The following is a 57671-nucleotide window of genomic DNA, read 5'->3' as shown; positions in this document are numbered from 1 at the left end:
GAAAAGAGCATCGCCATCTTCCGGAGATTGGCCGGGGCGGAAGCCAGGATCCACGGCACCACGCCGGATAAAATTCATTTTCATGAAGTGGGCGCGGTGGATGCCATTGTGGACATTGTCGGGGCCGCCTGCGGCCTGTGGCGGTTGGGGATTGAGGAGGTGTACGCGTCCCCGGTTAGGACCGGTACCGGTTTGGTGCAATGCGCCCACGGTGTCTTGCCCGTACCGGCCCCGGCCACCCTGGAACTGCTGCAAGGGGTGCCCGTTTACGGCGGGGACATTGCCAAAGAGCTGGCGACTCCCACCGGCGCCGCCATTCTTACTGCTTACTGCCGTGGTTACGGCAGCTTGCCCCCTATGGAGATTTGCCGGGTGGGTTACGGTGCCGGGGGCTGGGAACTGGCCATTCCCAACTTGCTGCGGCTGGTGATCGGTGTGAAAGCGGGTCAAACCACGGCCAGGGGCGAAGACCGGCTCCTTAAAGAACCGGCCCTCATGTTGGAAGTGAACATTGATGACATGAACCCGGAAATCTATGATCACCTGTTCCGGCTGCTGTATGAACATGGAGCCATGGATGTATCCCTGGTGCCCCTGCAGGTGAAAAAAAACCGGCCGGCAGTGATGTTGAAAGTCTTGTGTGCGCCGGAACGCTTGCAGCTCATGCAGCAGGTTGTCTTGCGGGAAACCACTTCCATCGGTCTCAGGGTTTACCCGGTGGAAAAATACATGCTGCCCTATGAGACTATACCCGTCACCGGCGCCTGGGGCCCGGAGACTGTACGGGTTAAAGTAGCCCGCCTGGGAGAAGAGGTGTACAATATTGCACCGGAATATGAGGACTGCCGCTTCATTGCCGCAAAATACGCCCGGCCTCTCAAGGAAATCTACGACTTGGCCAGGCAGGCGGGGGCTGAAGCATTGTCGAAATAACTGTATACAAGATGCAATAAATAGGTTAATATTATGTTAAAGTTTCGTCAGGAAGGATTATAAATAATGATAGCGAAATCTTACACAAGCCAGACCTACGGGAGGACAACAACATGGAGACACCTTATTACGCCGTATCCCTGAACCTGACCGGCAAGAAATGCCTAGTCGTGGGCGGGGGAAGGGTAGCAGAGCGTAAGGTTAAGTCCTTGCTGGAGTGCCGGGCCCTGGTAAAGGTAGTGAGCCCCGAGGCCACGGAGGCCATCTTGCAGTTGGCGCAAGCAGGGCGGATTGATTATGCAGGCAGGGAGTACTGTGAGGAGGATCTGGAACAGGTTTTTATCGCCATCAGCGCCACCGATTCCAGGGAGTTGAACCGGAGGGTGGCCATGGATTGTTTTGCGCGCAATATCCCTATCAACGTTGTAGATGATCCGGAGTACTGCAGCTTTATCGTGCCGGCGGTTGTTCGTCGCGGGGATCTTACCATCAGTATTTCCACCGGCGGAAAAAGTCCTGCCCTGGCCAAAAAGATCCGGCAGGAATTGGAGCAACAATATGGAAATGAATATGCAATACTATTAGAATATTTAGGACGGGCAAGGGAGATGGTATTGGCCCGTGTGCCGTGTCAAGGGCAGCGGGAAATGATGTTTCGCCGTCTGGTGGAAAGCTATTCCGATTTGTTGGAGCTGATTAGGCAGGATCAGTTTCAGCTGCTTGAGGAGCGGATCAACCAATGTTTATCGTCGTAGTTGGCATCAACCACAAGACAGCCCCGGTGGAGATTCGAGAAAAGTTTGCTTTCAGCCACAGGGAATTGGCTGACGCGCTTCGTCAATTGCGTGGGAAACCGGCCGTAGAAGGCTGTGCTATTTTGTCAACCTGTAACCGGACCGAGGTTTATATCGCCACCACAGATGTGGAGGTGGGTACCAGCAGCATCTATGCCTTCTTAACTGAGTATGGGGCCCTGGATGTGGCGGAAAACATGGATTACCTGTACCGGTACGTCCTGTATGATGCCGTAAAGCACCTGTTCCGGGTGGCGGCGGGGTTGGATTCCATGATCTTGGGGGAAACCCAGATCTTAGGTCAGGTGCGGGAGGCCTATGAGCGGGCCTGTGAATTAGGTGCTACCAACAATATATTAAATACGTTGTTTCAACAAGCCATTTCGGTGGGCAAGAAAGTGCGCACCGAAACCAAAATCGATCAGAATGCCGTTTCCATTAGCTATGCGGCAGTAGAACTGGCCCGGTCCTTTTACGGGGAACTCCGCGGCCGTTCGGTTTTAGTGATGGGAGCAGGCAAAATGAGCCAGCTGGCCGTGAGCTACCTGGTAGCCAACGGGGTGGACACGGTATTTGTCACCAACCGTTCCTATAACAAGGCGGTGGCCCTGGCCGAAAAGCTGGGCGGTAGAGCCGTCAAACTGGAAGCATTGAACAGCTACCTGGCAACGGCGGATATTCTAATTAGCTGTACCGCAGCTCCCGGTTATGTGTTTCGTAAGGAAGACGTGGAAGGAGCACTGGCGCAGAGAGAACGGCCTTTGTTGTTCATCGATATTGCCGTGCCCCGGGACATTGATCCTGAGGTAGGCTCATTGTCCATGGCGAAGCTTTACGACATCGACGATTTGCGTCACGTCATTGACCAGAATTTAGAAGAGCGCAAGCAAGCCGCCAAACAAGCGGAAATATTAATCGAGGAAGAGATCGATGTTTTCTTCAAATGGCTGGGCACCTTGTTTGTAGTGCCGACGATTGTGGCGCTGCGGGACAAGGCCAATGCCATTAAAGAGAGGGAGCTGGAAAGGGCCTTAAGGCGGCTGCCCAAGCTGTCGGATAAAGAGAAAAAGGTAGTGTGTTCTCTAGCCAACTCCATTGTCAACCAGCTGATTCACAGCCCTATTGTCAACTTGAAAGAATATGCCAATACCCGGCAGGGTCACCTGTACACGGAGGTCCTGCAGAACCTTTTTGACCTGGATGTACCGGACGAGGAAAACAGATTAAACCGCGAACAGTTGAAGCAGATCTACAGCGGTAAATGGGACGGAGGTAATTAGGTGAGGGAAATCGTTATTGGCACCAGGGACAGCGCTCTTGCTTTGTGGCAAACGGACTGTGTTCTTGCAGCACTGCAGGCGGCTCATCCGCAGTTGACCTTCACCGTTAAAAAGATTAAAACGAAAGGGGACAAGCTGCTGGATGTGGCCCTGGCCAAAATCGGCGATAAGGGGCTTTTTACCAAAGAGTTGGAGATGGCGATGCTCCAGGGAGAAATTGACCTGGCAGTTCACAGCATGAAAGACCTGCCTACCCAGCTGCCCCCGGGGCTGCGCCTCGGCGCCGTCATGAAAAGAGCTGAACCGGGCGATGTCCTGCTGTCGCCTTTTGGCTATACCCTGGACACACTGCCCCAAGGGGCCAAAGTGGGTACCAGCAGCTTAAGGCGGCGGGCCCAGCTTCTATCTCACCGCCCTGATTTAAAGATCGAAGACCTCCGGGGCAATGTGGGCACCAGGATCGCCAAAATGGAAAGGGAAGGTTTCGATGCCATTATCCTGGCGGCGGCCGGGGTGCAGAGGCTGGGTTATGACCACCTGGTGACCCAGCACATTCCCTATGATTTGTGTTTACCCGCCGTCGGGCAAGGGGCCATCGGGGTGGAGATCAGGGAGAATGACCGGGAACTGCTGTCTCTCCTGCAAAAAATCGCCGATCCGGATACGACGGCAGCGGTGCGGGCGGAAAGGGCTTTCCTGCGCACCTTGGAAGGCGGGTGCCAGATCCCCATCGGGGCACTGGCCCGGTTGGAGGAGGGCAAACTGGTGCTGCGAGGCTTGGTAGCCAGCCTGGACGGCGCGAGAGTTGTAAGGGGTATAGAAGCCGGTTCACCCGAGGAACCGGAAAAACTGGGTCAAGAGTTAGCCCGCAGGCTCCTGGCGGAAGGAGCTCAGGGAATATTAAATCAATTACGACAGGAGTTTGAGGCCTGTGAATAGAGGAAAAGGTTATGTTTATTTAGTTGGGGCCGGTCCCGGGGATCCCGGGCTGTTAACTTTAAAGGGCAGGGAAGCTATTGCCAAAGCCGACGTGATCGTCTACGACCGGCTGGTGCACCCGGCGATCCTGGAACATGCCGGTCCGGCAGCGGAATTAATCTATGTGGGGAAATCACCGGAACGCCACACCCTTAAACAAGAGGAGATTAACGAGCTTTTGAAAGATAAAGCCTTGGAAGGGAAAGTAGTGACCAGGGTCAAGGGGGGCGACCCCTTTGTTTTCGGCCGGGGTGGGGAAGAAGCCGAAGTCCTGGCGGAACACGGGATTCCTTTTGAAATTGTGCCCGGTATTACTTCCGCCGTGGCGGTACCCGCCTATGCCGGCATCCCCGTCACCCACCGGGATTGCACTTCCACCATCGGGATTATTACCGGTAATGAAGACCCGGCGAAAGAAGAGTCCAGCATTGACTGGGCGAAGCTGGCCACCGGGCTGGGTACCTTGGTCTTCTTAATGGGCATGGCCAATTTGCCGAAAATTGTCGACCGGCTTTTGGCCCACGGCCGGGACGGCAGTACCCCTGTCGCCTTGATCCGGTGGGGCACCAGGCCGGAACAGGAGACCTTGACCGGAACCCTGGCGGACATTGTGGAAAAGGCCCGGGCCGCCAATTTCAGCAACCCGGCTATCATTATCGTGGGCGAAGTGGTGAAGCTGCGGGAGAAACTCATGTGGTTTGAAAAGCAGCCCTTGTTCGGCCGCCGGGTGGTGGTGACCAGGGCGAGGGAACAGGCCAGTGCCTTATCTTCGGCTCTCAAGGAACTGGGGGCGGCGGTAATGGAATGCCCTACTATCGAGATTGAGAGCCCCCTGGATTGGGCGCCGGTGGATGCAGCCATTCACGCCCTGGAAGGATACCAGTGGGTAATCTTCACCAGCGTCAACGGGGTGAAGAGCTTTTTCCAGCGGCTTTTGAGCTTGGGTTACGATGTGCGGAAATTGTACGGCATCAAGATCTGTGCCATCGGGCCCAAAACGAGAGAAGCTTTAGAAAAGTATGCCTTGCGGGTCGAATACATGCCCGAGGAGTACGTGGCGGAAGCCATCATTGAAGGCCTGAAAGATAAAATCCGGCCCGGGGAAAAAGTTCTCCTGCCCAGGGCGGACATTGCCAGGAAAGTGCTGGCGGAAGCGCTGCGGGAACTGGGCGGCCAAGTAACGGAGGTAACTGTCTACCGCACGGTGAAAAGCACGCGGGGGCGGGAAGCCCTGCTGGAAGCTTTGCGGGATAAAAAAGTGGACATCGTGACCTTTACCAGTTCATCTACGGTCCGCAATTTTGTGGAACTCCTGCCGCCGGAAGAGCGGGAACGGCTGTTGGAGGGTGTTAAACTAGTTTCTATTGGTCCCATTACTACGAAAACGGCAGAGGATTTGGGTCTCCGGGTGGATGTCACGGCCCGGGAGTACACCGTTAACGGGTTGGTACAAGCTATTGTAGCCAACTTTGCCGGTGGGCCGCCGGCGTAGCAGCCGGGGGAAAGTCTACCGGAATGTTCTTGCATTATTTGCCGGTAATAGTTACTATTTTATATAAAGGATGGGATTACTTTGATCAGCGTGACCAAGTTGTTATGTGATACAAGTTTTTTCGGTGACAGCCTGCGTTACAGCCATGGTTCCAGGGGTGCCGTGCACGGTGCCACGACGGAAATGGGCCCCGTGGTAGTTTGGAACTGTACCCGTACCTGCAATCTCAACTGCATCCATTGCTATGCCGGGGCGGAAGCCAAGAAATATGAGGGAGAACTTACCACGGAGGAAGCCAAGCAGTTCATCGACGACCTGGCGGATTTCAGGGTGCCGGTACTGCTCCTGTCCGGCGGTGAACCGCTGGCCAGGCCCGATGTGCTGGAGTTGGCCCGGTATGCCCGGGAAAAGGGTATTCGTCCCACCCTTTCGACCAACGGCACTTTGATTGACCGGCAGGTGGCCCAGGAAATCAAGGATATCGGCGTTGGTTACGTGGGCATCAGTTTGGACGGCATCGGCGAGAAGAATGACGAGTTTCGCGGCAAGAAAGGTGCTTTTGAGGCGGCCCTCCGGGGGATCGAGAACTGCCTGGCGGTGGGCCAGCGGGTGGGCCTGAGATTTACGATTAATCGTCATAATTACGGGGAATTGGAAGCCATTTTCAACCTGATTGAAGAAGTGGGGATTCCCCGGGTGTGTTTTTACCATCTAGTGTACTCCGGGCGCGGCAGTAAAATGGTGGAAGAGGATATTACCCATGAAGAAACCAGGGCGGCCTTGGATTTGATTATGGCCAGGACCTTAGATTTCCACCGGCGCGGCCTGGACAAGGAAATCTTAACGGTGGATAACCATGCCGACGGCATTTACATCTATCTCAAGATGAAAGAAAAAGACAGCGCCAGGGCGGAGGAAATCCTGAAGCTTCTTAAGCGCAACGGCGGGAACCGGACCGGTATCGCCATCGGGGCCGTGGACTGGCACGGCAACGTGCACCCGGATCAGTTCACCCAAAACCATACTTTCGGCAACGTCCGGGAACGTCCTTTCGGTGAAATCTGGTCCGACGTGTCCCACCCGATTCTCGGCGGCTTGAAAAACAGGAAGCCTTTACTCAAAGGGCGTTGTGCCGCTTGCCGGTGGTTGGATGTATGCAACGGCAACTTCAGGGCCAGGGCGGAAGCCGTTACCGGCGATTTCTGGGAGGCGGATCCGGCCTGCTACCTCACCGATGAGGAAATCGGCTTGGCTTAAGGGTTGCCGGGAAGGGGGTTAGCTTTTTGATTATTTCTTGGAATTCCACCAACCAGTGCAATATGTATTGCGATCACTGCTACCGGGATGCAGGGGCCAAGGCAGCCGAGGAGCTGTCCACCGCAGAAGCCAAGGCCATGTTGGAGGAGATAGCCAAGGCCGGCTTTAAAATCATGATTTTCAGCGGCGGCGAGCCCCTCATGCGGCCGGATCTTTATGAACTGGTGGCTTATGCGAAAAGCTTGGGGTTAAGGCCCGTGTTAGGCACTAACGGTACCTTGATTACCCCGGAAGCGGCCCGGAAGCTGAAGGAAGCCGGCTTGATGGGAGCCGGTATCAGCCTGGACAGCCTAAATGAAGAAAAACACGATGAACTGCGCCGGTACAGGGGTGCTTACCGGGAAGCCATCCAGGGTATGAAGAACTGCCGGGAGGCGGGGCTGCCTTTTCAAGTGCATACCACGGTCTTTGATTGGAACCAGGAGGAACTGGAAGCCATCACCGATTTCGCCGTGGAAATCGGTGCCGTGGCCCATCACTTTTTCTTTCTGGTGCCCACCGGCCGGGCGGTTAATATCGAGGAAGAATCCTTACGAGCCGAGGCTTATGAACGGGTCCTGACCCGGATCCTGGAGAAGCAAAAACAGGTGGACATTGAGCTCAAGCCCACCTGCGCGCCCCAGTTCATGCGCATTGCCAAGGAAATGGGCATGGACATGCGTTTCCAGCGAGGGTGTCTCGCAGGGACCCATTATTGCATCATCAGTCCCAAAGGCGATGTGCAGCCTTGCGCTTACCTGAATATACCTTTGGGCAATGTGCGGGACATTCCTTTCAGCCGGTTGTGGGAAACCCATCCGGTTTTCCAAGAGCTGCGCACCCTTAACTACAAGGGCGGCTGCGGTTCCTGTAAGTACAAGAAGATCTGCGGCGGCTGCCGGGCCAGGGCATATTTCTATCATGATCAGGACTACATGGCGGAAGAACCTTGGTGTCTCTATCATGGTCGACGGGGGGTATAAGGTTGGAAAAAGGCCCAGTGCTGACAGAGCTGGAGAGAGCCGTGCTCAACGAGGTGCAAACCAATTTACCCATCGCCAAGGAGCCCTTTAAGGAATTAGGGCAAAAGTTCGGGCTCAGTGAAGCAGAAGTGCTGGAGATGCTGAAGCGGTTTAAAGAAGCCGGTTATATCCGCCGCATGGGAGCCATTTTTGATTCCCGCAAGCTTGGTTACGTCAGCACCTTGTGTGCGGCGAAGGTCTCCGAAGATCAGATGGACCAAGTGGCGGAATACATCAACGGTTTGGTTGAAGTGACCCACAACTACCTGCGGGAACACGAGTACAACATGTGGTTTACGGTCATCGCCCATTCCAAGGAGCGTATTGAGGAAATCATCCGGGAGATGGAGAGCCGGTTCGGGGTGGAAGTACTCAATCTGCCCGCCAAGCGCTTTTTCAAGATCAAGGTCAACTTCGACTTCCTGGGAGGGAGCGCCTGATGCTGACGGAACTGGATAAGGCCATTATTCGTGAACTGCAGGGGGATCTGCCCCTGGTGCCCAGGCCTTATGCCGCCGTGGCAGAGAAGCTCAACATCGATGAAGACCTGCTGCTGGAAAAGATCCGCTGGATGAAAGAGCAGGGAATGATCCGCCGCTTGGGCGCGGCCATCCGGCACCGGGAAGCAGGATTCACCGCTAACGCCATGGTGGTGTGGCAGGTGAAGGAGGAAGAGGCGGAAGAAGTAGGGAAGAAGCTGGCGGCCTGCCCGGAAGTAACCCATTGTTACCACAGACCTGAATTCCCCGGCTGGCCCTACAGCCTTTACACGATGATTCACGGTCAATCCCGGGAGGAATGCGAGGCCATGGCGAAACGGCTGTCGGAGCAGGTAGGCGTCGCCAATTACCGGATCTTGTACAGTACCCGGGAGCTGAAGAAATCCAGCATGCGCTATTATGTCGAAAACGGAGCTTAACGGCAAAAGGGAAGGCACGATGCCTTCCCTTTTGCCGATCGGCACGAGGGCGACCGAGCTCATCCCCAAATAGGGCTCCTTTGAAGCCACCGATTAATACCAATCGCCTTATTGGTGGGGCCAAAAAACTGAGGAAGGCTAGTGCCTTCCCCTTTTGCAGTTAGGTCAAGAAGCAATGGGGTTTTCCGTTGGCCGTTAAGCGGTTGGGATCGCAGCCTGCGGGATCAGGGTGCAGTCAACCTCCCCCGTCCCCGTGGAGCGCCTGTTCCGCTTCCTTTTCATACCACCAGCAATCGGTAAAACTGCACTGTCTCGCCATGGAAGCCCTCCTTATGCTTGGTCCTGCTTCCATGTTTCCCCATTTGCCCCGGTGTTATGCATGCCGTTTACGTTGTATCTTCGCCGGGCTGCGTTGGCCTGGTTTTCCGCATGGCGGCAAATGTCTCCATGTTCTTGTACAGGGCCTGCACTTTCGGGTCTTCCAAGATCTCAAACACATTCTCCAAAGTGGTTAAAGCCACAACCCCCTGTTCGTTGACGAAGGGTTTTAGGCTGCGCAGCAAATTCAGGAATTCCGGCTGGATCTTCATGCCCTATCCTCCTTTTTCGCGGGAAATTACCTTTTAATATAGTTTATTTTGGTAACAAATAACTGCTACACCCTGAAGGATCACGGGTGTGGCCGATAAAATCTATCCGGGCGGCAGGATTCCTTTTCATGGAACGGGAAGTAATCATGGCGCAGGAGGTGCATCAGTTTGCAAAAAAAGTTTGTGGCAGAATTGGAGATAGGGCAGCCCGTTTACAATGTCTTCCAAGTGAGGCGCAAGGAACTGCTTCCCTTTAAAGAAAAGCCGGGCAAGTTTTTATCCCTGTCCCTGGGGGATAAAACCGGAGAAATAGATGCCAAGCTGTGGGACAACGCGGAAGATGAAGCCGCCGGATTAAATATCGCCGATTTTGTGCTGGTGAAGGGTGTTGTCACCACTTATAACCAGCGACCCCAGATCACCTTGGAAACGGTGAAAAAAGTTAACGTCAAACCGGCGGACCTGGTCTACTTCCTGCCCACTTCCCCCCGGGATGTGGCGGAAATGTGGGAGGAACTGCAGCAAAAAATTGCGCAGGTGGCCAACCCGCACCTGCAAAACCTCCTCCGGCAGGTTTTTGCCGATGAAACCCTGGCGGAGCAGTTTCGCCGGGCACCGGCGGCTAAATCCCATCACCAAGCCTACCTGGGCGGGCTGTTGGAACATACCCTGAATGTGATGAGATTAGCTGAGCAGATTGCCGCCGCTTATGAAGGCATTGACCGGGACCTGTTGTTAACCGGGGCCGTACTGCACGATATAGGCAAGATCTACGAATACCGGTACGACCTGTTCATCGACTACACCGACGCCGGCAGGCTGTTGGGCCATATCGTGATGGGGGCTAACCTGGTGCAGGACCGGATCCGGTCCCTTCCCGATTTCCCGGAGACGCTGAAACTGAAGGTATTACATATGATTGTCAGCCATCACGGTCGCTACGAGTGGCAGTCGCCTAAAAGGCCCAAATTCCTGGAAGCGGCTATCCTGCACCAGGCGGATTACCTGGACGCGGAAGTAGATAAATTCTTGCAGGCGAAGCACAACTACTCCCAGGAAAGCTGGCCTTACATCCGCACCCTGGAACGTTATATTTTCAATGAATAGAGGTAGGTGGGGCAGTTGATCCGTTTTTTGCACCTATCGGACTTGCACTTGGGCTGGCACCCTTCTTTTATGGAACCGGACCTGGCAAAGCAAATCCAACAGGAAAGAGATCAGGTGCTGGCGCAGGCGGTAGCCTATGCCCTGGCCCCGGACCGGGAAATCGACCTGGTGATCATTGCCGGGGATTTGTTTGAAACCCACCGGCCGGGCCCGGAGCTGGTGGAATATGCTGTCCGCCAGCTGCAAAGGTGCATTGACGCCGGGAAGCTGGTGATTACCGTGCCGGGCAATCATGACGAATTCACGTACCGGGACAGCGTTTACCGGGAGGCCCAGGATCGCTGGCCCGGTTTGCTGGTGACGAACCCCATGCCGGAACCGGTGCTGCAGGCGGAAATAAAAGGGCATCAACTGTATGTTTACAGCCTGGCCTACGTGGGAGGGGTGACCAGGGCGGAACCCCCTATAGAAGACTTTCCCAGAGTGCAGCAGGAAGGGTTTCACCTGGGGATTTTTCACGGCTCCTATAACTGGCAGGGGGGAGAAAGAAGCTTGCCTCTAGACCCGGAGGGCCTGGCGCGAGCCAACTATGACTACGTGGCATTAGGCCATTTCCACCGTTACCGGGCGATTAAAATCGGCGGCGGCTTGGGTGTGTACCCCGGTATGGCCGCCGGCAAGGGATTTCATGATTTGGGTACGGGGGAGCTGGTGCTGGGGGAATGGGAACCCGGTACAGGGATTAAATTGACCGGGCTGCCGGTGCAGGTGCCCCGGTTCCAGCTGCGGCAGTTGGATATCAGCCAGGCGGCGGACGAAGCCTCCCTGGCGGCCCTTATTGCCGCGGAGGCAGATCCCGGGGCTCTGGTGCAAGTGGAACTGCAGGGCATTGTTGACTTCCCCTTGGACTGCCGGCGGCTGCAGGAAAGGGTCAGGCATCATTTCCGTTACCTGGAGCTGGTGGACCGCTCCTATTTTCTCTCTCCGGATCAGTTAGAACGGTGGTCCCAGGATAAAACCATCACCGGCTTTTTCATCCGGCGCATGAAAGAGCGGCTGCAGCAAGCAGCATCCGAGGAAGAAAAACGGCTGCTGAACCGGGCCCTTACCCAGGGTATCCTCGCCTTACAGGGGGGAAAACGCATTGGCCAAAGTTAAATGGTTGAGCATCGGTTTAAGAGGTTTCGGTATTTACCGGGACGGGGTGCAGGTAGATTTAAGGGACGGGCTGAATGTCCTGGCGGCCCCCAATGAAGCGGGAAAATCCACCCTGGTGGCCGGATTAAGGGCCGTGCTCTTCGGCTTGCCCACCAGCAGCAACCCGGATCAATTCGGCACGGACCGCTACCGCTCCTGGGAAGACGGCGGCGCTTTTGAAGGGGAAGTGATTTTTGCTGTCGATGACCGCCGCTACCGGGTCAAGCGGAATTTTGACAGTCACCGGGTGGAACTGGCGGAGGACCGGCAGGGACAGTGGCATGTCCTGTTCAGCGGGGAGCACAACCCCAGGGCCCTCAAAGACTCCGGCGTTTACCCCAAGCACCTGAAAAAACTGATCGGTATCACCACCGGCGAAGGATTCACCAGTTCCTTTTGCGTGGAACAACCGCTGCCGGAAGGAGAGCAGCTTTCCGAGCACGTGCAGTCCTTGCTCTCCGGTTCCGGCGGGCATTTCGGCAAAGCCCTGGAACAGCTCAAAAGCGAGTTGAGCGGGCTTACCCGTTTCCTGAAGCAGTACGGTTTTCCCCGGGACGGTACCAAAGACCGGCCCCTGGAGGAACTTGAGCAGCGGGTGGAAGCCTTGGCAGGGGAAATTGAGGCGGGAGAAGCCACGGTTAACCGCCTGCAGTCCGTTTTGTCGGCCAGGGCGGAATTGGAAAAGGAATTGGAACGGACCGGTAAAACCCTGGCCCGGAAAAAACGGCTCCAAGAAGCCTGGCGCCAGGGCCGGCAGCTGCAGGAACGCTACCGGGAGATCCTGTCCCGGCAGTTAGAGCTGCGGGAAGCGGGGGACAAGCTGCGGGTGCTGGAAGAGACCCTGGACCGGGAACAAGCCGAGCTGGCGGACAGGTATGCCCCTTTTCTCAAGGCCCCGGCGGAACTGCCGGAAGCCCTTGACCGGTTGGTGGACCTGGCAGAGGAGGAGCAGAGGCTGGAAAAGGAAATCCACCGGCTGCAAACCGCTCTGGATGGTAAAAGGGAGGATTTAGCGGTGCTGGACCGGCAGCTGGAGGAGCTGGCCGTGTTTGCGGAAAAACCCCACCTGCCGGCGGATTTCCGGGAATGCCGGAAACTTCACCTGGAATACCGAACGCTGCTGGATAACCTGCAGGCATTAAAAGAGGAACAGGCGCGCTGTGCCGGGGAACTGGCGCAGCTGCCTCCCTGGGGCGAACTGGGGCCCCACCCACTCACCGAGCTGGACAACCTGGTACCGGCCTCCCAGCGCCTGCTCAGGTTATGGCAGAAAATAGAGGAGTACCGGGAGGAACTGGCGTCTATACGAGAGGAAATGGGCGCCCGGTACGCTTGTTTTAAAGATTTAACCCGGGCCCAAGAAGAGGCTTTAGCCGATTACCGGGCCTTGAAGCTGGCTTTAGAAACCCGCGTCAAAGAAAAAGAGAGGGCATGGCAAGAAGCCCGGTGGGAAGACAGGCGGCGGGAAGAGGCTGCGGCAGCCGCCCGCCGGCAGAAGTCCCTCCTGATCACCGCCGGCCTGGCTTGCCTAGTGGCGGTCTTGGGCTGGATGACCGCCGAAGGGATTGGGCTGCTGCTGGGTGGGTGCCTGGGTGCCGCGGCCGGTTGGGTACTGGCCCGGGTTGTCTTCAAAGCAACCCCGGGCAGGGCTCCGGAAGAGGCAGCGGCTTTGGCCGGGTTAGAACGGGAACTGGTCTCAGCGCGGAAGCAGCTGGAGGATTTCCATGCCTTGCTGAAGAGGCAGGAAGAGGCTTTTGGGGAAAGTCTACCCCAAGCCTTCGCGGCCTTTAAGGAATTGGAGCAGCGGGCGGAAGCCCTGCAGGGGCAAATCGACCAGATGACCGGGGAAGAGTTTCAAGGCAGGGATCCGGCCCTGATAGCCCCGGAGGAAGGGCCTCCTTGGTGCCGGAAACTGGCGCGGTTAGCCGGTATTTTAGGGCAGCGGTGCCAAAAAATGCCGGAACTGGCGGCCTGGCTGGCCGGGATGGATGAGGCCGCTTGGCAGGCTGTACGCCGGTCTTGTGAACAGTGGCAAGCTGTCTATGACCGGTTAACGGGCTTACAAAACAAGGAGGCGGAACTGGGGGACCTACCGGCACAGTGGGAGGAAAAACTGGCTTTTTGGCAGGAGAAAGTGGCTCCCTACCGGTGGGACAGTTCCCCGGAGCAGGTTGAGGCAGATGCCCTCCGGTACCGGGAGCTCCGGGAAGAAAAAAGCGGCCTGCTCAAGACCATGGAACAGCTGGGGCAAGACCTGAAGGCTGCCCGGGAGAGGAAGGAACTGGTGGCGGGAGAAATGGCCGGCATGAAAGATACCTATGCTGCTTACCTGGCACCGGGGTCCGGCGATCCCAAAGCCACCGGGGACTTGTGGGCGGAGTTTCAACGGAAACGGCAGCGGCTCAGCCAGCTGGAGGGGCAGCGGCAGGGGCTGTTAGCCGGCGTAGCGGTGAAGGATGCGAAGGAATTGGCCCAAAAGCTGTTGGAAACGGATAACCAGGCCCGGCTGGTCCTGGATCAGCTGCAGCAGCTGGCCCGGCAGCATCCCGGACTGCCGGCCTTTACCCAAGGCGCCGGGTGGCAGGAGCTGGAGGAACAATACCGGCTGTTGGAAGAGGAGATCCAACAGCTGGCCCGGCAGGAGGAAGAATTGAAAGAGCGGGACCAGGAACTCCGGCGGCAGCAAGGTTACCTGGAGGGGCAAAGGCCCCTGAATATCGCCCAAGGGCTGGAGGAGCTGGCTGCGCTGGAAGAACAAAGACAAGCCCTGGCTTTTGAGGCGGAGGTCCTGGCGGTGGCTTACCGGGAACTGAAAGCGGCTATCGATGATTATAACGCCTCCTACCGGGAACGGCTGGCGGAGCAAGCTACTCACTATTTCCGGCTTTTTACCGGCACCGGCCGGGAAGTGGTGGTCACGGAGGATTTTTCTGTCAAATTGCTGGAACAAGGGAAGGAAAGAAATCCCGGCCAGTTCAGCCAGGGGACCAGGGACCAGTTGTTCCTGGCCTTACGGCTGGCCATCGGCGATTTGCTGGCCGGGGCAATCCATTTGCCTTTTATCTTTGATGATCCTTTTCTCAATTATGATGAAAACCGGCTCACCGTGGTGCGGGACCTGTTACAGGCTCTGGCCGGAGACAGGCAAATCTTTTGCTTGTCCCACCGTAAAGAACTGGAAGCCTGGGGTGTGCCGGTGGAGATGAAGGGGTGGTAGCAGGTGAGTTTGCGCTTTATCCTAGGCCGGGCAGGGACCGGCAAAACGAGTACTTGCCTGGCGGAAATCACCGGCTGGCTGCAAAGGGACCCGGTGGACGGACCGCCGCTGATCCTGCTGGTGCCTGAACAAGCCAGTTTCCAGATGGAGAAAGCCCTCCTGACCCATCATCGGAGGGAAGGTTTGATGCGGGCCCAGGTGATGAGCTTTCGCCGGTTGGGCTGGCTGGTTTTCCAAGAAGCGGGAGGCACCAACCGGCAGTATTTGGACGAGTTGGGGAAAACGATGCTCCTGCGCTCCCTGCTGCTGCAGCAGGAAAAATCCCTGCAGATTTTTCATCACCTGGTCAGGGAGCCGGGTTTTGTGGCCAAACTGGCCGGTACCTTCAAGGAGTTTAAGAGTTATAACGTCACCCCAAGCCACCTCCGGGAGCAATATAACAGGTTGAAGGCCGGGGGCCGGGGGGACCTGGTGCTGGCCCGCAAGCTGCATGACCTGGTTTTATTGTATGAGGCCTTTGAGGCATCCCTGGCCGTTAATCACACGGATCCCGACGATTATCTTAATCTCCTGTCGGAGCGGATCCCCCTGGCGCCTTCCCTGAAGGAAGCCCGCATTTGGGTGGACACCTTTAACGGTTTTACCCCCCAGGAGATGAAGGTACTGGGTAGTCTCATGGGCTACTGCCGCCAGGTCAATATCACTTTATGCCTGGACCCGCAAGACATCGACGGGGACGCGGCAGAGATGGATTTATTCCATCCCACCCTCATTACCTACCGGAAGCTGGTGGAACTGGCGGAACAGCTGGAGGTAACCATGGAGGCGCCGAAAATCCTGGTGCCCGGGGAAAGGGCTCAACGGTTCACCAACCCTGCCTTGGGATTCCTGGAAAAACACTATCAAGAACCTAAAGCTTCCTATCCCTGCGCCCCGGCCGACCTGCGGCTGGTGAGTGCCGCCACCAGGCGCGTGGAAGTGGAAGGCGTGGCGCGGGAGATCCAGCGCTTGGCCCGGGAAAAGGGTTACCGCTACCGGGATATGGCGGTCATCCTGCGCGACATGTCTCTTTACGGGGAACTGGTGGCCACCGTGTTCCAGGAGTACGAGATTCCCTTTTTCATGGACATGAAAAGACCCGTCACCCACCACCCCCTGGTGGAGCTGCTCATTTCCGCCCTGGAAACCGTTAATACTTACTGGTCCTACGAGCCCTTGTTCCGGTATCTGAAAACGGACCTGGTGCCCATGGAGCGGCACGAGGTGGACGAGCTGGAAAACTATGTCTTGCAGTATGGGATCAGGGGCAGCCGGTGGCTGCAGGAGGAAGCCTGGCATTTTGGTTTTGCGGATACCGGGGCCGGGCAGCAGGCCCGGGAGCGTATTAACCGCTGGCGGGAGAAGGGGACGGCCGCCCTGAAAAAGTTCTACCGGCAGCTGGCCGGGCGGGGGACCTGGCCGGTGCAGGTGCTCACCGCCGGCCTGTATGACCTGCTGCGGGATTTGCGGGTGCCGCAAACCCTGGATCGCTGGTGCCGGGAGGCGGAAAACCGGGGTGAGCCGGAGAAAGCCTTGGAGCACAAGCAAGTATGGGATCAGGTGATGGACTTGTTTGATCAGATGGTGACGGCCCTGGGGCGGGAAGAAATGAGCCTGCCGGAATACGCCAAAATCCTGGAGGCAGGACTGCAAAACATGAAGCTGGGGCTCATCCCGCCGGCCCTGGACCAGGTACTGGTGGGTTCCACCGACCGCTCCCGGCAGCCGGAACTGAAAGCTGCTTTCATCCTGGGGCTGAACGAAGGGGTTTTCCCCGCCCGGATCAAAGAAGATGAGATTTTCAGCGACGGCGAGCGGGAAGAACTGGCCCGGAACCGGTTGGAGCTGGCTCCCACCAGCAAGCTGGCTCTTTTCCATGAGCAGTTCCTGGCTTATATCGCTTTCACCCGCCCTTCCGCATACCTCTGGCTGAGCTACCCAAAGGCCGACGAAACAGGCAAAGAATTAATGCCGTCGCCCCTGGTGCAACAGGTGAAAAACATGTTCCCGCAGCTGGCCTTGGAGTATTTATCCGGTGAGCCGGGACAAGACGACTGGCCGGTCCTGGATTACCTGGTCAACGGGAAAAAAGCCGTCAGCTACCTGGCGGAACGGTTCCGGAGCGTCACCCGGGGAGAGGAGATATCTCCCTTCTGGTTCACCGTCTATAATCATTTGCTGCAGTATCCCGAGTTGCGGGCCAGGATGCAGCTGATGGTTGCCGCTCTTTTTTACCGGAATGCTTCCGAGCCCCTGGAGCAGCCGGTGGCGGCAAGCTTTTTCCAAAGGGAGCTTGCCAGCAGCGTCTCCCGCCTGGAGACTTTTGCCGCCTGTCCCTTCCGCTATTTCCTGCAGTACGGCTTAAAACTTAAAGTGCGGGAACAATACCGGGTGGACGCCCTGGTAGTCGGCAATTTCTACCACCAAGCACTGCAGGTGCTGGTGCACAAGATTAAGGAAAGAGGCCGGGCCTGGGGTGACCTGTCCGATGAGGAACTGGCGGAGCTCACCCGGGAGATTTGCCAGAACCTGCTGCCGGAAATGGAGCACGGGGTCTTTTTAAGCTCTTCCACCTACCGGCACCGGATGAAACTGGTGGAGCAGCATCTATTGACGGCGGTCACCATGCTGACCCGGCATGCCAGGCTGAGGACTTTTGAGCCGGTGGCGGTGGAACTGCCTTTTGGTGAGGAAGGCGGGCCGGCCCTGGAGATTCCCCTGGCAGAAGGGGTGACCATCAAACTGCAGGGACGGATCGACCGGGTGGATGCGGCCCGGATCCAAGACCGGTACTATCTTAGGGTGATCGATTACAAGAGCAGCAGCCGCCAGCTGGATTTGTCCCGGTGCTACTACGGCCTGTCCCTCCAACTGCCAGTTTACCTGGATGTGGCCTTGAGCAATTATCAATACTTTATGGATGCGCCTCCTTCCGGCGGGGGAATGTTTTATTTTCCCGTGCAAAGCCCGGTGCTGCGCCTGGACCACCCGCCCAGCCGGGAGGAAGCCGAACAAGAGCTGCGCAAAGCATTGAAGATGCAAGGTTGGATCCTCAAGGACAAGGAATTGGCCAAAAGCATGGGGGCAGGGCAGGATCTCATCAATATCCGCCTTACCACCCAGGGTGAGTTTTACAAAGGCTCCAAAGTCCTGGATGAGGAGCAGCTGGCGGTGCTGCGGGATTTTACCCGCAAGAAAATTAAAGACCTGGCCCGGGAAATTTATCAAGGGAAGACGGCCATTGCCCCGTACCGGTTGAAAAACGAGACACCCTGCGGGCACTGCGATTACAAGCCTTGCTGCCAGTTTGACAGTCTCGTTGACGGCAATGATTACCGCCTCTTGCCGCCCCTGGCCGGGGATATGCCGCTGCAGTTGATGACTATGGAAGTGAAGGGAGGGGAGCAGCATGAGTAAGACGGTGCAGTGGACGGCGGAGCAGCAGCAAGCCATCCGGGCGCGGGAAAGGAAGATCCTGGTGGCGGCCGCTGCCGGTTCCGGCAAAACGGCGGTGCTGGTGGAAAGAATTATTCAACGGCTCCTGGACCCGGTCCGGCCGCTGGACCTGGACCGGCTGCTGGTGGTGACTTTTACCGAAGCGGCGGCCGCCGAGATGCGGACCCGCATTGGGCAGGCCCTGGCACAAGCATTAAATCAAGATCCCGCCAACCACCACTTGAAACGGCAGCTGGCCCTCCTGCATAAAGCCCAGATTTCCACCCTGCACAGTTTCTGTTTAAGTGTGGTGCGGCGGTATTTTTACGAACTGGGCCTGGACCCGGCGGCCCAAGTGTTGAGCGAACGAGAGAGCCTCCTGTTGGAACAGGAAGTGCTGGAGCAGGTGCTGGAAGAGAGGTACACCGGGGGCAGTGAAACCTTTTTCCGGCTGGCGGAAATGTACGGCAGCCAGCGGGAGGGGTTGCTGGCGGAGGAAATCCTGCGCCTGGCCCGTTTCTTAAGGGCACAGCCTTTCCCGGACCGGTGGCTGGAACATGCTTTGGCTTTTTATGAGGAGGAGACATTGAAGCCCCTGGAGGAAATGCCCTGGTACCCGGAGCTCACCGGTACCATAGCCCTCAAGGTGGAGGGGGCTCTGGATGTTTACCGGCAGGCCATGGCGCTGGCGGCATTGCCCAAAGGGCCCAAGGCTTACCTGGATAATTTGCGTAAGGAATACGCCGGTTTGGAAGACCTTTTGGCGGCTTTAGAAAAAGGACTGGCCTGGTCCGTGCTGCAGGAGAAGTACCTGGCGGCCACCAAGTACGCCTCTCTCAAGGGGATCAAAAAGACGGATCAGGTGGATGAACAGATTAAGGAGCGGGTGAAGGAGCTTAGAGATGAAGCCAAGGACACCATGGGAGAGCTGAAAAAATACTTCCTGCGCGGCCCGGAAGCATACCGGCAGGAGCTGCTGGCCGTGGCCCCCATCGTGAGGGAGCTGGCGTCCTTGCTCCGGGATGTTATGGCAGCCTACCGGCAAGCCAAAATCAGGCGGGGGCAGCTGGACTTCAGTGATCTGGAGCATTACTGCCTGCAGCTGTTGTGCCGTGTCGATGATACCGGGCAAGTACGGCCCTCCGCCGTCGCCCGGGAGCTGGCCCAACAATACCGGGAAATCATGGTGGATGAATATCAGGATACCAATGACCTGCAGGATCTCATCCTCCGGGTGTTGACCGGCGAGGACACCGGTGATGGGGCACTGCCGTCATTATTCATGGTGGGAGACGTGAAGCAAAGCATCTACCGGTTCCGGATGGCCAACCCGGGGCTGTTCCTGGCCAAGTACCTGGCTTATGCCCGGCAGGAAGGCAGCCCCCAGCGCAAGATCCTGCTGTCCGCCAATTTCCGCAGCCGCCGGGAAGTCGTGGACGGGGTAAATTGGATCTTCCGCCGCATCATGACTGCGAAGACAGGGGAGTTGGATTACGACCAAGAAGCCGAATTGATCTACCGGGCTCATTATCCGGAACCGCCGGCGGGGATTCCCTTGGTGGCCGGGCCGGTGGAATTCCACGTCATCAACGGGAGCCGAAGCGAGGAGGGTGAAGGGGCTGCGGAGGAAGTGGAGCTGACAGCCCTGGAAAAGGAAGCACAGCTGATTGCTTACCGGATCAGGCAGCTGGTGGGCCTGGAGGGAGAGCCCCCCGGCCATGTTTGGGATAAAAGCATCAACGATTACCGTCCCGTTCGTTTCAAAGACATAGTCATCCTTCTCCGCAGCGCCAGGGATAAAGCCAATGTTTTGCTGGATGTACTGCACCGGTATAATATTCCCGCTTATGCCGAACTGGGGACCGGCTATTTTCAAGCGACGGAAGTAAGCATCATGCTCTCCCTGCTGCAAATCATTGACAACCCTGATCAAGACATCCCCCTGGCGGCAGTGCTCCGTTCCCCCCTGGTAGGTTTAAATACCAATGAGCTGGCGAAAGTGCGCCTCCACCGCCCTTGGGGAAGTTTCTGGGGCGCACTGCGGGATTACATGGCCGGGACGCCGGATGGGGAGCCGGCGCGGAAATTAGAGGGATTCTTGACGAATTTGGACCGCTGGCGGACCCTGGCCAGGCAGGGGCCTTTAAGCCGCTTGATCTGGCAGATCTATGAGGAAACTGCCTTCTTGGATTATGCCGGGGCCATGCCGGGGGGCCGGCAGCGCAAAGCGAATCTCTATGCCCTCTATGACCGGGCCAGGGAGTTTGATGCCTTCAGCCGGCACGGCTTGTTCCGCTTTTTGCGCTTCATTGAAAAGCTGCAGGAAGATAACGAGGACCTGGGACTGGCCGGCGCCTACGGGGAAAGCGATGATGTGGTCCGGATCATGAGCATTCACAAGAGCAAGGGACTGGAGTTCCCGGTGGTGATCGTGGCCAATTTAGGGGGCCGCTTTAACTTCAAAGACTTAGACCGCACCCCCCTGGTGCACCAGGACTTTGGCTTCGGACCCATGCACTGTGATTTGGAGCTGCGGGTCAAATACCCGACCATGGCTTACTGGGGTATCAGGGCGGCCCTGCAGAAGGCCATGCTGGCTGAAGAACTGCGGGTTCTCTACGTGGCCTTGACCCGAGCCAGGGAAAAATTGATTTTAGTCGGGGCCGGCCGGGAACCGGAAGAACTGAAGGAGCGGTGGCAGGAAAAGGGCCGTGCCGGAGGTCTCTTGCCCCTGCCGGTGCTGGCGGAAGCCAGGTCCTACTTGGATTGGTTGGGACCTGCCCTAAGCGCCCCTCATCATCTCCCGCCGGGCCTGTTCCAAGTGTATTACTGGGACACACCTGCCGGGCACCCTTTGCCGGTGCCGGGCAGCGAAAACAAGCTGGCGGGTTTGCCCTGGGATAGGATTAGGAAATTGGAGCCGTTGGAACCGGCAGCAGGGGATAAGGAAGCGGAAGCAGGGTTGGCGGGTCGTCTTACCTGGCGCTACCCGTTCCTCCTTTCCGCCGGCAAAGCAGCCAAGCTTTCCGCCACGGAGTTAAAGCGGCGGCTGCAGGTTCAGGATGAGGCGGCACAACCGGTCATCCCCAGGGCCACCATCACGGCCAGGCCCCGTTTCCTGCAGGAGACCCAGGCTTTGACAGGTGCGGAACTGGGTACGGCCATGCATTTGGTGATGCAGCACCTGGATTTCCACGCCGTGGATACCAAGGAGTTAATTAACCGGCAAATTGAAAAGATGGTGGAAGAGGAATTCTTGACGCCGGAACAAGCCCAAGCCGTGGGATGGAAACGCTTCTTGGATTTCTTCCAAAGTCCCCTGGGACAAAAGCTGGCGGCGGCTCCCCCGGAAAAGGTGAAAAGGGAAGTGGCGTTCACTTTAGGCATACCCGCCCGGGAGATTTACCCGGACTTGGGCGAAGGGGAAACGGAACGAGTGATTGTGCAGGGTATCATCGACTGCCTGCTCGTGGAAGAGGATGGGATCATCCTGATCGATTACAAGAACGACCAGGTCCGGGAAGATGACTTGTCCCGGGTGGTGGCAGGTTACCGCCATCAATTGGAACTATATGCCAGGGCCGTGGGGGAAATCTACGGCCGGCCCGTGAAAGAAAAATACCTGTATTTCTTCCAATTGGGGCAGGCGATACCGGTCTGAGGGATAATTATTGCCTAAACCTTAATATTTTGTTAATAAAATTTGAACAAGCAATATGGCCCGTTTCGGATTAAATACTCTCTTTTTTAGCAATTTGCTGTAGAAAACACCCTCTTATATTGATTGACAATTTGCACCTGGAAAGAGTAGGATTCAGGTGTGTGAAGTTAATCACACGAGGAGGGGGAAGGAGGTGAAGCTCTTGAACAAGAAGCTGTTAGTGGCTATCACCATGGCTATTTTTGCCCTATTCCTGGTAGTTGGCTGCGGTGGCGGTGGTCAATCGACTGACACCCAACAACCGGAGCAACCGGCGGCAGAACAGCCCGCGGAAGAGCCGGCTGCTGAAGAACCGGCAACGGAGGAACCCCAACAACAAGAAGCGAGTGCAGGCGGGGACATGGTTTTCGTATCTTCGGCAGAGAAAGCCGGTTGTGCCGACTGCCATGGTACCGTAGCTGATACCATCGCAAAAATTGAGAATCACCCGCAAATGCAGGTGCAGGCCGTGTCTGATTGCCAGCCCTGCCATGGGGACGGCGATCTGAGCCTGAGAAAGGTACTGCATTCCGCTCATTACGGCGGAGCCATCAGCGTTGCCTGTGTGCACTGCCATAAGTTGGCGGAAGATGGCACCGTACCGGTAGGTGAGCTGGCACCGGAAGGGACGAACTTTGTGACTATCGAAGTGGCCGCCGTGGACAAAGCACCGGGCGGATGCACCGATTGTCACAGGAAAGTCTCCGACGACAAGGATTACAGCCTCGCGGCAACCATTGCTAAGATCGAGGGTCACCCGCAGTTGCCCATCGACAATGCATCGGCCTGTGTCCAGTGCCACGCTGAAGGCAGTCCTTTAGCCCTGAGCTTGGCAATGCACAAAGCTCACCTGCAGGGCGAGCACTACAAGGAGAACTACGGCAACAGCTGTCTCAACTGTCATGATCAGGCGAACAAGATGGCCGTGAAAGGGTTATAATACTTAGCGCGAAAGGGACTCGGAAGAGTCCCTTTTCTTACTGTTCCCGTATCAATTTAATGACCCGGTCATCTCCCAGACGCTGGACCAGGTCCCCAAAGCGCTCCCCGTCCAGGGCTTGGGTTTGATAGAGGACGATGGTTTTGCGGAGCAGGTCTTCTACTTCCTCCCAGGCAGCTTCCAGTGCCAAGGGGATAGCCAAGTGCGGGTGGCGGCCCAGTTTCCCTCCGATTAACACCCGGTATCTTTCCGGCCCGTTGACGATGACTTCTTTCCGGCAGTACCTGGTGCAGTCACCGCATAGAAGGCATAGTGCGTCGTCAAAGTGGGGGCCGTTATCGTCCACGGTAAGGGCGTTCTCCTTGCAGGCCTTGACGCAAAGCTCACAGCCGTTGCACTTGGCACCGGTGACTGAAGGCCTGGCTTGTCCGATGACGGCAAAATCGGCAATTTGGGGTTGGGAACAGTTGTTGGGACAGCCGGACAAAGTGATCTTGAACTGGTGATGGAAGAGCACCGGCCCGTCGTGGCTGCCGGCCAAAAAGGTCTCCAAGCCCTGTTCCCGGGCAATTTCCGCCAGCCTCGCAGCATAGGGTTTCATCTGGTCCATGAGATTTAAGGGGCACCCGGCGGCTCCGCCGCAGAGGCGGAATTTGATGTATTTGGTATCCAGTGCTTCCGTGGGAACTCCTTTTTCCACCAGCTCCCTGATCCTGTCTAAATCCAGCTGGGACAATTCTTCCTGGCCCGTGGTTAAAGTACTGCCCCCGGTGAAATGCTGCCTGGCGGCGGTGACATCGGCGCTGGTGACAATGTCCTTTCCCTGAGCCGCTACATATTCTTCAATCTGCCTTTTCACTTTTTTCCTGATAAAAAAGGGAACCCTCTCTAATCGCTGTGCCGCTTCCGGATCCCATTTCATGCTGCATCCCCTCCTTCGCATACTCCCTTCAATTATAACAGTTCAGGCAGCAAAAAGATGTGATCCATTTCGCACCGCAAGCCCTTGAACTCCGGCTTGGCCGCCCTTGTCAATCAATATAGCCGTGGCGTATAATAAAGTTGCAATACTGTGTTATATTTCCGCAACAGGAGATACCGGGATGGAGCTGTTCCTGACCTTCCAGCGTTTATTTAATATTACCGGTTTTATCACTGGGCTCCTTTTTTTCATGATGGGGTTTATTATCCTGCTGCAGTTCCAGCAGTACAAGCACCTCAGCGATTTAAAAATAGTAAAAAAAATTTGGCTGTTGGGATTATTCGGCTTGTGCCAAGGGCTGGCTCAGTGGGCCGGTGCTTTTATTCCCCTGAGCATGGCCCCTCATGTGCCGGGTTACTTAACTTTTTGGTTTACCCTGGGGGAAGTGCTCCTCAATACCGTCTCCTACTGTATGCTCTACTGGTTTGCCGTAGAGGTGCTCACCCTGGTTTTGGGAAAGGATTATTACCTGCGGGTGACGGTAGTCTTTCTATCGTTGTTGTGGCTGGGGATCTTTATGTTCAGTTATTCACCCGGCAGGATTCAGTGGCTGCATGTCGCCCTGACCTGGTCGAGATTCTTGCTGGCGCTGCCCGGTTCCATTTTAGCGGCGCTGGCTCTAACCGTGCAAGCGAAAGAATTCAGCAGTGTAGGTTTGCCTAATCTCGTACCAAACCTCTATGGAGTTATTACCAGTTTTTGCCTGTATGCCCTGGCTTGCGGTCTCCAGGTGCCCAACGCTCCTTTGCTAACCTTTTTCTCCGGTGCCTGGTACAGTTCCCTGGCAGGTATCCTGCGGACCATTGCCGGGTTGGGGATGGCAGGATTCATCATCAGGGTTATGGAAATTTTTAATGTGGAGAACCGGAAAAAGCTGGCCGAGGCGGAGCAGCGGGAGGCGATTTTACAAGAGCGCCTGCGCATCGGCCGGGATCTCCACGACGGGGTCATCCAATCTTTATATGCCATCGGGCTCAGCCTGGAAGTGGCCAATACCACTATCGATGTGTCTCCCGCCAAAGGGAAAGAAATCATTGCCAACGTCATGGATAATTTGGACCGGACTATTAGGGATATCAGGTATTTCATTCTCGATTTAACCCAGCCGGAAGAAGGGAGTCTTAAGTGGCCTGATCAACTGATGAATTTAATCGAAAGCTTTTCCGCCAGCGGTATCCAGGTCCAGCTTTCTTACCAGGTGGCCGAGGATACCATTAGTTTCGATCCCCGTAAGGCTCAGGAGCTGATTCATATTTTCCGCGAAGCCCTGTCCAACATTGCCCGTCATGCCCAGGCCAGGCAAGCTTCGATTAATATATGCCAGGAAGGTGAACAGTTGTATATCGCCATTGCCGATGACGGCCGCGGGTTCCAAATGGATGAAATCATGGACAGCGACGCCTTGTCCGGCCGGGGACTGAATAATATGGCGGAAAGGGTGAAAAACCTGGGCGGGGAATTCAGCATTACCAGCCGGCCGTCCCAGGGAACGAAGATCCAGATGAGGATTCCTTTGGTCATGTTGAAACAGGGTTCTTAGCCGGTAAATATGTGGGATTAATTGCTCGGTGGGGGTGTTTTTTTGTCCCGGAAAATATCTCTCTTGATCGTGGATGATCATGAAGTGGTGCGTTTGGGGTTGAGGGCTTTGTTTGACAGCCAGGAGCACCTGCAGGTGGTAGGGGAAGCCGCCGGTGCCAGGGAGGCGGTGGACAAGGCATTAAAACTCAAACCGGATATCGTGATTATGGACGTGCGGATGCCGGAGATGTCCGGGATTGAGGCTTGCCGGGAGATTCGCAGCCAGGATCCGTCCATCAAGGTCATTATGCTCACTTCCTATGCGGATGAAGAAGCGGTGATGGCCTCCGTCCTGGCGGGGGCGGAAGGGTATGTGCTGAAAAAGGTTTGGAGCGGGGATTTAATTAAATCCATTGAAAAGGTGTACCAGGGCGAGAGCTTGCTGGACAAGGAGCAAGTGGCGGCGATGCGGGAGCAAATCCGCCGGCAGGATCCCCCGGAGCTGGCCGGGTTGACGGAACAAGAAAAAAAGGTTTTAGCCCTGATTGCGGAGGCTAAAACCAATAAGGAAATTGCCCAGTGCTTGTTTTTGAGTGAAAAAACCGTGCGTAATTACGTGAGCAATATCTTCCGCAAGCTCAACCTGACTAATCGTTCCCAAGCCGCCGTGTTGGCGCAACGGCTGAATTTTAAAAGGGAGTAAATGCTTGCCCGATCCCGAGGGCGGTTAAGACGCAAAGGGAAAAGGATGTGACGGTGCCCAGGCATAGGGCCGTGTAAGACAGGAATCTGGCGCCGAAACGATGGGATAATAAAGCCGTAACCAGCATCGCCAAAGCCGAAATTATCAAGAACATGCCGATCCCTCCTTAGAGTTGGTGTGCGAGGGAGAAAAACAAAATCCATTCCGCTTAGGCAGAATGGATTTTGCTTTTCTAGCTATAGAATAACAGGCCGCATGTCAAGCCGTAAATCATAGTCAAACAGAGAATAAATAATAGTCCTACTCCTAGATAGCCAGAAAACCTCACCCCTAAAGTTTCTGCCGAAACTGCGGAACCCAGCATGAGCAGCATAACATCCACTGCTCAACACCTCCTTCGGTCTCTTAGGACTCCAGCTTTAGGATGACGGCCTCTGACTCCTTCTTGGGGCTTGGCGAGAAGCTCAGCCTCCAGAATAGGACTATGGGCTCTTCCTTAGTTCCTTTTTTTGATTACAGTTTAACAGCTTTACTGCCGGAAGAAAACATGACAAATGTCCTAATTTATGAATAGTGCGAAAAATAACAAGCAGGATTCAATTTACTTGCAAAATTATTACAATCAGGTTATGAATTAACAACGATAATTTAACCAAAACATTGCAGTATTTCCCTTTTTTCCCCTTTGACAAGGAAACCGGTGCCGGATATAATAAAGTAACGAACAAATGTTCGGGGGAGTTGCCATGATCGCTTTTATTACCGTCGATAACGAGGAAATTGTAGAACAGCATCATGCCTATGCCTTAAGAAAGTCTCTCATCTCTTTTTATCAACAATTCACTCCCTATTTGGAAGCCTACAGTCCCCGGGAGTTCTTCTTGGACCTGGGCAAGGAAGAGGCGGCGTGGCCCTTAGCCCATAGAATATGGGAAGCCTTGATCCCTGCCTACGGGCAAAAAGCGACTCTGGCCTTGGCTCCCTCCAAGTTATTAGCCAGGGCGCTTAGCCTTTTGGGAACAAGAGCAGCCCTGTTTCCCGAACTGGTCCTGGAGGAAAAGCCGCAAGGGACTTTGCTTTTCTTATCTTCGGACCGGGCAGGGGCGGTGCAGCGCAGGCTCCCTTTAGAAGTGCTCTGGCCGCTGGAATTAAAGCTGAGAGAGCATTTATTAAAACTGGGGTTTCAAACCTGGGGCGAGATCGCCGCTCTATCCCCGGCCAAATTAAAAACCCATCTCGGCCAGGACGCTTATTTTGCCTGGGATTTGTCCCACGGGAAGTGGGTTAACAGCTTGAACTTGCCGCAAGAGAGCATCCGGATTCCCGTTTACCGGGAAGACGAAGACGCCGATTTAACGGCGGCTTTGGAAACAGCAGCGGGAAAGCTGGCGCAAGTCCTGGCGGCGAGATGGCTTGGCTGCCGGGAATTAATCCTGGCGGGAGTGAGCCGGGAAGGAACGCTTTTTATGCAAAAACGGCTGTTCACCGAACCTTGCAGTTCCGGGGCTTGTTTAGCGGACGAAACCTTTCGCCTCTGGCAAAAACTTGGTTTAACAGCTCCGCCTAAGGAAATGTACCTGGAAGCCGGCGGTTTGGAGCCCATGGCGGCCAAGCAATTGAACCTGTTCGGCAACCAGGCGGCGCGGGCCAAAGAGGAGCAGTTGAATAGGCTTCTGGCCAGGCTGCGCAAGGATTACCCGGCAGGTTTTTTGGACCGGGCCGGTAACCGGGGTAAGAGCCGGCGGGAGCAGATGCTGGCTTTTTATGATCCCTGGCGGTTTAGGAGAGAGGCATATGAGTAGGGTGTTGGAATGTCCCGTTAAAGTCCGGTTAAAAGAGGGAAAGCCGGCGGGCTTTGGTTGGCGTGGAACTTACTACCCCATCCAGCGGATTCTGGACTGCTGGAAGGATGCGGGCTGCTGGTGGGAGGGGGAAAACACGAAAATCTTTTACCGCGTGATCGCGGTACAGGGCAGTATTTTTGAGATTTACCTGGATACCCGGCAGGATGCCTGGTTTATTTACAAAATCTACGACTAGGTGAATGCACGTGGATTTCGTTCATCTACATGTTCATTCCCCTTTTTCTTTTTTAGACGGGGCGAGCCGCCTGGAGGAACTGGTGGACAAGGCGGCGGCCTTAGGGATGCCGGCCCTGGCCTTGACGGATCACGACAACGTGGCGGGGGCGCCTTTTTTCCAGGAACGCTGCCAAAAGGTAGGGATCCGGCCCATCATCGGGGCCGAGGTTACTTTGGAGCAGGGCTTTCACCTGGTGCTGCTGGCCCAAAATGCCGGCGGCTATGCCAACCTCTGCCGGCTTCTCACCAGGGCCCACCTGGATCACCCCCGGGGACAGCCCAGGGTCACCCTGGCTGCTCTGAAAGAATACCATAGCGATTTAATCGCTTTGTCCGGCTGCCGGAAGGGAGAGATTCCTTTTTTACTCTTAAGAAAAAGGTACCGGGAAGCCCTGGAGCGGGTGCGGCGGTACCAGGACATTTTCGGCCGGGAAAATTTTTACCTGGAACTGGAACAAACCATGCTGCCCGGGGACCGGTCTTTAAACCGCTGCCTGGCCCAGCTATCCCAGGTGACGGGCGCGCCCCTGGTAGCCGCTAATAACGTCCACTACGCCGAGCCGGAGCAATTCCCGGTGCATGATCTTTTAACTTGCGTGCGCACCCTGACCCGGCTGGCGGATATCCATCCGGACCGCCCGTTAAACCAGGAGAATTACCTTAAGACACCGGCGGAAATGGAGGCGCTTTTCCGGGATTATCCTGAAGCGGTGCAAAACACCCTTTTGATAGCGGAGAAATGCGAGGCGCCCCTGGATCTGTCCGCCAAGCATTATCCCGAGTTTTCTTTGCCGGCGGGGGAGACGGCGGAGAGCTTCTTGCGGCGCCTGGTGTATGAGGGTGCCCGCCGGCGCTACGGGAAACTCAGCCGCCGGGTGCGGGAGCGGTTGGACTATGAATTAGTGGTGATCAATGAGCTGGGTTATGCGGACTACTTCCTGCTGGTATGGGATGTGGCCATGTTCGCTCGCCGGCAGGGTATCCGCTATGCCGGCCGGGGTTCGGCGGCGGATTCCCTGGTCAGCTACTGCTTGTATATTACGGAAGTGGATGCGCTGGAGAGAGGGCTTTTGTTTGAGCGTTTCATGAGCCGGGAAAGAGGGGAGCAGCCGGATATTGACATTGATTTTGACGCCCGCTACCGGGATCAGGTGGCGGATTACGTTTACCGGAAGTACGGGGCGGAGCATGTGGCCTCCGTGGGCACGTACAATACTTTTCAAGCCCGTTCGGCCATCCGGGACCTGGGCCGGGCCATGGGATTGGCGCCGGAAGAATTGGACCGGATAGCCAAGTTGTTTCCCCATGCGTATGCCGATGCTATTCCCGCCCTCTTGGAGCGCTTGCCGGAGCTCCGGAAAAGCGATCTTAAAGGGGAAAAGTACCAACAGCTGTTTCATTTCTGCGGGCAGGTGGCGGGACTGCCCCGGTTTATGGGGACCCACCTGGGAGGACTGGTGATCAGCCGGCAGCCTTTAACGAACATCACCCCTTTGCAGCGGGCGGCTAAAGGGGTGGTGGTCACCCAATTTGATAAAGATGGGGTGGAAATACTGGGGCTCCTGAAACTGGACCTCCTTTCCCTGCGGATGTTGTCGGTGCTGGAGGATACCGTCCGGGTTCTTACCGGGGAACGGGAAGATTTCTGCGAGGAGCGGATACCGCCGGTGGACGAAGCCACCTTCCAAATGATCAACCGGGGGGAAACTATCGGGGTGTTTCAACTGGAAAGCCCGGCCCAGCGAGCCCTGCAGCAGCGCCTGCATGCTTCCACCCAGGAGGACCTGGTGGCCAGCCTGGCCTTGATTAGACCGGGGCCCATTAAAGGCGACATGGTGGAACCTTTTATCCGGCGAAAACTTGGTTTGGAGGAAGTCACCTACCTTCATCCCAAGCTGGAGCCGATCCTTAAAAAAACCCGGGGGGTTATTCTCTTCCAGGAGCAGGTGATCGAAATAGCCACCGCCGTCGCCGGTTTTACCCGGGGAGAAGCGGACCGGATGCGGCGGGTGATGAGCCATTCCCGGTCCCGGAAGGAAATGGAGGAGCTGGGAAAGCTCTTTGTGGCCAAAGCCCAGGCCCAAGGGGTGGACCAAAAAGTGGCGGAGGATATTTTTCGCTGTATTTTGGGGTATGCCAGCTACGGTTTCTGTGAAGCCCATGCCGCGGCTTTCGCCAATACCTCTTATCGCTCCGCTTACCTGGCGTGTCACTACCCGGCTTATTATTTCGCCGCCCTCTTAAGCCACCAGCCCATGGGCTATTACGATGCCAATACCTTATGCGTGGAAGCCCGCCGCCGGGGGATTGCCATCTTGCCCCCGGATATCAATAAAAGCGGCGCCGCTTTTCTGGTGGAGGACGGCGCCATCCGCATTTCCCTGGCCCAGGTTAAGGGCATGAGCCGGGAGGTGCTGCAGGCCATTTTAGCAGGCCAACCTTATACTTCTATTGTTGATTTTCAAAAGAGGATCAAGGCCCCCAGGCACATCCTGGAAAACCTGATTTTAAGCGGGGCTTTTGACGGGCTCCATCCCAACCGGAAGCAGCTCCTCTGGCAGGTGCCCCTTTTGGAGCAAGTAGAGGAAACGGGTCTGGTGCCGGTGGCAGAGGAGCGGATCGCCGCTGATTTCACCCCCTGGGAAAAACACCGGCAGGAAAAAGAGGTGTTAGGGATTGATGTGCGCTGCCATCCCCTGGCGTACTACCGGCAGTGGTTGCAGCAGCAAGGGTTCCAGCACAGCCGCAGTGTCAGGGAGCTTCCCCCCGGGGCGGCGGTGAAAATCGCCGGCATACTGGTGCGGCCCCACCGCCCGCCTACCAGGAGCGGCAAAACGGTGGTCTTCTTTTCAGTGGAAGATGAATACGGCCTGGTTGATGTGACGGTGTTTGAAGACATTTACCAGCGCTACGGGCAGGAGATCTACGGCCAAAGAAGCGGTCTCATCCTGGTGGAAGGCACCGTCCAGGACCGGGGACACGGGATCATTGCCGCGCGGCTCTCCCGCTGGCAGCCGGGCAAGACTTTTTAGCTGTTACGCCGGGTCGGAAGCTGCATCCAGCGTGTTCGCTCATGAAGGCGCTTATTCCCGCCGGCTAACCCATGGAAAGCTGCCCCCTGGGCCCCCGCCCAGGGCTAATTATACCTGTGGGCCGGCGCCCGGCCGCGTTCCCATTTATTTTTTACTGCCCGCGGCTTGCATTGGGATCGTATACCTGGCAAAATTGTTAACAGGTGTGATATAGTTAACATTATTTCCATGACAAATAGGATACAATGGCTTTGCAAGCAAGAAACAAAGGAGATGTTGCCGATGGTAGTGCGCAAAATCATTCGTATTGATGAGGAATTGTGTAACGGTTGTGGGAATTGTGTCAGCCCTTGTGCCGAGGGAGCCATTGAAATCGTCAACGGCAAAGCCCGGTTGATTAAAGAAGAACTCTGCGACGGCGCCGGTTTCTGCCTGGGGGTCTGTCCCACCGGGGCCATGCAAATCGAAGAGAGGGAAGCGGAAGCCTTTAACGAGGAAGCAGTAGAGGAGCACCTGGCCGCCCAGAAAGCCACCGGGAAAACCCAGGAGATCACCCTCCACTGCTCCCGCTGCCACCGGACGGAATACGATGCCGCTTTATTTGCCGTGCGCCTGAAAGGAAGCAGCGTTTGGGTTTGCGCCAAATGCCTCCCCGGTCTCATCCACGGCTAGCCAAAAAGCCTGAGGTACCCCCTCGGGCTTTTTGGACTTCAGGATATTATTTGTAGCAAATAGAAGGGATTTACTGTTTTTTCAACGAATATTCCTGTCAATATGGTAACAATAAAACTGCATGTGACCGTGGGAGCTAATAACGGTTAGGAGGTAGTCCAATATGTGCGAATCTAATGCCTATATTATTAAGGACGGGCGGGAAGAGCTGCTGCTGGAAAAAGTGGATAAACTGATCCCTGACGGTGATACGATCATCATGGAGAATATTTTCGGCACCAAGAAGATCGTGAAGGCTCGCATCAAGGAAATGGCTTTGGTGGATCATCGCATCGTATTGGAACAGCTATGATTTTGGATGAATACACTACGGTAAATCAATCTATCAGCATCCGGCGGGTGATTGAACGTTCCCGCTTTCTAGCCCATGTGAAGGAAGTAGAGAGCGAAGAACAAGCCCGCCAATTTATTAACGCCATTAAAGAAGAGCACCGCCAAGCCACGCATAATTGCTCTGCTTATGTTCTCGGGATTTCTCCCCACGTAACCACCTATTCCGATGATGACGGCGAGCCCAGCGGTACAGCCGGCAAACCTATCTTAGGCGCGATCCTGAAGCAGGAATTAACTAATGTGGCCGTGGTGGTAACCCGTTACTTCGGCGGGAAAAAACTGGGTATCCGTGGTTTGATTGATGCTTACGGCGGGGTCGCGGAAGAAGCCCTGGTGGCTGCCGGTAGGAAACAGAAAATCCTGGAGACACTCATTTCACTGACCTGCAGCTATGACCAGGTAAACCGGGTGATGTATCTCGTCGATAAATACCAGGCCAGGGTGGTGGAAAGCAGTTATACGGATAAAGCAGCGATGGTGTTGAGCATTCGCCGCAGTTTGGCTGAGGAGCTGCGCGGAGCTCTGGCGCCTTATGTTGAATTAGATAGAGAGATAGAAAAACAAAAATAATTACAGCAACGTGGGAGGTGGCAGAGTAAGGAGGGAATCCCATTGACCAAGCAGGAGAAAATTCTGGTAGAAGGGAAAACCGTCGAGGAAGCCGTTGCCAAAGCCCAACAGCAGTTGGGATGCACCAGGGACGCACTAGAGATTGAAGTAATTCGTCAACCGAAAAGAGGTTTCTTAGGACTGGGCGAATCCCCCGCTGTCATTCAAGTCTCAGTCAAAGCCACCTCAGAGGAAACCGGGGAGAACAGTGCCGCGTCCGGGGAAGTATCACCGGACGGCACCGTGCAAATCGTCAACGGTCAAGTCATCGTGCAGGATCCGGTGGGTGACGGGTTGGCCCCTGTCATCGCTCCCGGTCCCAATGTGCAAATAATCGTAAACGGGGAAATCATTGAGAAACCCACGGAGGTGAGTTCCGGGGACGATATCGTTGTCCTGGCGGAACAAGTGGAGCCGGAGTGGGAACCGGAGCTCCGGGTAAGTGAGGATGACCTGCAAGCTTTTCTAACCATTCACCGCACTAAGGGCAAGGTTTATGAAATCCAGGACAGCCCCCCGCGGCGGGAGCTGATGGTAAAGGCCAGGTTGGTGGAGGACCTGGATCCCGTGATTACCCTGGCGGAATTGAAGAACCTTCTCAGCAGCCGTAACATTGTAAGCGGCATCCACGAGGAAAACTTACTGAGATTGGTCAACGATGAGCAAGCCGGCGAGCTGCTGGTGGCTGAGGGAGAAAGGCCCATGCCTTCCCGAGATGCTTACGTGAAAGCCGTCTACTTGGAAGAGGAAGAGGAACCGGCGGAGGAGGAAGAAGAAAAATTCGTGCAGCGAGTGGCCCGGCATGCCGTGGCCAGCGTGGAGGCCGGGCAGCTCATCGCCGAAGTGGTACCGCCGGTGGAAGGCAAGTCAGGCTTGGATATTTACGGCCGGATTCTTAAACCGAAGCCGCCGAAGGAAATCACTTTGGTAGCCGGGAATGGGGTGGAAGTGGATGAAAGCGGGCGCCGAGCTTACGCGTTGATCAGCGGGAGACCGGAAATACGCGGCGCCCGGGTGACCGTGCATCCTTCCTACGTCCTGACCGGCGATGTGGATGCCAAGGTGGGCAAGGTGGTCTTCAAAGGCGATGTCCAGGTCATGGGAAGTCTGCAGGACGAAATGTCCATCGAAGCCACCGGGCAGGTGATCATCAACGGGTATGCGGCCAATGCCACCATTGTGGCCGGCGGTAATGTGATCGTCCACAAAAACATCGTAGGCTGCACCGTGCGGGCCGGCGGCTTGAGCACCGTAGCCGGCAAGGTCATGAACGTCATCAGCGATCTGAAAGATGAACTGCCGAAATTGCTGGTTGCCGCAGGGCAGCTTTTAATGCATCCTTCTTTTGCCCAAAACCGGGACGTGGCCAGGGTGGGGGAAGGGATCATCCTCAAGATGCTGTTAGGCAAGAAGTTTGCCCACCTGCCCCAGCGGCTGGAGGAAGGCAGGGCCGACTTGGAACAGCTGGTGAAGAATATTGAATACGCTGAAGTAAGAATCTTTGCGGAAGAATATGAAGAATTGTGCCAAAAGCTCTCCGGCAGCGGTCCCCTGGGCATCAAGAGACTCCAAATGGCCGATACAATGTTCGCCAGCTTTTTGGAGAAAGCGGAACAAGCCATGGTGCTCTTGGAAGATATCGCCGCCGCCAAAGCCGATCTCGTGACCGGTTATGTACAGAATTCCCACCTGGAATGCAGCGGTGATGTGCGTATTACCGGCAAAGGTTCTTACAGCGCCAACATTTTTGCCGGGGGAGATGTAATCATCCAAGGCAGCCCCGGCACCTTCCGGGGCGGCGAGATTGCGGCCGGGGGTAATGTAATCGTGCGGGAACTGGGGAGCCCGGCGGAAGTGGTGACGGAAGTGCGGATTAAACCGGGCAAGAGGGTGAAAGCCGACCGTGTTTTTCCCGGCGTGGTGATTTATGCCGGCACGAGGGTGGAACGGATTACCCACGAGCAGAAAATGTTTTCCCTGGTGGGCAAGCAGTAACCGCAGACCGGGCCCAGGTTTTTTGGTGGGATGTTCCAAAGCACAAAGGATTCCGTTAAAATCCATGGAAATATGTATATATTGTGACCCTTGACAGCAAACCCGGCGAAGAAAGGATGGTTGAGCATGGAGCAAGACAAAAGCACCGCCACGGCGATGGAAGAGCAGCTGGTTGTTTTCCAGTTAGGCAATGAAACTTACGGCATTGAAATATCCGTGGTCCATGAGATTATTCGCATGCAGAGCATCACCAAAGTGCCGCGCACGCCTGAGTTTGTGGAAGGAGTAATTAACTTAAGAGGCCGGATTGTGCCTGTCATTGATCTTCATAAGCGGTTTGGCCTGCCTTTAGAGGAAGAGACTTCCCATTCCCGCATTATCGTGGTGGAAGTAAAGGGAGTTACCGTCGGGATGATTGTGGATTCCGTTTCTGAAGTCCTTAGACTTCCTACGGCCAACATCGATCCTCCTCCACCGGCGATTGTAGGCGGTATTGAGACCGAATACCTCCGCGGCGTTGGTAAATGGCAGGATAGATTGATTATTCTGCTGGATCTGGACAAAGTGCTCGATAAGTCAGAACACAAGGCGTTGGAACAACATACCAGGGAACTGGCGGCTGCAGGGAAAGAGGTATAACCTGCAGTCTGCCGGGGCAATGGGGTAGGAGGTGCCGGTAGGATGTCTGCAGATTTTGATATCAGCCAATATTTGAGTATTTTCCTGGATGAAGCGGAAGAACAAATCCAGATTCTCGATGAAACCCTGGTGCTCCTGGAACAGGAAGGGGACGACAAGGAGCTTCTTAATAAGATTTTCCGGGCTGCCCATACGCTGAAAGGATCGTCGGCTTCCATGGGGTTTGAAAACATGGCCCAATTAACCCACGCCATGGAAGGGGTACTGGATGACCTGCGCCACGGCCATCTAGAGGTCACCTCGGAAATCATCGATCACCTGCTGCACGGCTTGGATATGTTGAAGGAGCTCAAAGAGAATATCAGGAGCGGGCAGGAAAACGGGATCGATGTTTCTCCTTTAATTGAAGAGCTGCGCAACATCAAGAGCCAGGGAGCTTCCCCCAAGCCGCGGGAGCCGGAAGTTTTGGCGGAGGTCCCGGTTGAAGAAACCACTCCCGTGATCGGGGAGCTGCCAAAAACCATCGACAGCGCCGACTTGAACATGGATGACGTGGAAGTCAATGTGGCGGCTGCCGCCAAAGCCAGCGGGTACCACGTCTGGCATGTGAAAGTCACCTTGGTCCCTGATTGTCTCATGAAAGGGGCTAGGGCTTATATTGTGTTTAATAATATTAAAGACCTGGGAGAAGTGATCAAGACCATTCCTTCGGTGGAGGATATTGAGGAAGAGAAATTCGATGATTCCTTCCAATTCGTGATTGTCACCAGGGCAACGGCGGATAAGCTCCAGGATACCATTATGTCCGTTTCGGAAATTGCCGCCGTGGAGGTACATCCTGTGCAAGCTACGGCAATTCCGGAAGCCGTGACGGGAGTACTACCGGGCAAACGGTCCGAAGACAACGGGACGGATGCCGCGAAAACACAAAAAAGTTATACCCAGCCCCAAGGGCCCGCTAGGACCACCCAGACGGTGCGGGTGGACGTGCAGCGGTTGGAGAACTTGATGAACCTGGTGGGGGAGCTGGTCATCGACCGTACCAGGTTGGCCGATGTCAATGGAGGACTGAAGGCTAAGCTGGGCGCAGAGGGGCTGTTGGAAACTTTAGAAGAAGTGACGGTACATATCGGCCGCATTATCGGGGACCTGCAGGAAGAAATCATGAAAGCCAGGATGTTTCCCATTGAGCAGGTATTTAACCGTTTTCCCCGTATGGTGCGGGATCTAGCGCAAAAGGCCGAGAAGGAGATCAATTTCATCATCGAAGGCCGGGAAACGGAGTTAGACCGGACGGTTATCGAAGAAATCGGCGATCCGTTGATTCACCTGCTGCGTAACGCCATCGACCACGGGATCGAGAGCCCGGCGGAGCGGGTGAAGGCAGGAAAACCCGCTGCCGGTACCATTAAGCTGAGAGCATTTCACCAGGAAAACCAGATCGTCATCACCGTGGAGGATGACGGTAAAGGCATTGATCCGGCGGTGATCCGGGAAAAAGCCGTGGAAAAAGGAGTGATCACCCCCGAGGCGGCGGCAAGGTTGGGAGACCGGGAAGCCATCAACTTGATCTTCGCCCCCGGCTTTTCCACGGCGAAAACCGTAAGCGATGTATCCGGCCGCGGCGTAGGTATGGACATCGTCCGGACCCATATTGAAAAGATTAACGGGGTAGTGGATATTGATACCATCCCGGGCAAGGGTACCAAGTTTACCATCAAGCTGCCCTTGACCCTGGCCATTAACCGCTCCTTACTGGTGTATCTAGGCCGGCAGGTTTTTGCCTTCCCGTTGGCCAATGTGGTGGAAATCATCGATGTGGAAGTGAAGGACATCCAGAAGGTGCAGCAGCGGGATGTGGTGCTGCTCCGCGGTGAAGTCCTGCCTCTCTTCAAACTGGCGGACGTGCTCGATTTTCCTGTACCGGAAAGCAAGGAAACCAGGCTGCCGGTGGTGGTGGTCGGGATTTCGGAAAAACGCATCGGCTTTATTGTCGATGAATTAATCGGGGAACAGGAAATCGTGATTAAATCATTAGGCGAGTTTATCGGTCAAATCCCGGGATTGGCAGGAGCCACCATTATGGGCGACGGTAAAGTAGCCTTGATTCTTGACGTGCGTGGTTTGGCGGGACAGGCAGGTGTGTAATGTTGGTGCAAAGCCCTGTTAAAGTATTTGTCGTCGATGATTCGGCGTTCATGCGGCGGATGATCACCGCCATGCTGGAAAGTGACCCCCAGATCAAGGTAATAGGTTATGCCCGGGAAGGCAGGGAGGCCTTGGAGAAAATCCGGCGGCTTAGACCCGACGTGATTACCCTCGATGTGGAAATGCCGGGCATGGGGGGCTTGGAAACTTTAAAAGCCTTAATGGACACCCAGCCCTTGCCGGTGGTGATGCTTAGTGCCGTTACCACTGCAGGGGCACAAATTACTTTGCGGGCTTTGGAATTAGGGGCGGTGGATTTTGTACCGAAGCCGGAAAAGCGAGCCGACATCATGCTGCTGGCGGAGGAACTCCGGGCCAAAGTAAAGCTGGCGGCCGGGGTACCCGTGGACCGGATTGAACGCCAGAGAGCTTTATGCGGCGGACGGCCTTGCCCCAAGGAAGAGGCGGCAGCTCCGTCACCGGTTTCCCGCCCGTCTTTGCAGGACAAAAAGCCGCTTTCGATGGTGGCCATCGGCACTTCCACCGGCGGGCCGGCGGCCCTGGCCGAGGTATTTAAGTCCCTTCCGGCAGGCCTGGATGCGGCGGTAATTGTGGCCCAGCACATGCCGCCCGGTTTTACCAGGTCCCTGGCTAATCGATTGAATGATCTAGGCAATTTGCCGGTGAAAGAAGCGGCAGACGGGGATGCGGTGGAAAAGGGCCAGGCTTTGATTGCCCCGGCAGGTTTCCAGACGGAGGTGGAAGAAAGGAACGGCCAAGTACGGGTACGGGTTTCGGAAAAAACCGACTACCAGACCTTATTCAGGCCGTCTGTGGATGTGCTTTTTTTATCGGTGGCCCGCGTCTATGGGCCTTCCGCCCTGGGTGTCATCATGACCGGCATGGGTTCGGACGGCACTAAGGGTTTAAAAGCCATCAAAGAAGCCTCCGGCTATGTGATAGCCCAGGACGAGGCTTCATGTATTGTTTACGGTATGCCCAAGTCGGCGGTGGAAGCCGGCGTAGTGGACAAAGTAGTACCGTTGACGAAAATAGGAGAGGAAATCACCAATTTAGTGGGAGTCACAAAATAGGTGATTTCCTCTTAAGTATAATTCACCTGGTGCCGATACATATAGTAAAGAGCAATCGCAGTCACGGGTGGTGTTATGGATGAAAATCACTGGCAAAGGACCGGTTAACCCTTTTCAAATTTATCACCAGCAACAGCAGTTGAAGGCGAAGGGCAAGAACGGTACTTCCAAAGGAGATATCCTGGAATTGTCGCCGGAAGCCCAGAAAGTACAGGAACTGGCGCGCCAGGGCATGGCGTTACCGGATATACGGCAGGAGCTGGTAGACAGAATTAAGTCCCAGTTGGAGGCCAGAGTATATCACGTCAGTCCCCGGCAGCTGGCGGAGAGCATGTGGAAGCACATGAGAGAGGAAAAGTAGGTGTGCTCATGTCTAACCCGGTAACAGAACTGCAAACCGTACTGTCTCAAATGATCCCCGTCGTTGAGGACCTGCTGACGGCAGCCTACCAGCAAACGGAAGCGCTAAAAAAGGATGATCTGGAACGCTTGCTGGCTATCGTCCAGCAACAGCAGCTGCTGGCGGCAAAACTGCAACCCTTGGAAGCAAAGAGGGTGCAAGCTTTAGAAGCTCTTGCTCAGGAGATGGGTTTAGCTTCTCCTCCGGTATTGAGTGAACTGGTCGGTGATGCCGATTTGCCCGCGGACCTCAGGGAAACAGCCAGAGTCCTCCATGGTAAATTGGAGCTTTTGAAGGAACAGCAAGAGTTAAACCAGATGCTGCTTCAGCAGTCCCTGTATTACACCCGTAAGCTGCTGAACATTTTTAACCAGACATCTACTTACCAGCCCGACGGCACCGTGGAACAGCCGCCAGTGTCGCCGGCTTTAATTGATAAAAGCGTTTAAGCTATCCCAAAGGCACGAGGTGAATTAGATGGCAGGCGGTACCTTTTTCGGTTTTAACACGGCCCTGAAGAGCCTGTTCGCCCAGCAAAAGGCGATTAATACCACTTCCCATAACATTGCCAATGCCAGCACGCCCGGTTATACCCGGCAGCAAGCTGTCATGGCAGCGGATTTTGCTTTTCCCGTTCCGTCCCTCAATCGTCCCGGCGGCGCCGGCCAAGTCGGCACCGGTGTCCTGGTCGTAGAAATGCGGCGGATCCGGGATCAGTTTTTGGATAAGCAGATTCGATTGGAATTGTCCACCCTTGGGCAGTGGGAACAAAGAGCGGAAACTCTCAAATTAGTTGAAACGGTTTTTATCGAGCCTTCAGATTCCGGTTTGAGTAAACTCTTCAATGAATTCTGGGTAGCCTGGCAGGAGCTCAGCAAAAACGCCGAGAACGTGGCGATCCGTACCTCTTTGGTGGAGACCGCCGTGTCTTTGGCCGAGGCTCTTAACCATGCCCACAGTCAACTTACCACCATCGTGGATGATTTGAAATACATAGCCCAGATTAAAGCGGATCAGATCAATACTATCGCTGTGCAAATCGATGATTTGAACAAGCAAATCGCCACCATCCAACTGGCAGGCGATGCCCCTAACGATCTCAAAGACAAGCGGGACCTGTTGTTAGACGAACTGGCCAAGCTGGTGGATTTTGAGATTGAGGAGACATTAGTTGAACGGCCGGGTAAAGACGGCAAAATGGTCAAAGTACCTGATGGGCAGATCAGGATTTATATCGGTACTGATCCAGTCGGTTCCAGGAATAAAGAGGATTATTTAGTTCATGTCAACGGAAAATTTGGCGAAGAGTCAGTTGATAATGTTAGGGAAATAGAATTTGTAGCAGAAGATGGTGAAGAGCCTACATTTGAATGGCTTAACGAAGACATAGAAGTTAAAGTTGTTAACGGCCAATTAGCAGGCATTCTGGAATCTATTGACCAGGTAAATGAGTATATTGAAAATCTAAATGATTTAGCTAAGAACTTGGCTGAAAAGATTAATGAATTACATGTACAAGGTTATGATTTGAATGACCAACCTGGTGGAGACTTTTTTGATTACGATCCAGATAATGCTGCGGCCTCTATTACAGTTATGCAAGCGATAGTTGACGATATCAATAAGATTGCTGCTTCTTTACCAGGCATAGATGAAGGAGATCATAACGGCCAAATTGCTCTTCGCATCTCTCAACTCCGACCTGGTATCGACCGTCAATACGATCAACTAGTTTCCCGTATCGGAGTTAAGACCAATGAATCAAAGCGAAGAGTGGACGGACAAGAAGTCCTTATTGGGCAATTAAATGAGAGAAAAGAAAGCATTTCAGGTGTTAATCTAGATGAAGAAATGGCGATGATGCTTCAATTCCAGCGGATTTACCAGGCCTCTGCAACCATGATAACTACATTGGACGAGATGATCCAAACAATCCTGTCCATGAAACGATAGGAGGAGGGTAACCCATGCGTATAACTAATAGAATGCTTGTCGACAATGTTTTGCGTAATCTTAATCGCAATTTAGCCCAATTACAAAAAACTCAATACCAACAGTCCAGTGGCAAGAAGGTTTCCCGTCCTTCTGATGACCCAATCAGGGTTACCCAAGCACTTTATATGCGCAGCGCCTTATCAGAACAACAGCAGCATATTAAGAACATGAAAGATGCCAAAAGCTGGCTGGATGCCACAGATACGGCTCTGATGAATGCCGGCGAAATAATTCATAGAGCTTATGAACTGGCTGTGGGAGGAGCCAATGACACATTGCCTGAGGATGCTCGCCGGGCAATTGCTGACGAGATTGACCAGCTTATTGATCATTTGGTACAAGTAGCCAACACCAGCCATACAGGGCGCTATATCTTTGCTGGCAGCAGGACAGCGGATATTCCTTTTGAATATGATGATCCTAGTAATCCTACAACGGTTAATTATAACGGCAATTCTAATAATCTTGATTGGGAAGTCTCACCCGGCGTGACAATGACTGTCAATTTGACGGGAGAGAATGTCTTCAACTTTGTTGATAAAAATGGTGACCTTGTTAACGTATTTGATATCCTATTCGATTTGCGAGATGCTTTATACCATGACCCAGGCATTTCTGAACCTAGCCAGGTGATTCAAACATCAATTACTAAGCTCCAAGAAGCTCTTGATCATAATCTATCACAAAGATCCATCGTGGGTGCCAAAAGCCGTCGCATGGAACTGGCCATTGCCCGGGCAGAGGAAGCAGAAATAAACTCAACGGAAATCTTATCGAACTTGGAGGATATTGATATTGCTGAAGTGAATATGATGTTGTCCATGCACTCCTATGTGTACCAAGCCGCCCTGATGACCGGTGTAAAAGTGCTGCAGCCTTCACTGCTCGACTTTTTGAAATAAACTTTTAGTTACATAATGGGGAGGCATTACTTTGCAAATTGATACTACCCGTTTCGGTTTAATCACATATAGCCCGCAGGATTTAATTCATTTTCCTGCCGGGCTTTTGGGCTTTCAAGAGCTAAAAGATTATGTAGTTATTCCTTTAGAAGCCAATCCGGCTTTTTTTTGGCTCCAATCGGTGCAAGATGGGCAAATTGCTTTTCTGATTACCGATCCTTTTCTGTTCTTTCCCGATTATCAGGTGGAACTGAGCGACAGCCTCAAACAGGAATTAGCCATTACACGACGGGAACTGGTGGTTGTGTATAGCATCGTTACTATTCCTGCAACCGGGGTTAAAGATATGACCACCAATCTGGTTGGCCCGCTGGTAATTAACATGGAAAACCGCCGGGGCGTCCAGTATGTCTTGGGAGGTAATCAATACCACACCAAACACCGTCTTTTCAAGACACAAGCCACTGTAGAGGCAGGTGGCTAATTTGTTAGTGCTCACACGTAAAGTCAAGGAAACGCTGATTATTGATAATAAAATAAAAATCACCGTCGTTGCCGTAGACGGGGATAAAGTTAAATTGGCTATTGATGCTCCCAAGGACATTCCAATATTACGGCAGGAAGTGTTTGAGGCTATTGAAAAGGAGAACCGTGAGTCGCTGAACGTTTCCATCGGTGCAGATGAATTATTCAAGATCAAGGATTTACTTCCCTGAGAAAACACTATTTCATAACCTGAATCAGGCTGCCACAGAAAGCATTATTGGGATAATACGAATGTCTGGAGAGACATATAGATAACAAAATTATAGGTCCAAGGGGGGATTGGATTGTATCGTTCAAAATTGTTTGCACTCATCTTACTCATATCGTTTATTTTTAATTTTTGTGTAGTTGGAATTATACCGGCAGCGGCTGAAGAAAATGGAGATGACAGTTCTCCCAAGGCTACCGCACCCCCGAGAATTACCTCCGTTTACCCGAATTTTTATAAGGGCTCAGATATTCCGATTACTGTTTTAGGCGACAACTTTGTTGAAGGATTAACAGTAATGTTAGGTAATAAACCAGTCCAAAATGTGGAGTTAATTAATAAGAATCGTTTACGGTTTACAATTCCGGAAGATTTTGGTGAGAGTGGAGTAGTGTCTCTAACAATAGATAACGGCTATGATGTTGTCGAATTGAAGAATGCTTTTACTTTTGTGGAGAACGGTGATCCAACAATAATTGATGTTAGTCCAAATACAGGAGGGATAGATGGCGGCACTCCTGTTACTATTTCAGGAACTAATTTTAGACAAGATGTGAGTCCAATTCCGCCTACGGTTATGTTTGTATTTGCCGATAAAGAATTACCGGCACAAGAAGTGATAGTTGTCAGTACCACGGAAATCATTGCCTATGCACCTGCTGTTAACAGTGAGCAGAAGGCTAGGATTCGTGTGATCAACCCTGCTGATGGAGGTTCCTACACGACAACAGACGAAGTATTTGAATATATTTCTGAAGGTAAAGTAATACGCATGCTGAATATTACACCGTCACAAGGCACGATGGACGGTGGTACTCCTATTTTAATTCGTGGTGTCAATTTGCCAACCAGTAAGAATGATTATAAAAGCCTGGAAATTCGAATTGGCGATGTGCCGGTTGAGGATATAGATGTTATACCTTATGGGTACGATGAAAATGGTGAACCAATTAAGGATGAAAACGGCAATCCAATTTATGTTATAAGTGCGAAAACAGGTTCTTCCCAGTTTAGTGGACCTCATGACGTTCGTTTGATTATTGAATGGGCGGATAGCCATGAAAAAAAAGGCAGAACTGAAATAGCTGTTTTGCCTGATGGATTTACCTATTACTTTCCTCGAACGTATCCTCATATTGAAGATGTTATAAATACCACCACCCAGAGCAATGTGGGACCGGTTGGCGGAGGACATGAGATCAGAATAACCGGGTCTAACTTTGAAGCTGGTGCGGAAGTCTATTTTGGGGCTAACAAAGCTGAAGTAATCAGCTTAACCTCAACACTGATTAGGGTAAAATTGCCGCCGAGTGATTTAGCCGGGCCTGTTGATGTTATTGTAGTGAATAAGACTGAAGGAGAAATTACCGGACAAGCAATTAAGCCTGGCGGATTTACCTATCGAGGAACCAGCATGAAGATTTCTTCGGTAACCCCTAATTACGCAACTACTGCAGAGATTAAAGATGTGGTGATTACCGGGGAAAACTTTAACGAGGACACTTTGGAGAATACTAAAGTTTATTTTGAATATTTGGCTCCCGACCCTGATAATCCGGAGCAACTAATTATACGTAGAGAGACTCTTACAAATGTGCAATTTGCTTCGGACATTGGAGTAATGCTCACTGCCAAAACACCAAAAAATCCCGCTTCAGGATGGAAAGATTTAGTAGTAGAAAACTCTTATGGCCGAGCAGTTTTGCGTAATGCATTTGAATTCCGGTCTCCCGACATCGTGCCTAAGATTGAGTCAGTTTGGGCAGTAGTTTATGAAGGGGACACTCCTACTTCACCTGAAGGGCCAACTTCCGGCGGAACACGGTTTAGAATAGTGGGTAACAACTTTGTGACCGGTTCCAAAGTCTATGTTGGCGATAATTTAGCAACAGATATTGATGTTATAAGCTTTACGGAAATTGAGGCCACATCGCCGGCAGGGGAGCCTGGTTGGCAAAGCGTGACAGTGGAGAGCATTACCGGTAAGAGAGATACCATGCCTGCCTGGGATGGAGTGGATCCTAGTGTAGCAGAAGGGAAAAAAGGCTTTTATTATTTCTCCAACCCAACCATTGAAGATGTTAGTCCCAGTCGGGGCAGCGTCCATGGCGGGAATATAATCACCATTACCGGTGAGCAGTTTTATCCGGGTTTAACCGTTACTTTTGGATACGAGGGCGAAGACGGGGAATTTCATTCTGTAACTGAGGCGGTATATGATGAACACAATATGAGGCTAGTGGATAACAATACCATCCAATTGCGTTTACCAAAGCTGATCATAGATGAACTGTCCGATGAACAACGTAAAGAATTAGAAGAAAAAGGTGAACTTGCTGTTCAGGTTCAGGTAAAGAACAAAGATAAACGCAGTGACGTGTGGTCAAAGACCTTCCTCTATAAAATCCCTAAGGATGAGGTGGTTATAAAAGAGGTTACACCGGCTGTAGGAAGAGTTGAGGGTGGTCCTCAAATAGTAATTCGTGGTGACAATTTCCACCCTGATGCTTCCGTCCACTTCGGCTGGGAAGAGGCAGAGATTGTTTCCCTGTCCAAGACCCAAATTGTCGTGACGGCGCCTCCTCACCCGGTGGGTAAATGTGTGGTGACGGTTAGCAACCATTTTGATACGGGAAATGCTATATGGTATCCTTTCGAATACCTAGATCCCAGCAGCTATCCCAAGATTGAAGGTGTTTACCCGCCAATGGGTCCTGTTGATGGAGGTACCAAGATTACCATTACCGGGATAGGCTTTTGGCCGGGTGCAGAAATCTGGATTGGCGGGAAAAGGGCACTTGAGGTAGAAGCTAATTATACGTATGCTACGGCTATTACACCTAAAGCTGACAATGTAGGGCCGGCAGATGTGATGATTGTTAACCCCGACGGGGGAACCGATATTTTGCCCGGTGGATTTACCTACAAAATGCCTGATAGTAAGCCGGAAATCGATTCTATTAGTCCCTCAATAATTCCGGCTACGGGCGGTACAATTGTTACAATTAAAGGTAAGGATTTCCGAAAATGGGTTACAGTCTATTTCGGTACTGAGGTGGCTGAAATTGTTCACTTTATTGAGCCAAATGAAATAATTGTAAAAGCACCGCCATACTTATTGCCCATCGAGGAAAAAGCGGTGGTTGATGTTACGGTTCTAAACCGGGACGGCGGGGTGGCGCAGAAAGAAGGTGCCGTAACCTATGTTTTGCCAAAAAGCGAACCAATTATTGACAGCATTGACCCGGACCACGGTCCTGCCGCTGGTGGAACGTTGGTCGTTATCGAGGGAGACGGGTTTAGTAGCAAGGGAGTAACTGTCTACTTCGGAGGTAATGAGGCTATTGTGCAGTCCATCCGCTATGATCGATTGGAGGTAATTACACCACCGGGACAGCCGGGAGAGACTGTGCATGTGACTGTCACCAATCATGATCCAGATGCTTTAGGTAGTTATACTGCGGAGAGGGCTTTTACTTACGTAGCATCCAAACCTGAAATATTCACCGTTGCACCCAATCAAGGGAGTTATGAAGGTGGTACTAAAGTAACCATAACCGGCCGGGACTTTACTTCGGTTGTGAGGGCCGTCTATATCGGTGAATGGGAAGGAAAAGAAGTCGAAGTAGTGGATCCGGAAACAATTACTTTTACAACCCCGCGAATTGCTGACAGCCCGGAAGAATTACCGGAATTAAAATGGTTTGATGTTAAGGTCATCAATGCTGATGGAATGGAGGCAGTCAAGAAGGAAGCTTTTAGGTTCTTAGTGCCGGACAGCAATCCGGTTATTGACTACATTGAACCGGATCACGGCCCGACTGTGGGTGGCTTACCGGTAACTATATACGGAACGGATTTTCGTGAGCGAGCCCAAGTAGTTATTGGTGGGAAAAATGCTGAGGTGTTGATGATCGATGATACCCCTGGAGAAGGTAATGCTAAAATCATTGTAAAGATACCTCCTCATACACCGGGAACAAAAGATGTAGTAGTAATCAACTACGAGGGAGCAAGATCCAATGTGGTAACTTTTGAATATATTGCCCCGAAGAGCTTCCCTGAAATACATTCTGTAGAACCGAGCCAAGGTTCTACTTTGGGAGATACAGAGGTGATCATTACCGGTATCGGTTTCAAAGAGGATGACAATACTCAGGAACCTCCTAGAGTCTGGTTCGGTATGAATGAAGCACCAAAAGTGGAGTTTATCGACTACAAAACTTTACGGGTTATCACCCCTCCGGGCGAAGAGGGTAGTGTAGACGTTCTTGTTCTGAACCCGGACATGGGGCAGGCCATCAAGACAAACGGTTTTAGATACATTAAAACCAAGGAACTTGTTATCGATGAAGTATCACCGAATGAAGGTCCGGCAACCGGGGGTACCGCAATCACCATTACCGGTGGCCCGTTTGATCGTGGTGCAATAGTACTGATTGGCGGTAATCCGGCAGCAGATGTAGTCGTAGAAAATTCCGGTACTATCACAGCGACCACACCTCCCGGAGAAGTAGGCTGGCAGGAAGTAAGGGTGAAAAACCCCGATGGCGGATGGGCTGCTCTGGAAAATGGCTTTAAGTATACAAAACCACGCACAGCTCCTGAAACACCGGGTTGGGTCGATACGGAAAGAAAAGACCGGGAAACCATCGAGATAACATGGGAAGAAGTAGACTTTGCCAATTACTACGAGATCTGGGTTAGCCACAGCCGTTATGGCCAATACCGCTTCCTGGACCAGACTACCCGTACGGTGTATTATGCCACCGGCCTGGATCCCAACACCACTTACTACTTCCAGATTCGGGCAGTCAATGAATTAGGTACTTCCGATTTTAGTTATTACGTTTCAGCCCGTACCGGTTCCGGCCGCATACCGGAAGCTGACCTGGTGCCGGAGAAAATAGTCATGGAAACTGCTAATGGCAATGCAGTAGCTACCGTTGCTACTGCCAATGCCTTGGCCGGTACCGGCTACCGGATCGACTTTAGCCAAGCGCAATATCAGGATACGAACCGCAAAGTCCTCCGGATTAGCCAAGGGGCACTGTCCCGAGCTACCTTACCCATTGTTGTGGAAGCTAAAGGAATCAACCTGTCCATCCCGGCAGCCAGTATCTATCTGGGGTTACTTGCTTCCAATGAGGACTATGCAGAAGTGATCATTACCGATTTGGGACAGCAGGAAGCGGAAAGAGCTTTGCGGGCACTGCCCAGAGGCAGCCGCATCCTGACGCCGGTTTATGCGGTAGAGTGGAGAATCTTGCAGGGAACCGGCAGCTCCGTGCAGAACACTTTCTACCAGCAGGTGCAGCTGACGATGCGGTACGACACCGCCGTTACGCCCGGCAAACAGGTCTCCCTGTACACCTATAACCCGGCCACCGGGCGCTGGGTGAACACGGGAGCGGCGAATAAGCCGAATACGCCGGAGCTGACCATCGGGATCACCGCCCCGGGTCGTTTCATGCTGGTGGAGCACTGAGAACACTTGACATTACGCTTGAGGAGATAACTATGCAGTCGAGACGCTACGTGTTATCCTGTTTGGCCATCATGCTCATCGTTGCCCTGGTGGCACCGGGCCATCCCGGTGCCTTCGGGGCCGCCACCGTTACATATGAAGAAAGCCCCTACGCCGATACCATTTATCGTACCGCCGCTTTTTCCGACATCCAGGGGCACTGGGCCCGGGTGCCCATCTACCGCATGGCAGCCCAGGGGGTGCTCAAAGGAGACGGGCAGGGCAAGTTCCGCCCGGAAGGCACCTTGACCAGGGAGGAAGCCCTGGCCCTGGTGCTCCGGATTGCCGGCTTGGAAGCGGATGCTCAGGTGGCGGCGGAGGTGCTGGCCCAAAACCCGCGGGGCCGACGGCCCCAGACTACCTCAAATCCAGCCACGGCGGAGCAGTTCTGGGCCGATGGCTATATCCAAGTGGCGGCGAACCGGGGCATTATCACTCCCGCCGAACAGGCGGACCTGCTCAACAACCGGAACCGGCCGGCCCAGCGGCAGGAGGTGGCCGCCTGGCTGTCCCGGGCCTTGGAGCTCCCTGCCGTCTATGGCATCAACATGCAGTTGGTCTATAGCTTTTCCGACTGGCGGGATTTTAATCCGGAATTGCTCTCCGCTATTGAACCGGTGCTGCAGCGGAAGCTCATGGGAGGGGACCCCGGTGGCACTTTCCGGCCGAAGGGCACCATCAAGCGGGGGGAAATGGCCTCGGTGCTCAGCCGGGTGAATGAGCAAGGATTGGACCGGCTAGGCGGGAGCAGTTTCCAAGGGCGCATTGTGAACCGGCTGGGCCGGTCTGTGGCCGGCGGGGACAAGGCCGGGCAATGGGTGGACTTGGATGTCCAGCTGGCCGGTTATGACCGGGCCATCGTGAGTTTTCGCAGCGGGAAAGGATTTCCGGTTTTGAAAAACAACCGGCTTACCAGAGCCGGCGATTTACAGGTGGGCGAGCAGGTAGAGTTTATACTCAACGCCAATAATGAGGTTGTGTTCGCCTTGGTTGGCTCTGGCCAGCAGTTGGCGTATGACGGTTATTTCGCCGGTCTTAGTAACAACAATACAGTACTGGAACTGCAAGACCCCTATACCGGGCAAAAGAGAGTAATACCTCTCAGTGATCAGGTAGCGGTGGTCATCGATGGGCGCCCCGGCAGCCTAATAGACCTGGTGCCTGGGCAGGAATTGCGGCTGGAGGTGCGCAACAATACAGCCGTAGCTATCCATGCCACTTTTGGCCCCGCTCTCATCGGCTACGAGACCCCGGCGCGCCCGGTAACCAAAGTGGGCCGGGTGAAGCAGGTATTGGGTGAGTACCTGGTCCTGGCGGACGGCGATCAGGAAGGAACCTATCGCATCACCTCCGGCACCCGCATCATCAAGGGTGGCCGGCCGGTGCAGGTCGCGGACCTTAGAATAGGTGACCGGGTCCGGGTGGAGGTGGTTGATACTCTAACCGGCCAGTTGAGTAGGGTCGAGGTATCCAGTTACGAAGGCTTAGCAGACAAAGTAGTCCGGGGTAGGCTGAATGCCGTCTACCCGGAGGGAAGGCAAGTTAGCTTGCTGGAACCCCAAGAATACTTTTACGGCAGTTGGTATCCTCTCGGCACTTTAGGGAGTATCGTCCTCGACGGGGGAGCCGACATCTACCTGGGCAACCAGCTAGTATCCATGGAAGAGCTGAGAAACGGCTATCTCGGCCATGAGGTGTACATTGCCTTGAGCAGCACCTCCGGCAGCTTGTTAGGCAGCAAGGTATTGGTGCGGGACGGGGAACCGCGTCCTTATAACGGCATCATTGACCGGGTGGCCTGGGCTTTGAACCGGTTCAGCCTGGTGAAAAACAGTGAGAATTTCTTAGTGGATGCCGGCACCATCGCCATCCGGGACGGTAAACTGGTGGATCCGCAAGACTTCCATGAAGGCGAGCACGTCTTCCTGGAGACCATCTATACCTCGTCCGGGGAATACAGTGCCCTGATGCAGCATTTCCAAGGGGTGCCGCCCAGAATCAAAGTTTATGCGGGACGGCTGTCCGATATCGATCGCCGGGAAGTAGAATTGTCCCGGGCCCGGCAGCTGGTGGGGAACCAGTGGGAGACGGTTTCTTCCCGCCGGATGCCTACCTTGACCTTTGATAACCGCACCAAGATCTGGGATGCCTATTATGCCGGGGGCTGGATTACCCCGGACCAGCTGGCGGAAAGCCGCTGGAGCGATGAGTACCTGCGCATGGAAGCCTTTGTTATTGCCGATGAGGAGGACCGGGTCTTGGCCATGACCATCCGGTACAGCAACCCGGAAAACTTGAAAACCAGCGTGGCCAGGGTGGCGGCGGTGAACCGGGACAGCCACGTCCTGGTGTTGGACCGGGTGCAGGACTGGAGCGAGGGCTACCAGCGCTGGACTCCCAACCCGCAGGTCCTGCGCTTGAACATGGAGGACGCCCTGGTGGACACGGGCTCTTTCTACGGCGGTCTTGGGGATCTGCAACCCGGCGATGTGGTGTATATAGTGCACGATCTGTATGACGGCTGCGTGCTGTTCAAGCAGTAGACAGGGGGGAACCGGTATGGGGAAATATTTGAGGAGCTTTATCTGTGCCATAATCCTGCTTGGTTGCGCGGTTGTTCCCGCCTGGGCTGTGGAACTGCACCTGGAGGAAGGGATTTATAACGAGCGGGAATACCAGGAGGTCACTTTCATTACCGGCGAACCGGTGCTGTTGACCGGGACGGTGCAGAAGGGCAGCGGGCGGGGCGGCCGGGTTACCCGGGGCAATACCGGCAGCGGTTTGAATACTACTCTGACCTATAACTTGCAAAGCCGGGACGGCACCATCAAGCTGACCCGCACCGCTTCTTATTCCTCTACGGCGGAAAGCAAAATGGATAACCGGCAAACGGTCTATGTGACCAACCTGGACCGGCTCACGGAAACGATTACGGTGGGCACCCAGCGGTATACCCTCACGGACTACCAGTATTCCAAGTCAGCGCTGGTGGATTCCCAGCCGGCGGTGGATTATTTCAGCGGTACCTGGACCAGCCGCAAAACGTACAGCATCAGCGGCAACCGGGGGCAGGTGGTCATCGAGACCTGGGGCGATACGGTGGGTTATGAACATGCCTGGGGCAGCACGGAAACCCAGCACATTGACGGTACCATCCGGTTTGACGGGGAAGTGCAGGTGGGAGAGGAGACTTACCGGCAGAACTGGGCGGGTACCTTCAGTATCGATATTTCTTTCAATAAAACCAGGGACTTAACCTATCATGCCAATGAGCCTACCCCTATCAGCTTTGCCGGGGGTTACATCGAAACCATTCAAGAAGAAGGCATTTTGCGGTATGAAGCTAACCTGCCGGAATTTGACCGCAACGGCTTGGTGAAAGACAGCTGGGGTCGCAGGCATCGCACGGGGGCGGCCCGGTTAGCCACCATGCCCACCCAGCGCTGGCTGCCGGTGCCTCCTTTCCGGGACTTGGCCAATCACTGGGCCGAAGGGCCGGTTTTGCAGTTAGCGAGCCTTGAGGCTTTCACCACCAAAGGAGATTATTTCGGACCCCGGCTGGATATGACCAGAGGGGAGTTTGCCTATGCCCTGGTGCAGCTTACGGACCTGCAGAGCCCGGAGGCAGCCCAGCAGCAAACTCAAACGGTGAATCCCTTTGAACGGTTCCGGCAGCAGCAAACGGTGACGGAGGTTTCCCCTTTTAGCGACGTGCCTGCGGACCATCCTGCTTACCAGGCGATTAAAACCATCAGTGAAGCCGGTATCATGACGGGAGTCACCCCGGGGCGCTTTGCCCCGCAGGGCTCCGTGACCCGGGCGGAGGCCATTACCGCCCTGATCAAAGCTCTTGGCTTTGAACGGTTGGCGCCTTTGCAGAATACGGTGACCCCTTTCCGGGATGATGCCCAGATTCCTTACTGGGCGAGAGATGCTATCTACGTGGCCGCCGAGATGGGGTTGGTCAGCGGCGATGCCTACGGCAATGTGCTGCCCAACCAGACCATGTCCCGGGCCGAAGCGGCGGTGTTCTTGCAGCGGTTTATCAATTACTTGCAGCACGATCTGAAAACCGAATACCGGGAGCGGCTGATTAACTTCCGTTAATCCGAACCAAAAAGACGAAGGTTAGGTTGATGCCTAACCTTCGTTATTGCCGCCACGCTTTTTATATTTCTTCCCACTGCCGGGGCTCGCGAGGGCATAGTTATCGGGCTGAGTGCCGGAGAGGGTTGAGCAAGGGTTTATTTCCATAAACTGGAGAGGGGAATGGATAATCCTTGAAAGGCAGGATGTTCCACCACGTCGTCATCCAGCCCACCGGCCACCAGGGCATAGACCCCGTCCCGCAGTTGAAAACACTCCAGGGTTTTTTCTTCCGGGCTGACGAGCCAGTAATGGGTCACCCCGGCTTTTTGGTAGATTTGCAGTTTTTGCAGCCTGTCCTTCCGAGTGGTGGAAGGGGATAAGACTTCCACCACCAGAACCGGGGCCCCGTCAATGCGAGTGTCTTGGACTATCTCCTTTTGTGTTCCGGCCACGTACAGCAGGTCCGGCTGTACCACGGTGACATCGTGAAAAGTTACATCCAAAGGGGCGTTGAAGATTTCCCCTTCCGGGTCTTCCTGCCAGAAATAGTCCTCCAAAATGCGCTGCAGGCGCCGGGAAACCCGCTGGTGCGCTACATTGGGGGAAGGTTCTTTGACCAGTATCCCGTCCAGAATTTCGATCCGGTAGCCCGGCTCGTCCGGCATTTCCAGGTAGTCTTGATACGTGTACTTCTTTTCCAGTCCGGCCTCGTAATTACCTGTTTGCTCTTTCACAGCCGGAGCATTTAACGCTTGAAGAACGTCCGCCAGCCTATAGCGGTATTGCCTGCTTCCCAGGTCAATATAAGGAATCTTTCTTTCCCTCGTGTACCGCCAGATGGTTTCCACCGACAAGCCCAGCTCCTTTGCCAGGGCCTGAGCGTTGATTAAACCATTTTCCTTTGACATCTGCCTCACCCCTGATTTTATTATAAGCTAAACAAAACAAAAAGCAATTATAATCAACAATAATCAACTAAAAACAACCGGGCATGGAACTAACCGGCCTGGGGTGTACCGGACAGCCGTTGGAGGCAAAAGGCACGGACTTATGTCTTTCATAGGAAAAAACCCTGGACCATGCCGGTTGGCATGGCCAGGGCTTAAAGATAATGACCGAATAATGGTTAAAGTTATCAGCCTCAGTGAGCTGCCGGTTTCGGAAGAACGATACGTATCAAAGGGCGGCGGGCTGGGAAATGCTACTTTTTCGCCAGCCAAGCCACCTGGCCTTGGGGCGCCCGGCTCCGGTCATGACGGAACCCGTGGAAACATTTCTCCAAGTGCTTTTCGCTCAAAGGAGCCGTCACCAGGCTTACTAATACCGTGACGACAAACCCCACGGGCAGGGACAGTACCATGGGATCAATAATATTCCAGGGGAAGCCGAACAAGTAGGGTTTCCCGAAAAGCAGCTGGGATACCCCGAAGATGACCGCTTCCTTCTGGTGGACGAATAAGACGCTTAAGATGAAGATGGCCGAACCGGTAACCATGCCGGCGATCACTCCTGCCTTGGAAGCCCTGGGCCAGTAGAGGGCGGCGATGTACATGGGCAGGAAAGCGGAGGCACACAGCCCGAAAAACATGGCGGTGGCAATGGCGATAATGCTGCCCGGCAGTTTAAAGCCCAGCACCAGGGTAACGATTAGCCCAACCAGTACTCCTAAGCGGGTGAAAGTGGTGGTACCGGCCTGGTTGGTGCCGTCTCGACGCTGGAGCAAGTCCCGGATGGAAGTGCCAATGACATGGAATTGGCCGCTTAAGGTGGACATGGCCGCCGACAGCAGGCACAGCATGAAGAGGTACGCAAACCATTCAGGCAGGGCTTCCGCGATAAAGAGAGGGATGATCTTGTCAATGTTCGGGGCTCCGGTAGCCGGATCCGTTACCATGGACAGGGAGATCTTGCCGTATTTTTCATAGAAATAGGCGTTGGACAGAGCTCCAACCACAAAAGCCACGCCCGTCATGGACAGGATGAAAATGCTGCCCACAATCACCGCCCGGTTGACGTCGGCGGTGCCCTTTAAGGTCATGAACCGCACCGCCAGGTGGGGCTGGGCCAAGACACCGATGCCCACACCTAAGACCAAAGTGGTCATCACATAAAGCCAGATCTCCGAGCCGAAGACGGGCATGGAGGTCCAGCCCGTGTGGCCCTGAGCAGCCAGACTCTCCGGTACCAGGTGAGCCATATCCGTCAGCCGCCGGTGAGCCTCTGTAATGCCGCTCAGGGTCGTATAAGTGGCTACGATTAAGAACACCATACCAACAAACATAATGGACGCCTGCACCGCATCGGTGTAAATGATGCCTTTCAAGCCCCCGTAAAAAACGTAGACACCCACTAAGATGGCAAAAATGATAAGGGCCACAGCATAATTGATGTTGATGGCCTGCTCCAAGAAACGCGCCCCGCCGATCATCACCGCGGCGGCGTAGATAGGCATGGAAACGGCAATCAGCACCGCGCTGTAGTTTTGAATGAACTTGGAGTCAAACCTTTTGGCCATGAGTTCCGGAAAGGTTTGGGCGCCCAAGTTGGTGCCGAGGATCTTGGTGCGCTTGCCGAAAAACACGAAGGCTACGAAGATGCCGAAAATAATGTTGCAGGCAGTCAGCCATAAAAGGCTCATGCCGTACATGCCTGCGGCGCCCCCGAAACCCACAATGGCGGAGGTGCTAATGAAAGTGGAACCGTAAGACAAGGCCATCAAGGCCGGGTTAATGGAGCTGCCGGCGATGAGGTAATCCTTGGCATCCCTGGTGTGCCGGTAACCCAGGTAACCGCAAAAAGCAATGATGACGGTATAGACACCTAACATGACGTAAAAAGTATATTCGCCCATGCGCAAGCTTCCTCCTTATTTGCTGTTCCAGTTAATCACGCCATATAATACACAGCCCACGGTACCCAGCACACAGGCCAGGTATGCTGTGACAATGCCCCAATCCGCCAGTCCAAGCACCTGATTTCACCTCCCTTGCTTGCCATCAATAAGAAAGCCCCCGCTTCATCCCCGAGGGACGAAAGCGGAGGCTTCCGCGGTACCACCCTTGTTGGTTAAAGACAGCCTTTAACCCACTCTACAGGGTACAGCTTATCCCCGAACAAAAAAACTTTTCACCCGGTTTAGGGGCGAAAAGTTTCGCGTTACCACCCTAATTAACCTAATGGCATTAGGTTATCTCTTGTGGGGTACGGGATAAGTCCGGTACCCTCTCCCTTGTAACGGCGGGAGTCCCGGCCCGGCCTACTTGCCGCAGGGGTTTCAGCCGGCAGCTCCGGAGGGAACTTCGATTAATCATGTCTTGGAAGAGCTTCCAGTCCACGACTCTTCCTCCCTGGAAGACTGGGGTTAATCTACTTTTCTCCTTCATTGCTTTTACTTGGTATCAAATTAACATGATTGTAGCATGAAGGCAATGATTGCGCAAGGGGGCAATAATCTCATTTTTCCGAAATTTTTTCCGCTTCGTTTGAAGGCTTCCGTTTCAGTGGCCGTCTCCCGGTCATGAGGCCGCCGGCAGGCATAACCGCCGGGTCTTTCTTAGCTAGTGAATTATCGCTTCTTTTCTGATAAAATAAAGAGAAAAGCAAAATTACGAATTTTCTGCATTGTCTATTGGAGCGGAGGGGTGGCATGATTACCGAGGAACAGATCAAAGAGAGAGCATGGCCGTCATACCGGAGGGAAATTGCGTACCTGCTGGTGGCCTTTGGCGCTTTCGCCGGGGTATTATTGTTCACCCCGGCAACTATGGACTGGCAGATCAGAAGTACCCTGGCGGTGATGGCCCTGGCCATTATCCTGTGGGTCCTGGAGCCGGTACCCCTCGCGTTATCGGCTTTTATTGCCATCGCCGCTTTAGTCATGACCGGAGCGGCGCCCATCGAACAGGCTTTAAGCGGCTTTGCCAGCGGCTCCACCTTTCTCATCGCCGCCGGTTTGATGATGGCTAACGCCATTAACAGCACACCGCTGGGCAACCGGGTAGCCTATTTCTTCTTGGCCCGCACGAAAACCACCCCGGCCGGGATTCTGGCGGCCCTTCTCATCATTCTTGAGGTCCTGGCTTTTTTTATTCCCGCCACCGCCGTCCGGGCGGCTTTGTTATTGCCGGTGGTCTTAAGCATCATCGAGGAAATGGAAGCCCAGGGCCCGGCGCCCAATATCCGCGGGATGCTCCTTTTGGGGGTGGCCTTTGGGACTAATATCACTGGTTTGGGCTTGCTGCCCGGGGCCATCGCCAATGTCATCACCTCCGATTTGCTGCACCAGTTGACGGGGAAGCCGGTGACTTATCTAGCCTGGATGGCTTACGCTTTTCCTTTAAGCCTCATCCTGCTGCCGGTGCTCTGGTGGGTGCTGGTGAAATGTTTCCCGGCGGAAGTAAAGGAATTCCCCGGGGGCAGGGAGGCGTTTCAAAGAAAACTGCAGGAACTGGGCCCCATCTCCGCCGCCGAAAAGAGATGCATGGCTATTCTCGCCTTGACCTTTGCCATCTGGATGACGGAAGGATGGCATGGGCTGCACAGCTCCATCGGGGCCATCGTGGCCGTGATCTTGATGTGCTTGCCCGGTATCGGCTGCAGCCGGTGGGAAAAGACGGTGCGGATTTCCTGGGATTCGGTGATTTTGATCGCCGCCACCTTGTCTGTGGGCAGTGTGGCTAACCAGGGAGCGGCCCAGTTCATTGCCGGGGCCTTTTTCGGTTTGGGATTTGTCGGGGAAATGTTTGTATATCCCGTGCTGGCTATCTTGCTCATTACTTTGTTTACCCAAATATATCACTTGGCCATCGGTAATGTAGCTACGGTTACCATTACTCTGGTGCCCATCGTATACCAGCTGGCCCTCCATCACGGGGCGGATCCCTTCGTGATGGCCCTGGCGACGGGGATTGCCAGTCTCTTCGGGTTCATCCTGGTGGTAGAGACCATTCCCAATGTGATGGTTTACAACACGGGCTTAATCCACAGTAAGGATTTTCTCCTGCCCGGCATCATTCTTACTCTCCTGGTTTCCTGTGTCATGGGCTTTGGCGCCGCCTGGTGGTGGCCCCTGGTGCAGCAGTACTTTTCATTGATCATTTTCACGGACTCGCCGCTCCAGCCGTAGCAGCCGAAGGCAGCGGCTTTTTTCTTCGTTTTAAAACAAATGTTCTTTGTCCAATGCTGGGGTAGGATTGG

Annotated in this window: 42 protein-coding genes and 1 other annotated feature (1 of these 43 running past the window's edge); of the genes, 37 read left to right on the top strand and 5 right to left on the bottom strand. The window is 54.2% G+C overall.

What is annotated here, in order from left to right; genetic code table 11:
* The 9 genes from larC to GXX34_05430 all read left to right on the top strand — a co-directional run.
* Window positions 1–933: the 3' portion of a nickel pincer cofactor biosynthesis protein LarC gene (gene larC, locus GXX34_05470; protein ID HHW06969.1), read on the top strand. The gene continues 270 nt to the left of window position 1, outside the view; 933 of the gene's 1203 nt are visible here — the last part of the coding sequence; the start codon falls outside the window, past its left edge; its stop codon occupies window positions 931–933.
* Window positions 934–1046: 113 nt separating this feature from the next.
* Window positions 1047–1688 carry a bifunctional precorrin-2 dehydrogenase/sirohydrochlorin ferrochelatase gene (locus tag GXX34_05465; protein HHW06968.1) on the top strand — a complete coding sequence of 214 codons (642 nt, stop codon included), beginning with the start codon at window positions 1047–1049 and terminating at the stop codon, window positions 1686–1688.
* A complete protein-coding gene (locus tag GXX34_05460) occupies window positions 1673–3007 on the top strand; it encodes a glutamyl-tRNA reductase (GenBank protein ID HHW06967.1) in 1335 nt (444 codons plus the stop codon). The genes GXX34_05465 and GXX34_05460 overlap by 16 nt, the downstream gene beginning before the upstream one ends.
* On the top strand, window positions 3008–3946 hold the full coding sequence (hemC, locus tag GXX34_05455; GenBank protein HHW06966.1) for a hydroxymethylbilane synthase: 939 nt from the start codon (window positions 3008–3010) through the stop codon (window positions 3944–3946).
* The gene (gene cobA, locus GXX34_05450) at window positions 3939–5477 is read left to right on the top strand and encodes a uroporphyrinogen-III C-methyltransferase (protein ID HHW06965.1); all 1539 of its coding nucleotides are present in this window, start codon (window positions 3939–3941) and stop codon (window positions 5475–5477) included. Before hemC ends, cobA begins: the two co-directional genes overlap by 8 nt.
* A gap of 81 nt (window positions 5478–5558) precedes the next feature.
* Window positions 5559–6734, top strand: a complete 1176-nt coding sequence (nirJ1, locus tag GXX34_05445) for a putative heme d1 biosynthesis radical SAM protein NirJ1 (GenBank protein HHW06964.1) — start codon at window positions 5559–5561, stop codon at window positions 6732–6734.
* 26 nt (window positions 6735–6760) lie between these two features.
* On the top strand, window positions 6761–7756 hold the full coding sequence (nirJ2, locus tag GXX34_05440; protein ID HHW06963.1) for a putative heme d1 biosynthesis radical SAM protein NirJ2: 996 nt from the start codon (window positions 6761–6763) through the stop codon (window positions 7754–7756).
* A gap of 20 nt (window positions 7757–7776) precedes the next feature.
* On the top strand, window positions 7777–8235 hold the full coding sequence (locus tag GXX34_05435; protein ID HHW06962.1) for an Lrp/AsnC family transcriptional regulator: 459 nt from the start codon (window positions 7777–7779) through the stop codon (window positions 8233–8235).
* Window positions 8235–8714 carry an Lrp/AsnC family transcriptional regulator gene (locus GXX34_05430; GenBank protein HHW06961.1) on the top strand — a complete coding sequence of 160 codons (480 nt, stop codon included), beginning with the start codon at window positions 8235–8237 and terminating at the stop codon, window positions 8712–8714. The genes GXX34_05435 and GXX34_05430 overlap by 1 nt, the downstream gene beginning before the upstream one ends.
* 386 nt (window positions 8715–9100) lie before the next feature.
* On the opposite strand, the gene GXX34_05425 is transcribed toward GXX34_05430, so the two are convergent.
* Entirely contained in the window at window positions 9101–9304 is a 204-nt protein-coding gene (locus GXX34_05425; protein HHW06960.1) for a hypothetical protein, read from the bottom strand.
* Window positions 9305–9472: 168 nt separating this feature from the next.
* Here GXX34_05425 and GXX34_05420 point away from each other — a divergent pair, with 168 nt between their 5' ends.
* The 6 genes from GXX34_05420 to GXX34_05395 all read left to right on the top strand — a co-directional run bounded on the left by GXX34_05420 (window position 9473) and on the right by GXX34_05395 (window position 22939).
* Window positions 9473–10411, top strand: coding sequence for an HD domain-containing protein (locus tag GXX34_05420; protein ID HHW06959.1), 939 nt, complete (start codon window positions 9473–9475; stop codon window positions 10409–10411).
* A 15-nt stretch (window positions 10412–10426) separates the two neighbouring features.
* On the top strand, window positions 10427–11569 hold the full coding sequence (locus tag GXX34_05415) for a DNA repair exonuclease (GenBank protein ID HHW06958.1): 1143 nt from the start codon (window positions 10427–10429) through the stop codon (window positions 11567–11569).
* Window positions 11556–14825: an AAA family ATPase gene (locus GXX34_05410; GenBank protein ID HHW06957.1), complete on the top strand. Its 3270-nt coding sequence runs from the start codon at window positions 11556–11558 to the stop codon at window positions 14823–14825. The genes GXX34_05415 and GXX34_05410 overlap by 14 nt, the downstream gene beginning before the upstream one ends.
* Window positions 14826–14828: 3 nt before the next feature.
* Window positions 14829–18281 (top strand): helicase-exonuclease AddAB subunit AddB, encoded by a 3453-nt coding sequence (addB, locus tag GXX34_05405; protein HHW06956.1) that lies wholly within the window; start codon window positions 14829–14831, stop codon window positions 18279–18281.
* A complete protein-coding gene (gene addA, locus GXX34_05400; GenBank protein ID HHW06955.1) occupies window positions 18274–21960 on the top strand; it encodes a helicase-exonuclease AddAB subunit AddA in 3687 nt (1228 codons plus the stop codon). The genes addB and addA overlap by 8 nt, the downstream gene beginning before the upstream one ends.
* A gap of 193 nt (window positions 21961–22153) precedes the next feature.
* Entirely contained in the window at window positions 22154–22939 is a 786-nt protein-coding gene (locus tag GXX34_05395) for a hypothetical protein (protein ID HHW06954.1), read from the top strand.
* 37 nt (window positions 22940–22976) lie between these two features.
* Here GXX34_05395 and GXX34_05390 read toward each other — a convergent pair whose 3' ends face one another.
* The gene (locus GXX34_05390; GenBank protein ID HHW06953.1) at window positions 22977–23861 is read right to left on the bottom strand and encodes a hypothetical protein; all 885 of its coding nucleotides are present in this window, start codon (window positions 23859–23861) and stop codon (window positions 22977–22979) included.
* A gap of 181 nt (window positions 23862–24042) precedes the next feature.
* On the opposite strand from GXX34_05390, the gene GXX34_05385 reads away from it, so the two are divergent.
* Complete coding sequence (locus GXX34_05385) at window positions 24043–25461, top strand: sensor histidine kinase (protein HHW06952.1); 1419 nt, start codon at window positions 24043–24045, stop codon at window positions 25459–25461.
* A gap of 42 nt (window positions 25462–25503) precedes the next feature.
* Complete coding sequence (locus GXX34_05380) at window positions 25504–26145, top strand: response regulator transcription factor (GenBank protein HHW06951.1); 642 nt, start codon at window positions 25504–25506, stop codon at window positions 26143–26145.
* Here the strand turns inward: GXX34_05380 and GXX34_05375 are convergent.
* A complete protein-coding gene (locus tag GXX34_05375) occupies window positions 26132–26299 on the bottom strand; it encodes a hypothetical protein (GenBank protein HHW06950.1) in 168 nt (55 codons plus the stop codon). The genes GXX34_05380 and GXX34_05375 overlap by 14 nt on opposite strands.
* A gap of 574 nt (window positions 26300–26873) precedes the next feature.
* Here GXX34_05375 and GXX34_05370 point away from each other — a divergent pair.
* The 19 genes from GXX34_05370 to GXX34_05280 all read left to right on the top strand — a co-directional run bounded on the left by GXX34_05370 (window position 26874) and on the right by GXX34_05280 (window position 52493).
* A complete protein-coding gene (locus tag GXX34_05370) occupies window positions 26874–27947 on the top strand; it encodes a hypothetical protein (protein HHW06949.1) in 1074 nt (357 codons plus the stop codon).
* Window positions 27940–28185, top strand: coding sequence for a hypothetical protein (locus GXX34_05365; GenBank protein HHW06948.1), 246 nt, complete (start codon window positions 27940–27942; stop codon window positions 28183–28185). The genes GXX34_05370 and GXX34_05365 overlap by 8 nt, the downstream gene beginning before the upstream one ends.
* A 10-nt stretch (window positions 28186–28195) precedes the next feature.
* Complete coding sequence (locus tag GXX34_05360; GenBank protein ID HHW06947.1) at window positions 28196–31258, top strand: DNA polymerase III subunit alpha; 3063 nt, start codon at window positions 28196–28198, stop codon at window positions 31256–31258.
* A 282-nt stretch (window positions 31259–31540) separates the two neighbouring features.
* Complete coding sequence (locus tag GXX34_05355; protein HHW06946.1) at window positions 31541–31930, top strand: 4Fe-4S binding protein; 390 nt, start codon at window positions 31541–31543, stop codon at window positions 31928–31930.
* Window positions 31931–32093: 163 nt separating this feature from the next.
* Window positions 32094–32282 carry a CooT family nickel-binding protein gene (locus GXX34_05350; protein ID HHW06945.1) on the top strand — a complete coding sequence of 63 codons (189 nt, stop codon included), beginning with the start codon at window positions 32094–32096 and terminating at the stop codon, window positions 32280–32282.
* A gap of 2 nt (window positions 32283–32284) precedes the next feature.
* Window positions 32285–32893, top strand: a complete 609-nt coding sequence (locus GXX34_05345) for a YigZ family protein (GenBank protein HHW06944.1) — start codon at window positions 32285–32287, stop codon at window positions 32891–32893.
* A 42-nt stretch (window positions 32894–32935) separates the two neighbouring features.
* Window positions 32936–34927: a FapA family protein gene (locus GXX34_05340; protein HHW06943.1), complete on the top strand. Its 1992-nt coding sequence runs from the start codon at window positions 32936–32938 to the stop codon at window positions 34925–34927.
* A 126-nt stretch (window positions 34928–35053) separates the two neighbouring features.
* Window positions 35054–35566 (top strand): chemotaxis protein CheW, encoded by a 513-nt coding sequence (locus GXX34_05335; GenBank protein ID HHW06942.1) that lies wholly within the window; start codon window positions 35054–35056, stop codon window positions 35564–35566.
* A gap of 42 nt (window positions 35567–35608) precedes the next feature.
* The gene (locus GXX34_05330) at window positions 35609–37714 is read left to right on the top strand and encodes a chemotaxis protein CheA (GenBank protein HHW06941.1); all 2106 of its coding nucleotides are present in this window, start codon (window positions 35609–35611) and stop codon (window positions 37712–37714) included.
* A complete protein-coding gene (locus GXX34_05325; protein ID HHW06940.1) occupies window positions 37714–38808 on the top strand; it encodes a chemotaxis response regulator protein-glutamate methylesterase in 1095 nt (364 codons plus the stop codon). Before GXX34_05330 ends, GXX34_05325 begins: the two co-directional genes overlap by 1 nt.
* 79 nt (window positions 38809–38887) lie before the next feature.
* On the top strand, window positions 38888–39169 hold the full coding sequence (flgM, locus tag GXX34_05320; GenBank protein ID HHW06939.1) for a flagellar biosynthesis anti-sigma factor FlgM: 282 nt from the start codon (window positions 38888–38890) through the stop codon (window positions 39167–39169).
* On the top strand, window positions 39142–39657 hold the full coding sequence (locus tag GXX34_05315) for a flagellar protein FlgN (GenBank protein HHW06938.1): 516 nt from the start codon (window positions 39142–39144) through the stop codon (window positions 39655–39657). Before flgM ends, GXX34_05315 begins: the two co-directional genes overlap by 28 nt.
* A 28-nt stretch (window positions 39658–39685) precedes the next feature.
* The gene (gene flgK, locus GXX34_05310) at window positions 39686–41161 is read left to right on the top strand and encodes a flagellar hook-associated protein FlgK (GenBank protein HHW06937.1); all 1476 of its coding nucleotides are present in this window, start codon (window positions 39686–39688) and stop codon (window positions 41159–41161) included.
* 14 nt (window positions 41162–41175) lie between these two features.
* Window positions 41176–42105 (top strand): flagellar hook-associated protein FlgL, encoded by a 930-nt coding sequence (flgL, locus tag GXX34_05305; protein ID HHW06936.1) that lies wholly within the window; start codon window positions 41176–41178, stop codon window positions 42103–42105.
* Between the two features lie 31 nt (window positions 42106–42136).
* Complete coding sequence (locus GXX34_05300) at window positions 42137–42589, top strand: flagellar assembly protein FliW (protein HHW06935.1); 453 nt, start codon at window positions 42137–42139, stop codon at window positions 42587–42589.
* 1 nt (window position 42590) lies between these two features.
* Window positions 42591–42821: a carbon storage regulator CsrA gene (gene csrA, locus GXX34_05295; GenBank protein ID HHW06934.1), complete on the top strand. Its 231-nt coding sequence runs from the start codon at window positions 42591–42593 to the stop codon at window positions 42819–42821.
* Between the two features lie 114 nt (window positions 42822–42935).
* On the top strand, window positions 42936–48347 hold the full coding sequence (locus GXX34_05290) for a hypothetical protein (GenBank protein HHW06933.1): 5412 nt from the start codon (window positions 42936–42938) through the stop codon (window positions 48345–48347).
* 32 nt (window positions 48348–48379) lie between these two features.
* The gene (locus GXX34_05285; protein HHW06932.1) at window positions 48380–50929 is read left to right on the top strand and encodes an S-layer homology domain-containing protein; all 2550 of its coding nucleotides are present in this window, start codon (window positions 48380–48382) and stop codon (window positions 50927–50929) included.
* Window positions 50930–50945: 16 nt separating this feature from the next.
* Entirely contained in the window at window positions 50946–52493 is a 1548-nt protein-coding gene (locus tag GXX34_05280; GenBank protein ID HHW06931.1) for an S-layer homology domain-containing protein, read from the top strand.
* 137 nt (window positions 52494–52630) lie between these two features.
* Here GXX34_05280 and GXX34_05275 read toward each other — a convergent pair whose 3' ends face one another.
* Together GXX34_05275 and GXX34_05270 are read right to left on the bottom strand one after the other, a co-directional pair.
* Window positions 52631–53383 (bottom strand): helix-turn-helix domain-containing protein, encoded by a 753-nt coding sequence (locus GXX34_05275; GenBank protein ID HHW06930.1) that lies wholly within the window; start codon window positions 53381–53383, stop codon window positions 52631–52633.
* Window positions 53384–53676: 293 nt separating this feature from the next.
* Window positions 53677–55326: a sodium:solute symporter family protein gene (locus GXX34_05270; protein HHW06929.1), complete on the bottom strand. Its 1650-nt coding sequence runs from the start codon at window positions 55324–55326 to the stop codon at window positions 53677–53679.
* A 283-nt stretch (window positions 55327–55609) separates the two neighbouring features.
* Window positions 55610–55867: a binding site (T-box leader), on the bottom strand.
* Between the two features lie 254 nt (window positions 55868–56121).
* Between GXX34_05270 and GXX34_05265 the strand changes: the two genes are divergently transcribed.
* Window positions 56122–57600, top strand: a complete 1479-nt coding sequence (locus GXX34_05265) for a DASS family sodium-coupled anion symporter (protein ID HHW06928.1) — start codon at window positions 56122–56124, stop codon at window positions 57598–57600.
* Window positions 57601–57671 lie beyond the last annotated feature (71 nt).

Source organism: Clostridia bacterium, from assembly GCA_012840125.1.
In the GTDB taxonomy this organism is placed as follows: Bacteria; Bacillota; DULZ01; order DULZ01; family DULZ01; genus DULZ01.
This window is presented reverse-complemented; position numbering and strand designations above follow the sequence as displayed.

Bases quoted from the DNA above. Each gene is read 5' to 3' on its own strand.
- GXX34_05465 (HHW06968.1), top strand. From the start codon at position 1,047: ATGGAGACACCTTATTACGCCGTATCCCTGAACCTGACCGGCAAGAAA.
- GXX34_05460 (HHW06967.1), top strand. From the start codon at position 1,673: ATGTTTATCGTCGTAGTTGGCATCAACCACAAGACAGCCCCGGTGGAG.
- GXX34_05430 (HHW06961.1), top strand. From the start codon at position 8,235: ATGCTGACGGAACTGGATAAGGCCATTATTCGTGAACTGCAGGGGGAT.
- GXX34_05425 (HHW06960.1), bottom strand. From the start codon at position 9,304: ATGAAGATCCAGCCGGAATTCCTGAATTTGCTGCGCAGCCTAAAACCC.
- addA (HHW06955.1), top strand. From the start codon at position 18,274: ATGAGTAAGACGGTGCAGTGGACGGCGGAGCAGCAGCAAGCCATCCGG.
- GXX34_05390 (HHW06953.1), bottom strand. From the start codon at position 23,861: ATGAAATGGGATCCGGAAGCGGCACAGCGATTAGAGAGGGTTCCCTTT.
- GXX34_05385 (HHW06952.1), top strand. From the start codon at position 24,043: ATGGAGCTGTTCCTGACCTTCCAGCGTTTATTTAATATTACCGGTTTT.
- GXX34_05375 (HHW06950.1), bottom strand. From the start codon at position 26,299: ATGTTCTTGATAATTTCGGCTTTGGCGATGCTGGTTACGGCTTTATTA.
- GXX34_05370 (HHW06949.1), top strand. From the start codon at position 26,874: ATGTTCGGGGGAGTTGCCATGATCGCTTTTATTACCGTCGATAACGAG.
- GXX34_05365 (HHW06948.1), top strand. From the start codon at position 27,940: ATGAGTAGGGTGTTGGAATGTCCCGTTAAAGTCCGGTTAAAAGAGGGA.
- GXX34_05355 (HHW06946.1), top strand. From the start codon at position 31,541: ATGGTAGTGCGCAAAATCATTCGTATTGATGAGGAATTGTGTAACGGT.
- GXX34_05350 (HHW06945.1), top strand. From the start codon at position 32,094: ATGTGCGAATCTAATGCCTATATTATTAAGGACGGGCGGGAAGAGCTG.
- GXX34_05335 (HHW06942.1), top strand. From the start codon at position 35,054: ATGGAGCAAGACAAAAGCACCGCCACGGCGATGGAAGAGCAGCTGGTT.
- GXX34_05330 (HHW06941.1), top strand. From the start codon at position 35,609: ATGTCTGCAGATTTTGATATCAGCCAATATTTGAGTATTTTCCTGGAT.
- GXX34_05325 (HHW06940.1), top strand. From the start codon at position 37,714: ATGTTGGTGCAAAGCCCTGTTAAAGTATTTGTCGTCGATGATTCGGCG.
- flgM (HHW06939.1), top strand. From the start codon at position 38,888: ATGAAAATCACTGGCAAAGGACCGGTTAACCCTTTTCAAATTTATCAC.
- flgK (HHW06937.1), top strand. From the start codon at position 39,686: ATGGCAGGCGGTACCTTTTTCGGTTTTAACACGGCCCTGAAGAGCCTG.
- flgL (HHW06936.1), top strand. From the start codon at position 41,176: ATGCGTATAACTAATAGAATGCTTGTCGACAATGTTTTGCGTAATCTT.
- GXX34_05285 (HHW06932.1), top strand. From the start codon at position 48,380: ATGCAGTCGAGACGCTACGTGTTATCCTGTTTGGCCATCATGCTCATC.
- GXX34_05280 (HHW06931.1), top strand. From the start codon at position 50,946: ATGGGGAAATATTTGAGGAGCTTTATCTGTGCCATAATCCTGCTTGGT.
- GXX34_05275 (HHW06930.1), bottom strand. From the start codon at position 53,383: ATGTCAAAGGAAAATGGTTTAATCAACGCTCAGGCCCTGGCAAAGGAG.
- GXX34_05270 (HHW06929.1), bottom strand. From the start codon at position 55,326: ATGGGCGAATATACTTTTTACGTCATGTTAGGTGTCTATACCGTCATC.
- GXX34_05265 (HHW06928.1), top strand. From the start codon at position 56,122: ATGATTACCGAGGAACAGATCAAAGAGAGAGCATGGCCGTCATACCGG.